We start from the raw sequence: 55,137 nt of genomic DNA on the forward strand, positions 1-55,137 counted from the left end.
CCAGTCGATCAGCTCGGTGGCGCTCTTGAACGGACTGCTGGCCGGCACCAGCAGGCCGAAGCTCACGCCCGAGACCTGCAGGATGGGCGCGAGGTCGGTCACCGGGTCCCAGGGCACGTGGTTCATCAGTGCGTGGCGGTAGACCGTGATGGGCACCTGGCCGATGGTGTGACCGTCGGCCTCTGCCGCCTTGAGCGCGGGCGCCACCAGCGTGCCGGCCGCGCCGGGCTTGTTGACCACCAGCACCGGCTGGCCCAGCAGCGGCTCGGCCTCTTCGCAGAGGATGCGGATCGTCAGATCGGTCTGACCGCCCGCGGGCCAGGGCACGATGAGCTGCAGCGGCTTGCTGGGAAAGGGCGCCTGGGCCCTCGCCAGCGGCGTCGCAGACGCCACGGCCAGCGCGCCGGCCTGGAACAGGATGTCGCGGCGCGTCGGGTGCCGGGCCTGGGTTGTGTCACGGCTCAGGGTTATCCCTGTGTCATTTTTGAACGCTGGGAACAGCGGTGTGTGTCTCATGGCGGGGCCTGATAGTCTCCTGTCCCTCGGAGCGCCCTCGGGACAGGGCATCTTGAGGCAAATTCTGTTCCCGCAACAGCCCATGGCCCACTGGCACCGAATTTGCAGAGGCATCGCGCGCCCGTGGCGATGCCCGCCCGGCCGCTGACCGTTTGACAACACCAAGGAGACAAAGACATGGCCCTCCGTGCCACCGCATTCCGCCGTTCCCTGCGCCCCCTGACCGCAGCCCTGTGCGCCGCCGGCGCCACGCTCGCCTTCAGCTTGCCCGCCCATGCCGAAAGCAAGGTTTACGTGTCCAGCGAGAAGGACAACAAGCTCTACGTGTTCAACACCGCGGGCGAGCGCCAGGGCGCCATCGACGTGTGCAAGCGGCCGCGCGACATGAGGTTCAACGCCGATGGTTCGCAGATCTTCGTGATCTGCGGCGACAGCAACGCCATGGGCGTGGTGGACGTGGCCGGCGGCAAGCTGGCCGGCACCGTGCCGCTGGGCGAGAGCCCGGAGATGTTCGACCTCAGCCCCGACGGCAAGACCGCCTATGTGTCGGTGGAGGACGACAGCGTGCTGGGCGCCTACGACATCGCCACGAAAAAGGCGGTGTTTGAAGTGAAAACCGGCGGCGAGCCCGAAGGCGTGCTGGTCACGCCCGATGGCAAGACGGCTTACGTGACCTCCGAAGTGGCCAACGTCGTCCATGTGATCGACCTGGGCACGAAGAAGGTGACCAAGAACATCAAGGTGGGCAAGCGCCCGCGCCGCTTCGTGATGTCGCCCGATGGCGGCGAGCTGTGGGTCACCAACGAACTGGACGCCACCGTGAGCGTGGTCGACACCAAGACCCACACCGAAAAGCAGAAGATCAAGTTCGAGGTCAAGGGCATGCGCCCGGCCGACATCACGCCCGTGGGCATGGCCATCAGCCCCGACGGCAAGAGCATGTGGGTGGGCCTGGGCCGCGCCAACCACGTGGCCGAGGTGGACGTGGCGAGCAAGGCGGTGAAGAACCAGGTGCTGGTGGGCAAGCGCGCGTGGGGCCTGGGCTTCACGGCCGACGGCAAGACCCTGTTCGTGGCCAACGGCCTGTCGGACGACATGACGCTGGTGGACACGGCGTCGGGCAAGGCACTGAAGACGGTGCCGGCCGGGCGTGTGCCGCACACCATTCTTGTGAGCAAATGACAGAGCCTGTGGCCCACCCCCATCGCTTGCCCACTTCGTGTGGCCGCTCCGCCCCTCAAGGGGCAATGCCTGCGGCCCGGCAAAGCCGGTTCCGCGGCATTCTGGGCTTGGGTTTGTGGTGTGCCTGCGTGTGGGCGTCGGTGCCTGCTCCAGCGCTGGCCGCCACCAAGGTCACGATCGCGGTGGTCTCGCTCGACGGCGACCCGCGCCACGCGCCGCGTCGGCTGGAGAAGGCCTACCCCGGCCACCCCACCGGGCGCGCCATCGAAGGCGTGCAGCTGGCGGCCGAAGACTCGGCGTTTGAGCTGGACGCCGCCGGCATCGCGCTGGAGGTGAAGGACGTGGTGCTGCCCAACGCCTCGGGCCTGACCAAGGCCTTGGCCGAGCTGAAGGCCGCCAAGGTGCAGCACGTGGTGGCCGACCTGCCGGCGGCCGAGCTGCGCGCGCTGGTGCAGGCCGCGCCGGCCGCACTGGGCGGCGCCATCGTGTTCAACGCCGCGGCCGACGACGACGCGCTGCGCGGCGCCCAGTGCGCGGCGCACCTGCTGCACACCATCCCCAGCCGCGCGATGCTCAGCGACGCGCTGGCGCAGTACCTGGCGGCGCGCAACTGGCGCAAGGCCCTGGTGCTGCAGGGCCCGCTGCCGGGGGACGCACCCATGCTGGAGGCCTTCAACCGCTCGGCCAAGCGCTACGGCATCAAGGCCACGTCCACCAAGCCCTTCAAGCTCACCGGCGACCCGCGCGAGCGCGAGCTGGGCAATGTGCGCCTGCTGACCGGCAGCGACCGCGAGCACGAGGTGGTGGCGGTGCTCGACAGCGACGGTGAGTTCGCGCGCACCGTGCCCTATGCCACGCAACTGCCGCGGCCGGTGGTGGGTGCCAATGGTCTGGTGGCCGTGCCCTGGCACCCGCTGTGGGAACGCAACGGCGGCCCGCAGCTCTCGCGCCGTTTTGCCAAGGAGCACAAGCGCCCCATGACTGGCCACGACTGGGCCGCCTGGATCGCGGTCCGTGCGGTGGCGACCGTGCTGGTGGACCTGCCCAAGGCGCCCATCGCGCAGCAGCTCAAGGCCCTGCGCGGCGGGCCGGTGGCGGTGGACGGCTTCAAGGGGCCGCGCCTGTCGTTCCGCGCCTGGGACGGGCAGCTGCGCCAGCCGATCTTCCTGAGCCATGTCGACGGTGTGATCGGTGTGGCGCCGCTGGACGGCGTGCTGCACCCCAAGGAAGTGATGGACACGCTGGGCGTGGACGAAGCGGAAAGCGCATGCAAGCAGCGACCTTGAACACCCCCGACCCGGCGCCCGCCCTGTTGCCGCACCTGCTGCGCGCCCTGCGCGCGGTGGTGGGCCGGGAGATCGGCCGCTTCCTGCGCCAGCCCTCGCGCCTGGGCTCGGCCCTGGTGCGGCCGCTGCTGTGGTTCGTGGTGTTTTCAGCGGGCTTCCACAACGTGTTTGGCGTGGCGATTGCGCCGCCCTACGAGACCTACGTCGAATACAAGGAATACATGGTGCCCGGCCTGCTGGGCATGGTGGCCCTGTTCAACGGCATGCAGAGCTCGCTCTCCATGGTCTACGACCGCGAGATGGGCGTGATGCGCCTGCTGCTCACCGCGCCGCTGGCGCGCGGCTGGCTGCTGGCCTTCAAGCTGTTGGCGGGCACCGCGCTGTCGGTGCTGCAGATGGTGGTGTTCCTGGCGATCGCGTGGGCCTTCGGAGTGGAGCTGCCGCTGCTGCACCTGCCGGCCGCTTTGCTGGCCATGGTGTGCGGCGCGGTGATGCTGGCCTCGGTCGGGCTGGTGCTGTCGGTCTACGTGAAGCAGCTGGAGAATTTCGCAGGCACGATGAACTTCGTGATTTTCCCGATGTTCTTCATCAGCCCCGCGCTGTACCCGTTGTGGAAGCTCGAAGAGTCGGGCGCCTGGTGGCTGCTCAAGCTGGCGCAGGCCAACCCCTTCACCCATGCGGTGGAGGCGATCCGCTTTGCGATGTACGGGCAGTTCAACACCACGGCCTGGGCGGTGGTGCTGGGCTGCACGGTGGTGTTCTTTGTCGCCGCGCTCTGGGGCTACGACCCGCAGCGCGGTTCGATCAGCAAGAAGCCTGGCGGCTGAGCCAGGCCCGGAGATCCAGTCATGCGCCTTGCTTCCAACCGCCGTCAATGGCTGCTGTCGACCGCCGCGCTGATCGGTGGGACCGCGCTGGCGCAGGACGACCAGACCGGAGGCGATCCGCTGGGCTCGATGCAGTACCCGAGTCTGCGCGAGCAGACCATTGGCAGGGCCAAGGCGACGTTCAGCGACGCGGTGATCGTCAAGGGGCCTGCCTTCGCCGACGACGCGATGAACGTGCCGCTGCTGGTGGATGCGCGGGCGCTGTCCGCGGTCGGCGGTGGGGTGGTGCGCATCAAGGTGTCGGTGGACCGCAACCCGGTGCGCCAGGTGCTGGACTTCGAACCGCTGCGCGCACTGCCCATGCTGGCCTTCCGCATCCGTATGGAGCAGGCCTCGCCGGTGCGCGCCTTCGTGCAGACCAAAGACGGCCAGTGGCACGTGGGCAGCACCTGGGTGCAGGCGGCGGGCGGCGGCTGCACGGTGCCGGGCATCACACGGGCCGACGGTTCCTGGAGCAAGACCCTGGGCCAGGTGCAGGCGCGCTTCTTCAACAACGTGATCGAGGGCAGCCGCCGCCTGCGGCTGCGCGTGATGCACCCGATGGACACCGGCCTGGTGGCGGGCATCCCGGCCTTCTACATCGAGCAGATGGAGCTGCAGGACCCGGGCGGCCAGCCCTGGTGGCGGCTGGCGCTGCACGAACCGGTGTCCGAGAACCCGCTCATCACCTTCGAGCTGCCGCCCGTTTCGCCGCCGGCCTTCCGCCTGCTCGGCCGCGACAACAACGGCAACCGCATCGACGCCGAGGTGAGGGCATGAGGCGCCTGGGCGTGGCCGCGCTGTGGGCACTGTTGGCAACCGCGGCCTTGGCGCAGCCGGTGGCCGTGCCACCGTTTGCCTCCAAGCCCGACATGGCCCGCTCGGACTACGACCTCAAGCCGCGCCAGATTGCCCCGGGCTCCTGGGTGATCGAGGGTGAGGTGGCCGACTTCTCGCGCGCCAACGGCTGCAACATCATCAACACCGCCTTCATCGACACCGGCGACGGTGTGGTGGTGATCAACACCGGGCCGTCGCGGTTGTACGGCGAGCAGCAGCGGCGCGCCATCGAACGACTGACCAAAGCGCCGGTGCGCAAGGTGCTGCAGCTCAACCTGCACCCCGACTACTTCTTCGGCCACCAAGCCTGGGCCGACCGGCCCACCGAGGCGCTGGCCGGCACCATTGCCGGCGCGCGCGCCGAGGGCGGCGCCTACGCCGACAACCTGTACCGGCTCTGTGGCGACTGGATGCGCGGCACCGAGTCCACGCCCTCGCGCGAGGCCATCGACCCCAAGAACCTGCCGCAGACACTGTCACTCGGAGCGCACAAGCTGGAGCTGATGCGCCTGCACGGCCACACCGCCGACGACCTGGTGGTGCTGGACACAACCACCGGTGTGCTCTTTGCGGGCGGCCTGGTGTTCACCGAGCGCGTGCCGACCACGCCGCACGCCGACTTCGCCGCGTGGCTGGCCAGCCTGGACACGCTGGAGCAACTGCTGGCCACTGGCAAGGCCAAAACCGTGGTGCCCAGCCACGGCCCTGTGCACGAGGGGCTGGCCGGCCTGCGCCAGACGCGCGACTGGCTGCAGTGGCTCACGAACCTGATGCAGACCTCCGCCGAGCGTGGCCTGGACCTGGGAGAGGTGCTGCGCACGCCGGTACCCGAGCGCTTCGCGAAATGGGCTGCGCAGCCTGCGGAACTGCAGCGCTCGCTGACCCAGTGGTACCCGCGCTACGAGCAGCGCGTGCTCGCTGCGCCGCAGCGGTGACACATTTTTGAACAGTGTCACAGAGGTGTCCCGGCCACTGTGGCACGGTTGGCGCAGCTGATGCCTTCGAGGACCGCTCCCGGGGCCTCCAGCGCGCTCAAACGTCGGTGTAAACCCTAGGCCTTTCGGGGCCGGCCCGCTGGCACGGATGTTGCCCTTTGCTGTCTGTGATGTGTACGCCAGGCACCGGAGGGTCGGAGCCACGAGCGGTCCGGCGGCACCCACCACAGAAAAGCCATCAACCCTCGAACGAGCAGGAGACCCACAGTGAAACGCACCCTACTGAGCCTTTTGGTCATGGCCGCCACGGCCCACGTCAGCGCCCAGGGCGTGACCGACGCCATGATCGCCAACGACGCCGCGACGCCCGACAACGTTCTGAGCTGGGGCCTGGGCACGCAAGGCCAGCGCCACTCCACCCTGACGGGCATCAACGCCAAGAACATCAACAAGCTGGTCCCGGTGTGGTCCATGTCCTTCGGCGGCGAGAAGCAGCGCGGCCAGCAAAGCCAGCCGCTGGTCCACAACGGCAAGATGTTCGTGACCGCGTCCTACTCGCGCATCTACGCGGTGGACAGCAAGACCGGCAAGAAGCTCTGGAAGTACGAGCATCGCCTGCCCGAGGGCATCATGCCCTGCTGCGACGTGATCAACCGCGGCGCCGCCCTGTACGACAACCTGGTGATCTTCGGCACGCTGGACGCCCAGCTCGTGGCCCTGGACCAGGACACCGGCAAGGTGGTGTGGCGCGAGAAGATCGACGACTACTCTGCGGGCTACAGCTACACCGCTGCGCCCCTGATCGCCGAAGGCCTGCTGATGACCGGCGTGTCCGGCGGTGAGTTCGGTGTGGTCGGCCGCGTGGAAGCGCGCGACCCCAAGACCGGCAAGATGGTCTGGACGCGCCCGGTGGTCGAAGGCCACATGGGCTACAAGGACGGCAAGGAAAACGGCATCACCGGCACCACCAACGCCACCTGGCCCGGCGAGACCTGGAAGACTGGCGGCGCGGCCACCTGGCTGGGCGGTACCTACGACCCCAAGACCAAGCTGGCCTATTTCGGCACCGGCAACCCCGGCCCCTGGAACAGCCATGTGCGCAAGGGTGACAACCTGTACTCCGCGTCGACCGTTGCCATCGACGTGCAAAGCGGCCAGATCAAGTGGCACTACCAGTCCACGCCCAACGACGGCTGGGACTACGACGGCGTGAACGAGTTCGTGACCTTCGACATGGACGGCAAGCGCGTCGGTGCCAAGGCCGACCGCAACGGCTTTTTCTACGTGAACGACGCCGAAACCGGCAAGCTGCTCAACGCCTTCCCCTTCGTGAAGAAGGTGACCTGGGCCACCGGCATCGACCTCAAGACCGGCCGTCCGAACTACGACCCGGCCAACCGTCCTGGGGACCCGACGGCCGCCGGCGGCGACGGTGCCAAGGGCAAGTCGGTGTTCTCGGCCCCCGGCTTCCTGGGTGGCAAGAACCAGATGCCGATGGCCTACAGCCCCAAGACCGGTCTGTTCTACGTGCCCACCAACGAATGGGGCATGGAGATCTGGAACGAGCCCATCACCTACAAGAAGGGCGCGGCCTATCTGGGCGCCGGCTTCACCATCAAGCCGCTGTTCGACGACCACATCGGTTCGCTTCGCGCGATCGACCCCAAGACCGGCAAGGTGGCCTGGGAAGTCAAGAACGAGGCCCCTCTCTGGGGTGGCGTGCTGACCGCGGGTGACCTGGTGTTCTGGGGCACGCCCGAGGGCTACCTGAAGGCCGCCGACGCCAAGACCGGCAAGGTGGTGTGGCAGTTCCAGACCGGCTCCGGTGTGGTGGCGCCTCCCATCACCTGGACGCAGGATGGCGAGCAGTACATCTCGGTCGTGTCCGGCTGGGGTGGTGCGGTGCCACTGTGGGGTGGTGAAGTGGCCAAGAAGGTGAACTTCCTCGAACAGGGCGGCTCGGTCTGGACCTTCAAAGTCATGAAGTGACCCCCCTGCGCCGCTGACGCGGCTTCCCCCCTGGGAGGGGGGACCACACCAGAGGCCCGGCGGAGCCGGTTCCTCGGTGTGTGCTGGATGGGGCACTTCCTCCGATGATGTTCTGGAGGGGGCCCTGTCCATTTTTTCGTCTGTCGTTTTTCTGGTTATTGATCATGCGCACTCTCCTCCTCACTTCCAGTCTTCTCCTCGCCGCGGGTGCCGCGCATGCGGTCGATGAAGCGGCCGCGATCGAGCTGGCCAAGAACAATGGCTGTCTGTCCTGCCACTCGGCCAAGGAAAAGGTCGTCGGCCCCGCCTACAGCGACGTGGCCGACAAGTACAGGGACGACAAGGACGCCGTGGCCAACCTGGTCCAGGCGATCCAGTACGGCAGCAAGGGCAAGTGGGGCCGCATCCCCATGCCTGCGCACCCGAACATGAGCGCGGCCGACATCAAGACCCTGGCGCAATGGGTCATGACCGCCAAGCACTGACCGCTCTGGCCGCGGCGCTCTGCATGGGCGCCGCGGTGGCACAGCCGGTCCTGCCCGAGGGCGAGAAGTCCCTCGTGGCGGTTGCGCGCGACGGCCAGCGCACCCGCATCGGCACCGTGACCTTCGGTACGCCCAGCGGAGGCCGGGCCAGCTTCCAGGTGAAGATGGACCACTCGGTGATGCGCGACCACTTCCTGTCGATGCGCGAATTCAAGTGCCTGCCGGCGGCGCAGGAGATCACCTGCTTCGTGCCCTATCCGTACCCGCACCCGGGCACGGTGGGCGTTGGTGACTACGCCTGGCTGGAACACAACCTGCTGTTCTTTTTCAAGCAGCCGGCCGACTTCGGCGCCAAGCTGTGGAACGGTGTCATCTTCAGGTTCGCACCGACGCCGGCGGGACTGGTGGGCACACCGCAGGCGGTGGACCTCAACCGCATCGGTGTACCGCCCGAAAAGTCCGACGTGCCGCCCTACGGCCGCTTTGACCGCGACGACTTCGCGCCCGGCGCGCGCTGGGTGCAGGAACTGCGGATCGAGTGAAGAGGGTGTGGGCGCGCGGCCCGCGCGCCCATCTCAATCCTTGTCGCAGTCCGATTTGCCCAGCGCGTCGCAGTCGTCGTCGCTCTCGTCCGAGTTGTCGTCGTCGTGGTCGTCCCCATCGTCATGGTCGTCGCCATCGTCGTCGTGGCAATCGGACTTGCCGGTGGCGGTGCAGTTGTCGTCGTTCGCATCGTCATCCGACTCATCGTCACCGTCTTCAGTCTTGACGCGGCTGGCCACCAGGACGCCGTTGGTCATGGTGCCGTAGACCTCGACGCGCATGCCCACGCTCAGCGTGCGCGGGGCGGCGCTGGCGTCCACGGGGATGCCGTCCACGCTGAAGCTGGAGGGGCTGGCGTAGGCCGTCACTCGACCTTCGAGCTCGTTCGGGTTGGCGTTGTCGTCGTCGCGGTCGTCGCTGTCATCGAGTTCGACCTTGCTCGCCTGCAGCGTGCCATTGACCATTTCGCCGTGGACCTCCACGCGGCTGCCGGTGCTCATGCCCTGGGGCGTGGCGCTGGAGCCACTCGCATCCACCGGAATGCCATCGACGCTGAAGCTCTGCGGGCTCTCGTAGCTGGTCACGGTGCCGGTGAGGGAGCGGCCGCTGGCGGTGGTGCTGCTGCTGTCTCCGCTGCCACCACCGCAGGCGGCCAGGCCTGCAACCAGCAGGGTGGTGATGATCAGCCGCCCTGCGGTCAAGGACAAGCGGGTGGGCGTGGTGGGGGTGTGCGTCATGGTGAAGGGTCCTCGGTGTTGTTGTGAATGACGGCCATGCAACGCACGCCAGCGGGGTGTGGCGCAGTCGCTCGCGTCGGCGCACAAGATCTAGGGCGAGCATTAAGACAGGCTGAAATGGCAAAGGGTTTTTCAAGGCTTACCTTTGGTTGCGCCGCATCCGGCCAGGGCGCTGGCCTGTAACAAACGGACACCCAGGGTGGTACCCGGGTGGGTAGCATTCGTGCTCCGTCAACCACACAGGACAAAGACTATGAAGACACCCCACACCACCTCTCTGACCAGTGGCCTGCTGGCCGTCGCCGCGGTGGTCTGCATGGGCGCAGCCTCGGCCGCCGACGTGGTGGTGACCGTCGGGACCACCCCGACGCCGACACCCACCGCGCCGACCACCTCGCCCTCGGCCCGCCAGCAGGAACTCACCATGCAGCTGGCCAAGGCCGATCTCAGCAAGCAGGGCATCACCGAACCGACCACCGAACAACTGGCCCTGGCGGCCAGCAACGTGCAGGCGCTTCGCGACCAGGGCATGGGCTGGGGCGCCATCGCGAACAGCCTGGGCCTGCGCCTGGGGGCGGTGGTCAGTGCGGCCAACCGCGCCGATCAGGCCGAGAAAGAAGCTTTGCGCAAGACCAAGCCGCGCGACACGGTGAGCACCGATGCGCCCGAACAGGACCGCGTGGGCCTGGCCCTGGGACGTCCATCCGATGCGGGCAAGGGCCGCAGCGACGGCGCCGGCTCGTCGGGCAACGCGGGTGGCGGCAAGGGCGGTGGCAACGCCAGCGGCGGCGGTGATGGTGGCGGCGGCAAGGGCGCCGGCAACTCCGGCAATGCGGGCGGTGGCAAAGGTGGAAGCAACGCCGGTGGCAACCGTGGCGGCAACAGTGGCGGCAAGGGGGGTGGCAACGGCGGCGGAAACGGCGGGGGCAAGGGCGGCGGCAAGAACTGATCGCTGACGTGGGCCGGGTTGCTCAGCGCAGCTGCTCGGCCCGCAGCGTGCCGCCGGTCATGAAGCCCGCCGGCACTTGCTCTTCGCGTTCCAGCTTCACCAGCCCCTGGCCTTTGCAGTACCACTCGCGGCTGATCAGGGGCACGTCGGTGAAGCCGTTCACTGGGTCGGTGTAGAGATTCAACCGGGCCTGGCCCACCACGCGCAGGCAGGGTTGGTGCGCGCTGCCGTCGGCCAGCGTCACCATGTCGTCCACCGCCTCGATGCGCCAGGTCATCTGCACCTTGTGCGTGTACTTCAGGTCGCGCGGGTGTTCGTTCCTGCGTTGCAGGAGGTAGGGCACGGTGGCCGTGGTCCATTCGGTGCCGACCGCGTAGGGCGCCTTGAGCACCCACATGGGTTCGGCATCGGCCGTCGGTTCGCTGTCGATGTCGGTGCGGGTCGCGATGCGGCGCACGCCCTGGTCGTCGACCTTCAGGTAGTAGCTCACACCGGCCGAATGATGCCGCACCGCGACCGGTTGGTCCTGGAACACCACAGGCTCGTCCACGCGCATCACCCACTGTTCAGGATCGCGCGGCTCGTCCATCTGGTAGCTCACCGACATCGTCTGTTCGTCGCCCACGCGCAGCGGGAACCACTCGCTGCCCATGTCACGGCCGCTGCAGGCGGCCAGCAGCGCCAGCGGTGCGTAGAAAAGCAGGTGGCGGCTCATTTTTCGGGCAACTGGGCGCGGGGCAGGTCGCGCAGCTTGATCTCGACCTTGTCGTTGCCCGCCGGGCGCAGCCAGGGCAGGCTGCCGGTGCCGCGCTTCGGTTCGGTTTCGCCCAGCTGGGTGTTGCCGTCGCGCGCCTTCTTGATGCCGTCGCCCAGGATGCGGTGCAGGTCCTTCTCGTAGGGCAGCTTGAACTGGCGGGGCATGGCCAGCGGCGCATCGTCCTTCATCGGATGCACCCAGAGAAAGATGGCGCCTTCGTGGCCACGGCCGGGGCTGGGTTCGTCGAACACCGCCGAGAGCAGCACGAACTGACGCGGCAGCTCGTCCTCGGCCGGCCAGCCGGCCAGGCCGCGGAAGGTCTGGAACGAGAACACATAAAAGCCGCTGACCAGCACGACCAGCGAGGCCTTCAGGCCCCAGTGCCAGCGTGTGCCCAGGCACAGGATCAGCAGCAGGAAGGCCAGCAGCGCGTAGGCGATGGACAGCAGCAGCAACTGGGAGGAGACGGCAGGGATCATGGTTCTTGTTGTGGTGGGGTTCAGAGCCCGGCGCGCTGCACGATGGTCTTGGGCGTTGTCGACAGGGCCAGCACCTGGCCCGCGTCGTCCAGCGTGAAGCGCACCAGGGTCCGTTCGTCGCCCTTGCGCGGGATCTGCTGGGTGCCGGTGTAGACGATTTCGGCCTGCGGATTGACCTTCACCACCGCCACCGTCACCTCCACCGGCTGCTGGTCGCCGCTGTCGTAGTAGTGGGCGTTGACCACGTACTCGCCGGGCACGATGCCACGCAGGGTGACGATCTCCTGCCGGATGGCGCTGCTGATCAGCTTGCCGTTGACCAGCACGCTGTTGTTCTTGGCGCCGCGGTCGTCGCGGTCCAGGTGCAGCATGCCGGCGTCGCGCTGGCGGAACCACAGCGTCTTGCCGCCGGGTTCGAGCACCCAGGTGTCCACGTCGTTGGGGTTGTTGTCGGGCCAGGAGACCGTGACCATGAACTCGGCCTTGGCCGGCACGTCGCCCGCCTTGCGGGCCTGCGGGTTGAAGGCCAGGATGGCGATGACAAAACAGAAGACGAACGCGATCAACATGTTGAACAACATGTCGTAGAACGGATCGGCCTCGGTGTCACGAATCGGCCGGCCGATCGCCATCGCGCAGTCCTCCGTTCGTGAGCGAGAGCGCCAGCGCGTCTGCCACCAGGGCGTCGGCAAAGCGGTCCAGCCGCATCAGCTGCAGGCCCAGCAGGATGTTGCCGGTCAGGCCCGTCACCGTGGTCAGCAGCGCGATGCCCAGTCCTCCCGTCAGGCTCTTGAGCAGCTGCGCGCTCTGGCTGGGGTCGAAGCTGTCCATCTGGCCCAGTTGCAGCGCGAGGATGGAAAAGCCGATCACCTTGCCCAGCAGGCCGAGCTTGAGCTGGATGCCGTTGAGCCACCAGGCCATCTCGTGCGGGCCGTGCGCGCGCTCGCCCAGCACCTGCAGCCAGGACGCCCGGTCGGCGCCTGGCCGTGCAGAGCCCTGCAGGAACTCGCTGCTCCATCCGTGCGCCTGGCCCGCGTCGAGCGCGCTGCGCTGGCGGCCCAGGTCCCAGGCGCGGCGCCCGGCCCAGAGCGAGCAGCCGATGAACAGCACCACGATCACCAGCGTCAGGTGCGTCGGGTCGGCCTCCACCAGCCGGTGCCAGGCCCCTGCGCGCCAGAGCAGCCAGGCCGCGAACACCAGCAGACCCATGTAGGCGAGCCAGAGCAGGAACAGGCCCTGGTCCGCGCGCTCGATGTTCAGTGTGGGCCGGCCGGCGCCGGGCATGCGCCGCACCAGCAGCGCGCCGAACATGCGGTGGGTGGAGGTGTTCATGGGTTCACGGCGCACGGCCGCCCGAAGCCGTGAACGCGCCCCCTTGGGGGGCAGCGACCGCCGCAGGCGCGGAGCGTGGGGGCTCGTGCAATGCCTTCGACTCGGCGTCGCTGCGGAACACGATGGGGATGTTGCGGTGCTTCGGTGCGTCGCGCACCACCGCCACCACCTTCTGATGGTGGGCCGACTTGCTGCACACCGGGTCGGTCTCGGCCGGGTCGCCGGTGAGCAGGAAGGCCTGGCAGCGGCAGCCGCCGAAGTCCTTGTGGCGCTCGTCGCAGCTGCGGCAGGTAGGCTTCATCCAGGCGTCGCCGCGGTAGGTGTTGAAGGCGTTGCTGCGCTGCCAGATGTCGGCGATGGACACGTCCTTGACGTTGGGCAGCGCCAGGCCAGGCAGGTCGCGCGCGTTGTGGCAGGGCATGGCCAGGCCGTCGGGCGCGATGGACAGGAACACTGCACCCCAGCCGTTCATGCAGGCCTTGGGGCGTTCCTCGAAGTAGTCGGGCACCACGAACAGCACGCGGCACTTGTGACCAGTGGTTTTCGCGTCCTGCTCGGCGCGGAAGGCGTTGACCTCGGCTTCGGCGACCTTCAGTTCCTCGGCCGTGGGCATGAGGTGGTCGCGGTTGATCCAGGCCCAGCCGTAGTACTGGGTGTTGGCCAGTTCCAGGTACTCGGCCTCCAGCGCCACGGCCATGTCGATGATCTTGCGCACGTGCGGCAGGTTGTGCCGGTGCAGCACACAGTTCATCACCATGGGCCAGTCGTGCGCCTTGATGAGCTTGGCGACCCGCTGCTTGAGGTCGAAGGTCTTGGTGTGGCTGAGGAAGTCGTTGAGTTCCTTGGTGGAGTCCTGGAACGAGAGCTGCACGTGGTCCAGGCCGGCGTCCTTGAGCTTCTGCGCGCGGGTGGGCGTCAGGCCCACGCCCGAGGTGATGAGGTTGGTGTAGTAGCCCAGTCGGTGCGCTTCCTGCACCAGCTCCTCCAGGTCGTCGCGCAGCAGCGGCTCGCCGCCGGAGAAACCCAGCTGCGCCGCGCCGAGCTTGCGCGCCTGCGTCATCACGTCCACCCACTGCGCGGTGCTCAGCTCGTCGGTGACTTTGGCGTGCTGCGTCGGGTTGTAGCAAAAGACGCAGTGCAGCGGGCACTTGTAGGTGAGCTCGGCCAGCAGCCACAGCGGCGGGCCGGCGGGGATGGGGGCGGCGCTCAGGAGTTCAGTCGATCCAGCCACGGCGTTGGCCTTCTTCGAGCAGGTTGCGGACTTCAGGGCCGATGCCCTGCGCGTTGAACGCGGCTTCCAGCTCAGTGACGATGGCATCGACCGAGCGCTCGCCATCGCAGCGCCTGAGGATCTCGGCGGCGCTCGGGTTGAGCTGCACCATGCCTTCCGGGTACAGCAGCACCCAGCGCGACTGCGCCTCTTCGTACTGCAGCCGGAAACGGCGCGAGAGCTTCGGGCGGGTGGGCAGGGCGGTGTTCACTGGCAGGCCTTTTCAATGGCGTCGAGCATCGTCCACAGAATGTCCAGCTTGAACTGCAGGATGTCCAGCGCGTGGTGCTGCTGCTCGCGCGTCTGGAAATGGGCGAGGGTGACGCGCAGGCCGTGTTCCACGTCGCGGCTGGCCAGCGGAATGCGGCTGCGGAAGTAGGCGAGGCCGTTGGATTCGATCCAGGGGTAGTGCGTGGGCCAGGTGGCCAGGCGGTCCTTGTGGATCTGCGGCGCGAACATCTCGGTGAGCGAGGAACACACCGCTTCCTGCCAGGGCGCGGTGGCGGCGAAGTGCACATAGGCGTCGCAGGCAAATCGCACCGCGGGCACCACGTGCTGCAGCGACCACAACTCTTCGCGCGAAATGCCCACGGCCTCGCCCAGTCGTGTCCAGGCCTCGATGCCCCCTGCCGCAGAACCCTGGTGGTCGCCATGGCCGTCGTGGTCGAGGATGCGCTCGACCCACAGGCGCCGGTGTTCGCGGTCGGGCATGTTGGCCAGGATGGCGGCGTCCTTGCGCGGGATGCAGATCTGGTAGTAGAAGCGGTTGGCCACCCAGCAACGGATCTCGTCGGGCGTGCAGCCGCCCGAGTTCATGCGCACGTTGAATGGGTGGTGGATGTGGTAGCTGCGGCCCTTGTCGCGCAGCTGGGCCTCGAACTCCTGCGCGCTCCAGGCGGGCAGGCCTTCGTGGGGGCGGTGGTGGCGGGCGATCTCCATGGCGTGCTCAGAAAGAAATGTCCATGCCGTCGTGGGCGACCTCGATGCCGTGGGCCGTGAGTTCGGCGCGCTCGGGCGAGTCTTCCACCAGCATGGGGTTGGTGTTGTTGATGTGGATGAGCACCTTGCGCACGCCGGCGGGCAGGCGGTCCAGCTGTTCGACCATGCCGCCCGGGCCGCTTTGCGGCAGGTGGCCCATGTCGAGCGCGGCCTTGGCCGAGAGGCCCAGGCGCTGCATCTCGTCGTGGGTCCAGAAGGTGCCGTCGACCAGGACGACGGCGCAACCGCTCATGAGCTCGATGAGCTCGTCGGTGACCTCGGCCAGGCCGGGCGCGTAGAAGGCCTTGGCGCCGGTGGCCGGGTTGGTGATCAGCAGGCCGATGTTGTCGCCGGGGCGCGGGTTGCCGCGGAACGGCGAGTACGGCGGCGGCTTGGACGACAGCGAGACGGTGTGCAGCTGCAGGCCGGGCAGGGCGGCGATGTGCACCGCGCGGCCGTCGATGGGCAGCTCCTGCCGCTCGGTGCCGCAGTAGTGCGAGAGGATGCCGGTGATCGGGAAGCCGCTGCCGATGTCGGAGAAGACCTCGGGCGTGGCCAGCAGCGGCAGCGGCGTCTTGCGCTCGCGCAGCATCAGCAGGCCGGTGACGTGGTCGATCTGCGCGTCCATCAGCAGCACGGCGGCGATACCGCTGTCGCGGATGGCGCGGGCGGGCTGCAGCTCGGGGTTGTCGCGGATCTGGGTGAGGATGTCGGGCGAGGCGTTGACCAGCAGCCAGTCCTGGCCGTTGTCGCTCACCGCAATCGACGACTGGGTGCGGGCGCGCGCTTTCAGCGTGCCGCGGCGCAGGCCGCTGCAGTTGGGGCAGTTGCAGTTCCACTGCGGGAAACCGCCGCCGGCGGAGGAACCAAGAACGCGGATGCGCATAGACTGGATTGGGAAGAAAAAAGGCGCACGTGTGGGAACACCCGTGCGCCTGAGGTCGCTCGTCGCCGGTGGTCAGCGGTTGGCGATGTACATCGTGATTTCAAAACCGAAACGCAGGTCGGTGAAGGCGGGGGTGGTCCACTGCATGTCTTGTCTCCAGTTGGGGTTGGCATGAATCGTGACTGCTGACCTGCCTGCACTGTTGCAGTTCAAGCCGCACCCGATGATCAGCAAAAACGATGCCACCGGACAAGGCCCCTGGCGACGCCAGCGCGACTTCGATCTCGGGGCGCCGCACCGCATGGCCTGGCGCCTCGGGGGAAACCCTGAGGGCGAGCCCTGGCTGCTGCTGCACGGCGGTCCAGGCAGCGGTGCGAACCCGGGCCTGCTGGCGCCGCTGGATCTGCGCCGGCAGTGCGCGATTGCGCCCGACCAGCGCGGCAGCGGCGGCAGCCGCCCGCGCGGCAGCACGCTGCGCAACCACACGGCGGCGCTGGTGTCCGACCTCGAAACCCTGCGGCGGCACCTGGGCCTGGAGCGCTGGTCGCTGCTGGCCGGTTCTTGGGGCACGGTGCTGGCGCTGGCCTACGCACAGGCCCATCCGCAGCGGGTGCAGCGGCTGGTGCTGCGCGGGGCCTTTGCGCTGTCGCGGCGCGAGATCGGCGGCCTGCTGCAGGGCGCGGCATCAGGGAAGACCCTGAGTGTGCCTGCGGCCGTCTGGCCAGCCTCGCGCAGCGTGTCACTGCCCGCGCTGCTGGCCCGTCTGCGCCAGTTGCTCCAATCCGGTACACCCGCTGTTGCAGGTCTGCGCGCGGCGCGGCGCTGGGCCCTGCTCGAATCGCGCGCAGCGGCCCGGGGCATGTGGCGCGCGCTGCTCGGTGCAGGCCCCGTTGTGGCTGGAGCCCGACCGGTCTGGGCTGCTCAGCGGCGGCGCGAGCGGCGTCTGGCGGCCGGGTTCCAGCGCCGGGGCAACCGCAGCGACGGCGCGGACCAGGCGCTGCGGCGCAAGTTCCGCATCCAGTCGCACTACCTGTTGCACCGTGGCTTTGTGCGGCCGGGCGGCCTGGACAGGGCGGTGCGCGCGGTTGCGCTCGCGGGTGTGTCGGTGGACTGGGTGCACGGCGCGTTCGACGCGGTGTGCCCGCCGCAGAACAGCCGGCGCTGGCAGTCGCTGATGGAGCGTCTGGCGCCCGGTCGGTCGTCGCTCACGCTCACCCGCGCCGGCCATCTGGGCCACGAACCGCAGACGCTGGCGGCGCTGCGCGAGCAAGTGAGGCGGTCGTGACGGCGGGCGTGACCACATGGTGCCGCCGGGCGCTGGTGGCACTGCTGCTGGCGCAGGCGGCGTCGCTGTGCGCGGCCCCGGGCTGCGACACGCTGGAACCGGTGCCCTGGCGCGCCGTGGCGCCGGGCGCCTGGGTCTGGCTGCCGCCGGACGGCGGCGATGTGTCGCCCGCCAACGCCGGCCACGTGGTGCCCACCAGCGTGCTGGTGTCGGGGCGCCAGGCGCTGGTGATCGACCCCGGGCCCAGCCACCGGCACGGCGAGCGGGTGCGGCGCTCGCTGGCCTGCCGCTTTGGCGCGCAGGTGCGCTGGATCGTCAACACCCATGCGCATTCCGAGAACGTGCTGGCCAACTCGGCGTTTGCCGCCGACGTGGCGGCCGGGCGCACGCAGATCCTGGCGACCGCCCCGACCCGCGAGGGCATGGCGCTGCGCTGCCCTGACTGCCTGGCGAGCCTCACGCAGCGTGTGGGCGACGAAGCAATGGCCGGCACGCGCATCGTGCTGCCCACGCGCACGCTGTCCGAAGGCGAGGTGCTGCGCCTGGGCCGCTGGCGGCTGCGCGTGATGCGGGTGGAGCATGCGCACACCGAGGGCGACCTGGTGCTGTGGGATGCGCGGCAGCGCGTGCTGTGGGCCGGCGGGCTGGTGTACCAGGGCCGTGTGCCGGAACTGGCACAAGGTCATCTGGACGGCTGGATCGCGGCGCTGGACCGCCTGCAGGCCCTGGGGCCGAAGCAGGTGATCGCCACCACATGGTCGGTTGCTCCAGCGTCCGGCTTCCCGTCCGCACTGCTGGACACGCGCGCCTACCTGGGCGCCTTGCGCGAGAAAACCCTGCAGGCCATGGACGCCGGCGCCCAGCCCCAGGAAATCGACCGCGTCGCCTTGCCCGCCTTCAGCGGCTGGGCCGGCTACGGCGCGCGGCACGGCTTCAACGTGCTGCGCGCCTGGCGCGAACTCGAACCGGTGTGGATGGACCAGGCGAAACCCGCCAGATGATCCAGCGGCGCAGGGGGTCAGCCAAGAAGATCCGGCGGTAGCAGGTGCTTCTTGCGGTAGATCGTGTTGCGCGAGACGCCCAGCGCCTTGGCCGCGGCCGACACATTGCCGCCGTGCAGGCGCAGCATTTGCGCCATGGCGCTGATCGCCACGTCCTGCAGCTTCTGGCCGTCCAGCGTGGGTTCGGGCATGGGCGGTGCACTCGGCAGCTCGGGCAGGGAGGCGTCGACGGTCGGCACCGGCGTGCTCATGCGCTGCGCCACCGGGTGTGGCAGGCCGTGTTCCAGCTCTTCGAGGAAGTCGTCCGGCAGGTGCTCCATGTCGATCACGCCGGCGCAGCCGACCATCACCACCGCCGTGCGCAGCAGGTTGTGCAACTGGCGGAAGTTGCCCGGCCAGTGGTAGCGCTTGAAGATGTCCATCACCCGCGGCGCGATGCCGATGTTCTGCCCGTTCTCGCACAGTGACTTCACGATCTTCTGCACCACCAGGTCGAAGTCGGTGCGCTCGCGCAGCGCCGGCAGGCGCACCACCAGGCCGTTGAGGCGGTAGTACAGGTCTTCGCGGAAGTCGCCGCGCGCGATCATGTCCTTGAGGTGCTTGTGCGTGGCACTCACGATGGCCACGTCCACATCGACCTCCTTGCCCGCGCCCAGCGGGCTCACCCGTCGCTCCTGCAGCACGCGCAGCAGCCGCGCCTGCAGGTGCTTGGGCATGTCGCCGATTTCGTCGAGGAACAGCGTGCCGCCATTGGCCTGCAGGATCTTGCCGATCGAGCCCTTCTTGCGCGCGCCGGTGAAAGCGCCTTCCTCGTAGCCGAACAGCTCGGACTCGATCAGCGTGTCCGGGATCGATGCGCAGTTGACCGAGACGAAGGGCTGGCCCGAGCGGTTCGAATCACCGTGGATGGCCTGCGCCAGCAGGTCCTTGCCGGTGCCGGTTTCGCCCAGGATCATCACAGGGATGTCCTTGCCCGAGACCATGCGCAGCTTGTGGATCACGGCCGAGACCTGCGGGTCCCCGGTGTCCAGGTACTGCAGCGTGGACAGATGCGGTTTGCGCGGCACCACCTTGGCCACTGCGGGCGACGGTGTGGCGGCGGCCTGTTCCTCGGCCTGCTGCGGCGTGACCGGCATGGGCCGGCCGGCGTTCCAGGGATTGGCCGCCTTGATCTTGACGCGGCACCACACGGCCACGCCGTTGTGCAGCACCAGCTGCTTGGGCGTGGGCAGGGTGCCGCTGAACAGGTCGACCAGCGAGGAGATCGGGATGCCGAACAGCGAAGAGAAGGTGTGGGCCTTGAGCGCGGCAAACGGCAGGCCGATCTGGAACTGCGCGCTGCGGTTGGCCGAGATGAAGCGGCCTTCGGGCGAGAACACCGCGATTCCTTCGACCAGGGTCCCGAGAAACTCCGAGCGGGTGTGGAAGTGCACCCGGATCGCCTTCGGGAAGATGTCGGCGAACATGTGGTTCTCGATCATCTGCGCCGACATGCGCACCAGGGCGAGGGTGTGCTGGTGGAAGCTGCGCTGGTCGCCGGTCACGTCCAGCGCGCCGATGACCTGGCCGTAGGGGTCGAAGATCGGCGAGCACGAGCAGGTCAGGAACTTGTTGGCATTCAGGAAATGCTGGTTGCCATGGACGGTGAGCGCTTCCTCTTCGGTCAGCGCGGTGCCGATGGCGTTGGTGCCCTTGGTCTGCTCGGACCAGTCCATGCCCGGCATCAGGGCCACGCGCGAGGCTTTTTCCAGAAAGTCGTTGTCGCCCAGCGAGTGCAGCACCATGCCCTTGGCCGAGGTCAGCAGCACCATGCTGTGGGTGTTGGCGATCTGGTCGTAGAGCGTTTCCATGACCGGTGCCGCGTGCTGGAACAGGAAGCGGTTTTCGTCCAGGGCGCTGGTCAGGTCGCCGCGCAGCGGGCTGGAAAAGTCGGGTTCGCTCTGTTCGGTGATGCCAAATGCACGCGAGCGCTGGTGCGACTGGCCGATCGGATCGTGACCGGCCTCGTGGGGGGCGGAAGGCATGTTGACACGCTCTCGGCCGGGTGGCGTGTACATGGCGGCATTCATGTTGTCTCCAGGGTCCGGGGGAAGGCCTCCCCAGTAATCCATCGACCAGTTCGGCTCAATGGGGCCGAACTGAAGGGGGTCGTGGTCGTTGCTGTCCTGACTCATGTGATTTTCTTCATATCTGTGCCACGAATCAACAGTGGGAAATCCCTGAATGAAACAAGCTGTGGCGGGTGCCTCCTTCCGGTACAAAGCAAATCCCCGGCCAGCCCGAAGCAGCCTGTTGTGCCCGTTCGGAATGGGACAGTGGTTGGGGCGTGGAACAACAGGGTGGTTCAATTTGGAACACATGGTCGTTGCAATCGGGCCGGGATGTGGGTGGTACAGGGGCGGTTCTTTTTGTGGCCCGCTTATTGCTGACCGGGTGTCAGAAGCCTCTTTTTTCTGAACCTGGAGACAAGCCCATGAACGTCCGTTTTTCCCTCGCATCCCGACGCGCCGTCGCCCTGCTGGTGGCCGGCCTGACCGCCACTGCGGTGTACGCCCACGGGGACGTGGTCCCGCAGGCCGTGGACACCAGCACCCTGCCGCAGCTGGGCGCCAAGTGGCTCGATGCCAACCCCTACAACGAGCAGAGCCCGGCCCGCAAGGAAGCGCTGCGCATCGGCACCTCGGCCTACAACCAGAACTGCGCCCGCTGCCATGGCCTGGAAGCCATCTCCGGCGGCATCTCGCCCGACCTGCGCAAGATGGACAGCGACTGCTCCGGCCTGGCCGACGCAGCCAAGAAGGCCTCCTGCATGAAGGAGATGGACGACTACTTCATCTCCACCGTGCGCCGCGGCCGCGTGCGCGACGGGCGCGTCTACATGCCGCCGTTCGAAGGCACGCTCACGCAGGAAGCGATCTGGACCATCCGTACCTACATCGAGACCCGCCGCGAACCCTGAGCCCGCGCCACCGGACGGGCCGTCAGCTACAACATCACAGAGAGACAAGACCCATGACCGACTCCACCCTGAAGACTCCCAGAGGCCTGCGCCGCCGCGAAGCCCTGGCGCTGCTGCCGGCCGCGCTGGCCATGCCCTGGCCGGTGCTGGCGCAGACCGACCTGAGCGACCTGGCGCGCATCCGCGCGAACGGGGCGCTCAAGGTTGCGGTGTACAAGGACAACGCGCCCTTCTCCAGCGGCCCGGCCACGGACATGACGGGCCTGGACGTGTCGCTGGCCGAGGCGCTGGCGCGGCAGATGAACCTCAAGCTCTCGCTGCTGCCGTTTGACGCGGGCGAGAACATGAACGACGACCTGCGCAACATGGTCTGGCGCGGCCACTACCTGGGCTACGGTCCGGCCGACGTGATGCTGCAGGTGCCGGCCGATCGCTTCCTGGCCAACGGCAACCCGCAGGTGACCATCATGGCGCCCTATATGCGCCAGTCGAATGTGCTGCTGCACGACAGCCGGCGCCTGGCCTCGGCCGCTTCCCCCGAAGACCTCAAGGGCCTGCCGCTGGCGGCCGAGCGCGGCGCGGGCGCGGCCAGCGTGCTCATGGGCTACGGCGGTGGGCTGTTGCGCAACCAGGTCTCGATCTACCCCTCGGGCGTCGAGGCCGCGCAGGCGGTGATCGACGGCAAGGCTGCAGGCGCGTTCGTGCTGCGGGCGCAGGCCGAAGCCGCGCTGTTCCAGCGCAAGGCCTCGGTGGAGCAGTTCCCGCTGTCCAAGCTCAACCTCAACAACGGCATCGCCGACACCGGCTGGCCGGTCGGCATGGCGATCAAGGCGGCCCACAAGGACCTGGGCGCGGCGCTGGACATGGCGATGAAATCGCTGCGCGAGAGCGGCGAGCTGCTCGCGATGTTCAAGCAGCACGGGCTCACCCTGACCGCGCCTTGACCGGCGGGCCTTCCGCGCCGGTCAGGCCTTCTTCTTTGTGAGCTTGCGGTAGACGGTCGCGCGGCTGATGCCCAGCGCGCGGGCCGCTTCCATGACGTTGCCGCGCGCGTCTTCCACCGCGCGGCGGATCAGGGCGGCCTCCACGTCCTTGAGTGGCACGCTGTGGCTGGCCGGGCGCGGCGAGCCGGAGACGCGGCCCGGCCCCTGGGCCAGCAGCTGCAGCCGCAGGCCAGACCACAGCGGCACCTCGAAAGCGGGGCGTTGTGCGCGGGCGGCGTCGAACAGGCCATCGGTGGGCACCGCGAAGACGTCACTGCAGTGCATCGCGGCCTGCTGCGGCATGAGGCCCAGCATGTCGGATGCGGCCCGGTTGGCGCCTATGATGCGGCCGTCGTCGTCCACGCAGACCAGTCCGTCGTTGTCGTCCCCGAGCACACGGCCCGGCCAGTTCAGGCGCAGCAGCATGCGGTGCGGGCGTGAGGTGGTCAGCGCGTTCTCGATGCTGCGCGCCGACTGCGTCACCAGGTGCTTGAGGGCGGGTTGTTCCGCCACGTCGACGCCAGTGAGATCCAGCATGCCGACGCAGTGGCCGTCCGGCCCCCAGATCGGCGCACCGGCGCAGCTGAAGGCGCCGTTGTCGTGGAAGAAGTGTTCGCCGCGGTGCAGCCAGACCGGCTCATGGTCGGTCAGCGTGGTGCCGATGGCGGTGGTGCCGACGGCTCGCTCGGAGAGGTCGACCCCCACGCGCGCGATGGCCGCGGCCCGCGGGTTGTTGCGGTCGACCGGGCCGTCCACGTCGATCACCGTGCCGCGCGCGTCGGTCAGGATGGCAAAGTAGCGGGTGTGCACCATCGCCCGCGAGAGCGAGCGGATCACCGGCGCGGCGGCCTGGATCAGGGGCTGGCTCGCCTCCAGCGCCTGGCGCATGGCGCTGGCCGATACCGGCTCGAAGGCCACGCGCTGGTGCGGGTCCTGTCCCATGGCCAGACAGCGCCGCCAGGAGCGCTCGATGGGCGCGGCCAGCCAGGGCGAGGGGGCGCTGTCGCGCGCCTCCAGCACAGACAGGCGCGCACGTTCGATCAGGGCCAGACGCTGGTCAGGGAGCAGGGGGGATTGGACGGTGGTGGTCACATCGGCCTCGGCGTTCGTGGGCGGAACAACAGTGTTGCAGATTGAGACAGTGCCCGGGCAGGTCCCCGGACAATGCACCTCTTTTGCAGTCAACCGCAAGTCACATGCCACGCCGCGGCCGGGGCCGCGGCGCTCAGGCCACGCGCGACGCGCTGAAGCAGACGGCGCCGCCTTCGTCCGCGCTGCGGGGCTGGAGCTGGTCCTTGGCCGGGCCGACCTGGGCGTCGCGCGGCAGGGCCACGCCGTTCTTCACCGCCAGCACCTCGGCCATGATGCTGACCGCGATTTCCGAGGGCATCTTGCTGCCGATGTAGATGCCGATGGGGCCGCGCATGGCGACCAGGCTCTCTTCGGTCTGGTCGAAGTGTTCGATCATGCGCGCGCGCCGGGCCTCGTTGTTGCGGCGCGAGCCGATGGCGCCGACGTAGAAGGCCTCGGTGCCCAAGGCTTCGAGCAGCGCCAGGTCGTCCAGCTTGGGGTCGTGCGTGAGCGCGATGACGCAGGTGCGGCGGTCGACGCCGAAGGCATGCACCACGTCGTCGGGCATGCCGGTGAGCAGCTTGGCGCCGGGCACGTTCCAGCTGCTGCGGTATTCCTCGCGCGGGTCGCAGACCGAGACCGAGAAGCCGCAGAAGATCGCCATGGTCGAGAGGTACTCGGCCAGCTGGCCGGCGCCGATCAGCAGCATGCGGTACTCGGGCCCGAAGGTGTTGCGCAGCACCTGGCCGTCGTCGCTGAGCGCCTCGGGCCGCTCGCAGGGCGCGACCGTGACCCGGCCGGTGGCCAGGTCGGTGCTGCGCTGCATCAGCCGCCCCTCGCCCAGCGCCGTCACCAGCGTGGCCAGCGCGTCGGCGTCGGGGTTGAACTCCAGCATCAGCTCCAGCGTGCCGCCGCAGGGCAGGCCGAAGCGGTGGGCCTCGTCGGCGCTCACACCGTACTTCACCCGCTCGGGCGGGCCGTCGGGGATGTCGTGGGTGCCCGCACCCGCAGCGCCGTCCGCACGGCGGTAGCGGTAGATCAGGTCGTCCTCGATGCAGCCGCCCGAGACCGAACCGATCACGGCGCCGGTCTCGCACAGCGCCATGATCGAGCCGACCGGGCGGGGCGAGGACCCCCAGGTGCGGATCACCGTGGCCAGCAGCGCACGCTGCCCTTGCTGGCGCCATTGCAGCAGATGGCGCAGTACCGTGATGTCGAGGTTTTCCATGGTGTCTCCAGTCCTGGCAGGTATTGTGCGCGGCGAAGCCTTCAGCGGCTGAGCCACCACAGGGCCAGCAGCACCACACCGCCCGCGATCCAGACCCAGGCGGGAATGCCGCCGCTTGCCGCGGGGGCCTCGGCCACCGGTGCCTCGCCCGCCGCAGCGGCCTTCGCCGCCGCGTCGCGTGCGGCGTAGGCCTCGGGGTGGGTCTGCTGCATGGCCTCGTCGAAGCGCTTGAAGAAGTCCTCGGCCATCGACTTGGCGGTGCCGTCGATCAGGCGCTGGCCCAGCTGCGCCACCTTGCCGCCGACGGTGGCGTGCACGGTGTAGTCCAGCGTGCAGCCGCTGCCGTCGGGCGTGAGCTTGACCGCCGCGGTGCCTTTGCCGAAGCCGGCCACGCCGCCCTGGCCTTCGAAGTTGATCTTGTAGGACTCGGGCGCCACGATGTCCGAGAGCAGGATCTTGCCGGCGAACTTGGCCGCCACCGGCCCGATCTTGACCGCCATGCCCACCGCGTACTGGTTCTCGCCCGTGGCCTCGACCTTGTCGCAGCCGGGGATGCAGGTCTTGAGCACGGCGGGGTCGTTGAGCGCGTCCCAGGCCTGCTGCTGGGTGATGGCCAGGGAGCGGTTGCCTTGCATGTCCATGGTGGTGTGTCCTCTTTCTTGTGGGGTCTGAACGAAGGGGTCAGCGCCGCAGCACGGCCGCGATGCTGGCGGCCAGGTCTTCGAGCTTGCTGAGGTTGTGCACGGCCAGCATGCCGTGCGCGTGGGTGTGCAGTGCGGCCGCGCCGCGGGCCAGCGGGGCGTAGCCCTCGAAGCGCAGCAGCGGGTTGAGCCAGAGCAGGCGGCCGCAGCGCCGGCGCAGCCAGGCCAGCGATTCGGAGAGCGCCGCGGGCTCGCCGGTGTCCAGGCCGTCGCTGACGATCAGCACCAGCGTGCGGCGGCCGACCAGGCGGCGCGCGTGGTCCTGCTGCAGCGCCTGCAGCGAGGCGCCGAGCTGGGTGCCGCCGGCGAAGTCGGCGATCAGTTCGTTGGCGGCCACCAGCATGTCGTCGGTGTCGGCGAGCCGGAAGGCCGGCGTGAGGTCGGTCAGCCGGGTGCCGAAGGCGAACACGTCGCGGCGGCGGTGGTGGCGCGTGGCCGCGTGCAGGAAGGCCAGCAGCAGCCGGGTGTAGCGCTCCATCGAGCCCGACACATCCACCAGCACCATCAGCGGCAGCGGCTGCTCGCGGCGCGAGAGCTGCGGCAGCTCCATCAGCTCGCCGCCGTGGCGCACCGCGCGGCGCATGGCGCGCTGCCAGTGGGGGCGGGTGCCGCCGGGCCCGGGCCGCGTGCGGCGCGAATCGTAGGTCGGCAGCGGCAGGCGGATGTCGCGCGCCAGCCGCTCGACCAGCCGGTACTCGGTGCCCGACAGCGCGTTGAAGTCGGCGTGGTGCAGGCGCCGGATGTCGCTGGCCGTCATGGCGGCGTCGAACTCGACCTTCTGGTCTTCCTGTTTGGGCTTGGCCTGCTGCCCGAAGCTTTTTTGCGGCGACAGCGCTTCGCGCACGCGCGGCCGGCGCTTGCTCGGCTCGGCCTTGCCCTCGGCGCTGGGCAGCAGCTGCGACAGCAGCTTCTGCGCGATCTCGGGGTTGCGGAAGTAGGTGTCGAACAGCTCGCGGAACACCAGGCGGTCCTGCTCGCGGGTCACGAACACCGCCTCCATCGCCGCGCTCACGTCCTCCTTGCGCTCCAGGCCGACCGTCATGGCGGCGCGCGTGGCCAGCGCGATGCGCGAGCTGTCCACGCGCACGCCGGCGCGTCGCAGCGCGCGGCCGAAGCCGGCGATGTTGTCGGCCAGTTTGCCTGTGCGGGAATCTCCGAGCTGCATGAGCGGCGAACTCAGGCGGGCGTGTCGGCCGGCTTGAGCAGCTCGGCGGCCATGTCGCGCGTGAGCGCGGCCACGTCCTCGCGCTGCTTGAACAGGATGCCGGCGGTGTCGCTCAGCACCTCGGGGTCGACCGCCAGCGTGTCCAGCGCCACCAGCGCCTTGGCCCACTCGACGCTTTCGGCGATGCCGGGCGAGCGCTGGAAGGCGTTGGCGAAGGGCTGGCTGCGCAGGCGCTGCACCACGTCGGCCACCTGGGTCGCCAGTGCGGCCGAGGCCTGCGGCACCTGGGCGCGCACGATGTCCAGCTCGCGTTCGCGCTCGGGGTAGTCGAGCCAGTGGTAGAGGCAGCGGCGCTTGACCGCGTCGTTGAGCTCGCGCGTGCGGTTGCTGGTGAGGATGGTGACCGGCGGGCAGGCGGCACGCACCGTGCCGAACTCGGGAATGCTGACCTGGTATTCGCCCAGGTACTCCAGCAGAAAGGCCTCGAAGGGCTCGTCGGCGCGGTCGACCTCGTCGATCAGCAGCAGCGCGCCGGGCTCGGGCGCCTGCAGCGCCGCCAGCAGCGGCCGCTTGATCAGGTAGCGCTCCTGGTAGACCTCGCGCTCGATGCGCGCCACCTCGTCGGCGCCGCCGTCCGTGTGCGCCACTTCCAGGCGGGTCTGGGCGGCGCGCATGTGCAGCAGCTGCGCGGCGTAGTTCCATTCGTACAGGGCTTCGCGCTGCTCAAGGCCGTCGTAGCACTGCAGGCGCAGCAGGGCGCGGCCCAGCGCCACCGACAGCGCCTTGGCCAGCTCGGTCTTGCCGACGCCCGGTTCGCCTTCGAGCAGCAGGGGGCGCTGCAGCTTCAGGGCCAGGAACACGGCGGTGGCCAGGCGGCGGTCGGCGTAGTAGCCGGCCGACTGCAGGGCTTGCATCAGGGCGTCGATCGAGGCGAAGGCGCTCATGGGAATGTTCTGTGAAGGAAAAAGGGCCCCGGGTCGGTGAACGCGGGGCCCTGGCGGTGACAGCCGGAAATCAGGCCAGTTGGGCGACGGCGCGCTGGGTCAGCACGCTGATCAGGTTGGCGCGGTAGGCCGCGCTGGCGTGCAGGTCGGCGCTGCAGTCGTCGGCGCTGATCTTCACGCTGGCGGCCGACTGCGGCGTGAAGCTGGCGTTCAGCGCGGCTTCCAGACCGGCGTGGCGGAACACGCCGTTGCCGGCGCCGGTCACGGCCACGCGCACGCCGCCGTCGGTCTGCGCCACGAACACACCGATCAGCGCAAAGCGCGAGGCCGGCTGGTTGAACTTCAGGTAGGCCGCCTTCTTCGGGATCGGGAAGCTGATCGCGGTGATCAGCTCGCCGTCTTCCAGCGCGGTGCTGAACATGCCCTGGAAGAAGTCGTCGGCGGCGATCTTGCGCTTGGTGGTGTGCACCGTGGCGCCCAGGCCGAGCACGGCGCTGGGGTAGCAGGCGGCGGGGTCGTTGTTGGCGACCGAACCACCCATCGTGCCCATGGCGCGCACCTGCTTGTCGCCGATGTGGCCGGCCAGGTGGGTGAGGGCGGGAATGGCGGCAGCCACCTCCGCGCTGGTCGCCACGTCGATGTGGCGCGTCATGGCGCCGATGACGAGGGCGTTGCCTTCGCGGCGGATGCCGGCCAGTTCCTTGACGCCACCGAGATCGACCAGGGTGCCCGGGTCGGACAGGCGCAGCTTCATCGAGGCCAGCAGGGTCTGTCCACCGGCCAGGGGCTTGGCGCCGCCGGCGGCGGCCTTCTGGGCGTCGGCGAGGGACGCGGGTTTGTCGAGCGTGAATGCGTACATGGTGTCCTCCTCCCGGTCAGGCCTTGGCGGATTGAATGGCTTCCCACACGCGCCCCGGCGAGGCGGGCATGTCGAACTCGGTGACACCCAGCGGTTTCAGGGCGTCCAGCACGGCGTTGATGACGGCCGGTGGCGAGCCGATGGCGCCGGCCTCGCCGCAGCCCTTGGTGCCCAGCGGGTTGTGGGTGCAGGGGGTGCAGATGGTGCCGATCTTGAACTCGGGGAAGTCGTCGGCGCGCGGCATGGCGTAGTCCATGAACGAGCCGGTCAGCAGCTGGCCGCTTTCCTTGTCGTAGACGCAGTTCTCCAGCAGTGCCTGGCCGATGCCCTGCACGATGCCGCCGTGCACCTGGCCCTCGACGATCATCGGGTTGATGATGGTGCCGAAGTCGTCGACGGCGGTGAACTTGTCGACGCGGGTCTTGCCGGTCGCGGGGTCCACCTCGACCTCGCAGATGTAGGTGCCGGCCGGGAAGGTGAAGTTGGTCGGGTCGTAGAACGCGGTCTCGTTCAGGCCCGGCTCCAGCTTGTCCAGCGGGTAGTTGTGCGGCACGTAGGCGGTCAGCGCGACCTGGCCGAAGGTGACCTTCTTGTCGGTGCCCTTGACGGTGAACTCGCCGTTGGCGAACTCCACGTCGGCGTCGCTGGCCTCCATCAGGTGGGCCGCGATCTTCTTGGCCTTGGTCTCGATCTTGTCGAGCGCCTTCATGATGGCGGCGCCGCCGACCGAGATGGAGCGCGAGCCGTAGGTGCCCATGCCGAAGGGCACGCGGCCGGTGTCGCCGTGCACCACGTCCACCGCCTCGACCGCGATGCCCAGGCGCGCCGCGACGACCTGCGCGAAGGTGGTCTCGTGGCCCTGGCCGTGGCTGTGCGAGCCGGTGAACACGGTCACGCTGCCGGTCGGGTGCACGCGCACCTCGCCGCACTCGAACAGGCCGGCCCGCGCACCGAGGGCGCCCGCGATGTTCGACGGCGCGATGCCGCAGGCCTCGATGTAGCTGCTGTAGCCGATGCCGCGCAGCAGCCCCTTGGCCGCGCTGGCGGCCTTGCGCTGCTCGAAGCCGGCCACGTCGGCCATGTCCTCGGCCTTGGTCAGCGCGCCGAGGTAGTCGCCCACGTCGTACTGCAGGGCCACCGGCGTCTGGTAGGGCCAGCTGTTGATGAAGTTGCGCTTGCGGATCTCGGCCTGCGACAGGCCCAGGTCCCAGCCGCAGCGGCTGACCAGGCGCTCCAGCAGGTAGGTGGCCTCGGGGCGGCCGGCGCCGCGGTAGGCGTCGACCGGCGCGGTGTTGGTGAACCAGGCGTCCACTTCCACATAGATCTGCGGGCAGGTGTACTGGCCGGCCAGCAGGGTGGCGTAGAGGATGGTCGGCACCGCGGACGCGAAGGTCGAGAGGTAGGCGCCCATGTTCGCGTCGGTGTGCACCCGCATCGCCAGGAACTTGCCGTCCTTGTCCATCGCCATCTCCGCGTGGCTGATGTGGTCGCGGCCGTGCGCATCGGTCAGGAAGGACTCGCTGCGTTCGCAGGTCCACTTGATGCTGCGGTTGGTCTGCTTGGCGGCCCAGGTCAGGGCCACGTCTTCGGCGTACAGGAAGATCTTCGAGCCGAAGCCACCGCCCACGTCGGGCGCGATCACGCGCACCTTGTGCTCGGGCAGGCCCAGCACGAAGGCGGTCATCAGCAGGCGCTCGACGTGCGGGTTCTGGTTGGCGACGTAGAGCGTGTACTCCTCTGTGGCGCGGTTGTAGCTGCCGATGGCCGCGCGCGGCTCCATGGCGTTGGGCACCAGGCGGTTGTTGGTGAGGTCGATCTTCGTCACGTGCGCGGCCTGCGCGAACGCCGCGTCCACCTGGCCCTTGTCACCGATGGCCCACTTGTAGCAGTGGTTGTCGGGCGCGGCGTCGTGCAGGGCGGGGCCCTTGCTGGCCTCGCGCATGTCGATCACGGCCGGCAGCACGTCGTAGTCCACCTCCACCGCCTCCGCGGCGTTCTTGGCCTGCTCCAGCGTATCGGCGATCACCATGGCCACCTGGTCGCCCACGTAGCGCGCCTTGCCGATGGCGAGGATCGGGTGCGGCGGCTCCTTCATTGGCGTGCCGTCGGTCGAAGTGATGAGCCAGCCGCAGGGCAGGCCGCCCATCTTGCCGTCGATGTCGGCGCCGGTGAACACGGCCACCACGCCGGGCATGGCCTTGGCGCGGCTGGTGTCGATGCTCTTGATGGCGGCGTGGGCGTGCGGGCTGCGCACGAAGACCGCGTAGGTCTGCGCGGCCTGCGTGATGTCGTCGGTGTACTGGCCGGCGCCGGTGAGAAAGCGGTAGTCCTCCTTGCGGCGGACGCCTTCGCCGATGTGCGGCAGCTTGCTGAAGTCGGATGCACCCATGTCGTGTCTCCTCAGGCCGAAGCCATGTCGGCCTTGCCCTTGAGCACGGCCTTGACGATGTTCTGGTAACCGGTGCAGCGGCACAGGTTGCCTTCGAGCAGCTCGCGGACTTCCGTCTCGCCGGCCTTGGGGTGGTGCTTGCAGAGGTCCACCGCGCTCATGACCATGCCCGGGGTGCAGAAGCCGCACTGCAGGCCGTGGCATTCCTTGAACGCCGCCTGCATCGGGTGCATGGCGCCGTCGGCGGCGGCCAGGCCTTCGATGGTGGTGATCTCCGAACCGCTGACCTGGGCGGCCAGCACGCTGCACGACTTGATGGCGCGGCCGTCCTTGATGACGGTGCAGGCGCCGCACTGCGAGGTGTCGCAGCCGACGTGGGTGCCGGTGAGCTTGAGGTGCTCCCGGAGCACCTGGACGAGAAGGGTGTTGGGCGGAACGTCGACCGACCGGGCCTGGCCGTTGACCGTGAGCTGAACCTGCATCTGTGTCTCCTGATGGTTGGGGCCTCTGTGGGGTCCTCAAACAGTGAAACATCGCAGCGCCGCGGCGATTTGAGTGTTAACCCTCAATTGCAAATTGCGGTCTGAAACATTCTCAAATTGAGACGCTTGAAAAGGCAATGAAATGCATTGATTTCAAAGGAGATTCGTGAAATCAGATGCATTTCTAAGTTATGTATTCAGATTCCTATGTGGGGTGGTGTTATTTCGCCGGATGAACGTTGTTGATTCGTTAATTCCGTTTGAAATCAAGGCGTTGTGCAGGGCAGCATGTGGCAGTCTCAATCTGAGACTTTCTGATAGCGGCGCGGAGCTTTTCGGGTTAACCCTGACGAAGTGGCTGTGCTTCACGTCAACAATCGTATGAACACATGGTCATAGGTCTCCTGATGGGCCATGTGTGCCCCACCACCGGAGAAACTACATGCAGAAAACACTCCACATCAACGCCGACAAGTGCACCGGCTGCCTGCAGTGCGAAATGGCCTGCTCGTTCGAGAACTACGGCACCTACGCCACCTCGAAGTCGCGCATCAAGGTCTTCGACTTCCACCACACCGGCAAGAAGGTGCCCTACACCTGCACCCAGTGCGACGAGGCCTGGTGCCTGCACGCCTGCCCGGTGGAGGCCATCACGGTCGACAAGGTGACCGGCGCCAAGGTGGTGAACGAAACCACCTGCGTGGGCTGCAAGGTCTGCACCATCAGCTGCCCTTTCGGCACCATCAACTACGTGCAGGAAACCGGCAAGGTCCAGAAGTGCGACCTCTGCGGCGGCGAGCCGGCCTGTGCCGACGCCTGCCCGACCGGCGCAATCACGTTCATTGATGCCAACTGGTCTGGCATCGACAAGATGAAGCAGTGGGCCGACAAGCTGGGCAACCAGGCGGCCGCCTGATCCCCCAACACATACAAGGAGCATCAACATGTCTTGGGCTGGAAAAATCCTCCGCGTCAACCTGACCGCGGGCACCGTCACCTCCGAACCGCTGAACATGGAGTGGGCCAAGGCCTACCTGGGTTCGCGCGGCCTCGCCACCAAATACCTCACCAGCGAAATCGACCCCAAGGTCGACCCGCTGTCGCCGGAGAACAAGATCATCTGGGCCACCGGCCCGCTGACCGGCACCATGGCCTCCACCGGCGGCCGCTACACCGTGGTCACCAAGGGCCCGCTGACCGGCGCCATCGCCTGCTCCAACTCGGGCGGCTACTGGGGTGCCGAACTCAAGATGGCCGGCTGGGACATGGTCATCTTCGAAGGCAAGTCGGCCAAGCCGGTCTACCTCTACATCAACGACGACGTGGCCGAGCTGCGCGACGCGGGCCACCTCTGGGGCCAGAGCGTCTGGAAGACCGAAGAGATGCTCAAGACCAGCCTGCAGGACCCGCTGCTGCGCGTCTCCAGCATCGGCAAGTCCGGTGAAGTGGGCGTGCTGTACGCGGCCGTGGTGAACGACCTGCACCGTGCGGCCGGCCGCTCGGGCGTGGGCACCGTCATGGGCAGCAAGAACCTCAAGGCGATTGCCGTGCGCGGCACCAAGGGCGTGGGCAATGTGCGCGACCCCAAGGCCTTCATGGCCGCCGCCAAGGCCGCCAAGAAGGTGCTGGCCGACAACGCCGTCACCGGCCAGGGCCTGCCCACCTATGGCACCCAGGTGCTGATGAACGTGATCAACGAAATCGGCGGTCTGCCCACGCGCAACCACCGCGACGTGCAGTTCGAGGGCGCCAAGGACATCTCGGCCGAAGCCATGGCCACGCCGCGCGCGACCGACGGCAAGAAGCACCTGGTGACCAACCAGGCCTGCTTTGGCTGCACCATCGCCTGCGGCCGCATCTCCAAGATCGACGAGAGCCACTTCTCGGTGGCCAACAAGCCCGAGTACTGGGGTGCGTCTGGTGGTCTGGAATACGAAGCCGCCTGGGCCCTGGGCGCCGCCAACGGCGTGAACGACCTCGAAGCGCTGCAGTTCGCCAACCTGATCTGCAACGAAGAGGGCATGGACCCGATCAGCTTCGGCGCCACCATCGGCGCCGTGATGGAGCTGTACGAAATGGGCGTGCTCACCAAGGAGCAGATCGGCATCGAAGCGCCGTTCGGCTCGGCCAAGGCGCTGTGCGAACTGGCTGTGATGACCGCCAAGGGCGAAGGCTTTGGCAAGGAGATCGGCCTGGGCTCCAAGCGCCTGACCGCCAAGTACGGCCACCCCGACCTGTCCATGAGCGTCAAGGGCCAGGAATTCCCGGCCTACGACGGTCGTGTGATCCAGGGCATCGGCCTGGCCTATGCCACGTCCAACCGAGGCGCCTGCCACCTGCGCGGCTACACCATCGCGTCCGAAGTGCTGGGCATCCCGGTCAAGACCGAGCCGTCCGAGAGCGCGGGCAAGCCCGAGCTGGTCAAGGCCTTCCAGGACGCGACCGCGGCCTTCGACTCCGCCGGCATCTGCATCTTCACCAGCTTCGCCTGGACCCTGGCCGACGTGGCACCCCAGGTGCAGGCCGCCTGCGGAGAGGAGTTCACGATGGAACACCTCAACCACATCGGCGAGCGCATCTGGAACATGGAGCGCGAGTTCAACAACGCGGCCGGCTTCACCAAGGCCGACGACAACCTGCCCAAGCGCCTGATGACCGAAGCCGCCAAGACCGGCCCGGGCAAGGGCACGGTCAGCAAGCTCGGCGAGATGCTGCCCAAGTACTACGAAGTGCGCGGCTGGGACACCGAGGGCCGCCCGACCGCCGACACCAAGGCGCGCCTGGGTCTCTGATTGCGCCATCGGGGACAACGAAGAAGCGGTCCCCGTGACCGCTTCTTTTTTTGGAGTTTGGAGAACAGAACATGACCCACCACGTCATCCTCGGCGCCGGCCCGGCCGGCGTCATCGCGGCCGAAACCATCCGCAAGCACGCACCCAAGGACCAGATCACCGTCATCGGCGACGAGAACGAAGCGCCGTATTCGCGCATGGCCATTCCCTACCTGCTGATCGGCAAGGTCGGCGAGGAGGGCACACACCTGCGCCACACGGCGGGCCACTTCGAGAAGCTGGGCATCACCGTGCGGCGCGGGGTGCGCGCCAAGGTGCTGGATTCGGCCAAGCGGACCATCGAACTGAGCGACGGCAACACCATCGCGTTCGACAAGCTGCTGATCGCCACCGGTTCCTCGCCTGCGACCCCGCCGATCCCCGGCATCAACGGCCCCGGCGTGCACAGCTGCTGGACGCTGGCCGACGCACGCGCCATCGCCAACCTCGCCCAGCCCGGTGCCAAGGTGCTGCAGATGGGCGCCGGCTTCATCGGCTGCATCATCATGGAAGCGCTGCAGCAACGCGGCGTGGAACTCTCCGTCGTGGAGATGGGCGACCGCATGGTGCCGCGCATGATGGGGCCGACGGCCGGCGGCATGATCAAGGACTGGTGCGAGACCAAGGGTGTGAAGGTCTATACCGGCGCCCGGGTCGAGGCCATCGAACGCGGCACCGGCGCTGAAAAGGGCCTGCTGGGCAAGATCGCCGAAGTGGTCGGCATCGGCCAGAGCGCCATGCCCAGTGGCCGGATGACGGTGCGCCTGTCCACTGGTCAGCAGCTTGACGCGGACCTGGTCATCAGCGCCACCGGCGTCAAGCCCAACATCGGTTTCCTGGAAAATTCCGGCGTGCGCTGCCTAGTCGGCGTGCTGACCGACGAGCACCTGCAGACCAACGTGCCGGGCATCTACGCTGCGGGCGACTGCGCCGAGGCCTTCGACAAGGTCAGCGGCAAGACCATCGTCAGTGCCATCCAGCCCAACGCCGCCGAACAGGCGCGTGTGGCGGCGCTGAACATGGTCGGCCAGCAGGCCGAGTTGATGGGCGTGACGCAGATCAACGTGCTCGACACCCTGGGCCTGATCTCCAGCAGCTTCGGCAACTGGGAAGGTCTGCCGGGCGGCCAGCACGTGGAGCTGACCGACAAGGCCAACCACCGGCACCTGAGCCTGCAGTTCAAGGGCGACCAGATGGTGGGCTGCAACAGCGTGGGCTGGACCGAGCACGTGGGCGTGATGCGTGGCCTGGTCGAGGGGCAGGTGAAGCTGGGCGAGTGGAAAGACCGGCTGATCGCCGACCCCACGAAGCTGATGGACGCTTACCTGTCCGCCGCGCAGGGCCAAGGCCACTGGAGTGGTGCAGCCGATGACCGGCGCAGGGCATGATCCGGGCATGAAGATCACCTTCAAGCTCTTTGCCACGCTCACCGACCACCTGCCGCCCGAGGCCCGGCGCAGCAACCAGATCGAACTGGATGTGGCGCCCGATGCGCCGATCAGCCAGATCATCGAACCCTTCGGCCTGCCGCCGAAGCTGGTGCACCTGGTGCTGGTCAACGGCAAGTACGTCGCTCCCGAGCAGCGCCTGAGCGCGACGCTGAGCGAGGGCGACGTGCTTGCCATCTGGCCGCCGATCGCCGGCGGCTGAGCGCCGCTGCGGACCAGTCCCCATGCAATCGGATTACCCCGAACGGTTCGAGCGCGACGTCGGCTGCAGCGAGGCCGAGTGGCTGGGCTGGATGCCGCGGGCGCTCGGGGCCCATGCCTGGCGGCGCGAGGGGTCGCGCATCACTGTGGACATTCCCCCGGGTGCGCTGGACATCGCCTGGGAGCCCCTGCCCGAGCGCCGCATCGCGCTGCTGCGCATGCAGCGCTTGAAGGTGGTGTTCGCCTTCCGCGGGCTGGATGCGGACCAGCGGCGGACGTTCATGAAGCCCTTTGACCTGAGCCTTCAGCGCGGCGGCGGTTGAACTTTCGTGTCATCGTCAACGGGGCCCTGAACGCGGAGTCCTGCTTCGAGAGTCGCGCCAGCCGCCTGCTGGACAAGTCGCTGAGGGCGGAAGAGAAAACCGGCCTGCTCACAGCCCATGTGCCGGCCGAAAAACGCAAGGCCTACGAAAGCCTGGTTCGCCATCGACCGCAGCAACGTCCGCTACTGAGTCCCGCGCGGAGGGGGCGGTCCTGCTAGGCTGCAGGGCCATGAACCTGCTCACCTCCATGCGCTACCTGGTGGCGCTGCACGACCACCGCCACTTCGACCGCGCGGCCAAGGCCTGCCACATCACCCAGCCGGCGCTGTCGAATGCGCTGCGCGCCCTGGAGCGGGAGCTGGGCACGCCCATCGTGCGCCGCGGCCGCACCTACTCGGGCCTGACGCCCGAAGGCGAACAGGTGCTGGCGTCCGCGCGCCGCATGCTGCGCGAACACGAGGCCCTGCAGCAATCCCTGGCCAGCCAGCAGGACCAGCCCGTGGGCAGCCTTCGGCTGGGGGTGGTGCCGTCGGCCGTGCCGGTGGGCACGCGGTTTTGCGCGCTGCTGCAGTCGCGCCATCCGGGCATCGCGCCGGTGCTGCTCTCCCTGCCCTCGGGTGAGATCGAATCGGGCCTGAAGGCCCTGACGCTCGACCTGGGCCTGGGCTTTCTGGAGCGCGTCAGCGCCCGCAGCAGTGGCTTCCAGGTGTTTCCGCAGTACCAGGAGCGCCTCTACCTCGTGACCCAAACGCCCCGTGCGGTGCGCGCCAAGTCACCGCCGCCCAGCCGCATCGGCGAGCCGCTGGCCTGGGCCGACACGGTTGGATTTGATCTTTGCCTGCTGACGCCCGACATGCACAACCGCAGCATCGTCGATGCCGCGTTCGCCCGCGCGGGTGTAGCGGTGAAGCCGGTGATGGAGACCAACTCCGTGCTCTCGCTGGCGCTTGCAGTGCGCACCGGCCCGCTGGCGAGCGTGATGCCTGGCGCCCTGGTCTCCAGCCTGCGCGAACAGCCGGGTCTGCTGTTCCGGCCTCTGGTGAAACCCGAGGTGCAGACCCCGGTCGGCTTCCTCGTGCGCCGCGAGGTGGCGCCCACGCGCACGCAGGAGGCTGCGCTGGCGCTGGCCCGCGATGCGGACTGGCGCGCCGAGCTGGCCGCCACCAGCGGTTCATTCAAGATTTGAATGAACCCATGTCCCAAACCAATTTGACGGCGCGCTGCGCAACCGACACAGTGCGGCGATGAGTTCGTCCGCCATTCGCACCATCCCGATCGTCCCTTCGAGCGGCCCCGCCGCTGAGGTCCGTCCGCACGACGCACGTCCGCAGAAGCGGGCCCGCGACCGGCTCAAGGGTCGCCAGGCCACGCCCGAGGCCCTGCAGGCGCTGCGCGCCCTGATCGGCGAGCGGCCCGAAGAGGGCCACCGCCGCGACCTGCTGATCGAACACCTGCACAGCATCAACGACGCGCACCACGGCCTGCCCGAGGCCCTGCTGGTGGCGCTGGCGCAGGAGATGAACCTGCCGGTGGCCGAGGTCTACGAGGTGGCGAGCTTCTACCACCACTTCGAGGTCCTGCGCGACGGGCAGATCGGGCCGGCGGTCACGGTGCGGGTCTGCGACTCGCTCAGCTGCAGCCTGGCCGGCGGCGGTGAGCTGCTGCAGCGCCTGCGCGTCCGGCTGGGCGAGGGCGTGCGTGTGCAGGCGGCGCCCTGCCTGGGGCGCTGCGCCCAGGCGCCCGTGGCCCAGGTGGCGCAGGCGGCGGTGCCGCACGCCAACGAGTCCAGGGTCGAGGCGCTCGCGCAGCGGGCGCTGGCGGGTGAAATCCTGCCGCGCGAACGCGTGCCCGAGTTTGTCGATCTGGCGGCCTACCGCGCCGGCGGCGGCTACCGGCTGGCGACGGCGGTCGCGCAGGGCGCGCACGACCCCGAGGTCCTGATCCAGACGCTGGAGCACGCCGGCCTGCGCGGCCTGGGCGGGGCCGGTTTCCCGGCCGGCCGCAAGTGGCGCATCGTGCGCGGCTTCGCGGCGCCGCGCCTGATGGCGGTGAACATCGACGAGGGCGAACCCGGCACCTTCAAGGACCGCCACTACCTCGAACGCGATCCGCACCGTTTCCTGGAAGGCGTGCTGATTGCTGCGGCGGTGGTCGGCATCGACAAGGTCTACATCTACCTGCGCGACGAGTACCACGACTGCCGCGCGCTGCTGCAGGAACAGCTCGCCGCGCTGCAGGCCGACCCGCCGTACCCGCTGCCCACCATCGAGCTGCGGCGCGGCGCGGGCGCCTACATCTGCGGCGAGGAGTCCGCGATGATCGAGAGCATCGAAGGCAAGCGCGGCGAACCGCGCCTGCGCCCGCCCTACATCGCCGAGGTCGGCCTGTTCGGCCGGCCCACGCTGGAGCACAACTTCGAGACGCTGTACTGGGTGCGCGAGATCGTCGAGCGCGGTGCCGACTGGTTCGCCTCGCACGGCCGCCACGGCCGCAAGGGCCTGCGCAGCTTCAGCGTCAGCGGCCGGGTGCGCGAGCCCGGCGTCAAGCTGGCGCCCGCGGGCATCACGCTGCGCGAACTGATCGACGAATTCTGCGGCGGCATGGCCGAGGGCCACACGCTCCACGCCTACCTGCCCGGCGGCGCCAGCGGCGGCATCCTGCCGGCCAGCATGGCCGACATCCCGTTGGATTTCGACACCCTGCAGCCGCACGGCTGCTTCATCGGCTCGGCGGCGGTGATGGTGCTCGGCCAGCACGACAGCGTGCGGGAGGCCGCGCTCAACGTGATGCGCTTCTTCAAGGACGAGAGCTGCGGCCAGTGCACGCCCTGCCGCGTCGGCACCGACAAGGCCGCGCGCCTGATGGCGTCCGACACCTGGGACCAGGACACGCTGCGCGACCTCGCCGACGTGATGGGCGACGCCTCGATCTGTGGCCTGGGCCAGGCCGCTCCCAACCCGATCCGCTCGGTGTTGAAGCACTTTGCGCACGAGGTCGGAGGTGCAGCATGAACCGCCCGCTGAGCCCCGAGCAGCTGATGCCGGTGAAGCTGAATTTCGAGCTCGATGGCCGTGAGGTCGAGGCGTTTGAAGGCGAATCGATCTTCGACGCCGCGAAGCGCCACGGCACCGAGCTGCCGCACCTGTGCCACAGCGACCCGCTGCGGCCCGACGGCAACTGCCGCGCCTGCGTAGTCGAGGTGGCGGGCGAGCGTGCGCTGGCCGCCAGCTGCTGCCGCAGCGTGACGCCGGGCCTGAAGGTGCTGACCGACAGCCTGCGCGCGAAGAAGTCGCGCCAGATGGTGCTGGAGCTGCTGCTGTCCGACATGCCCGACCAGGGCCACCAGTGGCTCGACGCCGATGGCCGACAGCCGCACGGCGAGCTGAGCGACTGGGCGCAGCGCGAAGACGTGTCGGTGCGGCCCGCGCTGCAGGCGCTGCGGCGCGAGCAGCCAGTGCCCGACCTCTCGCACCCCGCGATGGCGGTGAACCTCGACGCCTGCATCCAGTGCCGGCGCTGCGTGCGCGCCTGCCGCGAGGAACAGGTCAATGGCGTCATCGGTTTCGCCGGCCGTGGCGGCCACGCCGAGATCGTGTTCGACCTGGGCGACCCAATGGGCGCGAGCAGCTGCGTGGCCTGCGGCGAGTGCGTGCAGGCCTGCCCCACCGGCGCGCTCTCGCCCAAGAGCCTGGTGGGCTCGCAGGCGGTGGACCGCTCGGTGGACTCGGTGTGCCCGTTCTGCGGCGTGGGCTGCCAGCTCAGCTACAAGGTGCGCGACGGCCAGATCGTGGCGGTCGAGGGGCGCGACGGTCCGGCCAACCACGGCCGCCTGTGCGTCAAGGGCCGTTTCGGTTTCGACTACGTGCACCACGCCGGCCGCCTGACGGTGCCGCTGATCCGCCGCGAAGGGGTGCCCAAACACGGTGATGCGATCCCGCCGCGCGATGCCGACTGGCGCGAGACCTTCCGCGAAGCCAGCTGGGACGAAGCCCTGGAACTGGCTGCCGGAAAACTCAAGGCGCTGCGCGACACGCACGGCCCGAAGAGCCTGGCCGGGTTCGGTTCGGCCAAGGGCACGAACGAAGAGGCCTACCTGTTCCAGAAGCTGGTGCGCACCGGCTTTGGTTCCAACAACGTCGACCACTGCACCCGGCTGTGCCACGCCTCCAGCGTCGCGGCCCTGCTCGAAGGCGTGGGCTCGGGCGCGGTGAGCAACCCGGTGAACGACGTGGCGCACGCCGAACTGATCGTGGTGATCGGCTCCAACCCGACGGTCAACCACCCGGTGGCCGCGACCTGGATGAAGAACGCGGCGCAGAACGGCACCCGCATCGTGCTGGCCGACCCGCGCATCACCGACATCGGCCAGCACGCCTGGCGCACGCTGCCGTTCCGGCCCGACACCGACGTCGCGCTGCTCAACGCGATGATCCACACCGTGATCGACGAGGGCCTGGTGAACCAGGACTTCATTGCCCGGCGCACCTCCCATTACGAGGAGCTGGCGCAGAGCGTCGCCCGCTTCAGCCCCGAGGCGATGGCGCCGGTCTGCGGCATTCCTGCGGCGACGATCCGCGAGGTGGCGCGCGCGTTCGCGACCGCGAAGGCGGCGATGATCCTCTGGGGCATGGGCGTGAGCCAGCACGTGCACGGCACCGACAACGTGCGCAGCCTGATCGCGCTGTGTGCCATCACCGGCCAGATCGGCAAGCCCGGCAGCGGGCTGCACCCGCTGCGCGGCCAGAACAACGTGCAGGGCGCAAGCGACGCCGGCCTGATCCCGATGATGTTCCCCAACTATCAGCGGGTGGACAACGAAGCCGCCGCCGCTTGGTTCGAGGACTTCTGGGGACGTCCGACGCCGGGCCGCCCCAAGGCGGACGACGCACCCCCTGGGGGGCAGGGGCAACGCCCCGTGGGGGCCAACAAGCTCTCGCTGGACCGCGCGCCGGGCTACACCGTGGTCGAGCTGATGGACAAGGCGCTGGCCGACGAGAGCGACCCGCACAAGCTGCGCGGTCTCTACATCATGGGCGAGAACCCGGCCATGAGCGACCCCAACCTGAACCACACGCGGCACGCGCTGGCCTCGCTCGAACACCTGGTGGTGCAGGACATCTTCATGACCGAAACCGCCTGGCTGGCCGACGTGATCCTGCCCGCCAGCGCCTGGCCCGAGAAGACCGGCACGGTGAGCAACACCGACCGCATGGTGCAACTGGGCCGCCAGGCGATCGACCCGCCGGGCGATGCGCGCGCCGACCTCTGGATCATCCAGCAGATGGCGCAGCGCATGGGTCTGTCGTGGCGCTACGAGGGCGACCACCACGGCGTGGCCGAGGTGTACGAGGAGATGCGCCAGGCTATGCACGCGGCCATCGGCGGCATCCGCTGGGAGCGGCTGGAGCGCGAGGGCAGCGTGACCTACCCCTGCCTCACCGACGACGACCCGGGCCACCCCATCGTCTTCATCGACCGCTTTCCGACCCAGGACGGCCGGCTGCGGCTGGTGCCGACCGAGCTGGTGCCGGCGAACGAGACCCCCGATGCGGACTACCCCATGGTGCTGATCACCGGCCGCCAGCTCGAACACTGGCACACCGGCAGCATGACGCGCCGCGCCACCGTGCTCGACGCGCTGGAGCCCGAGGCCACGGCCAGCCTGGCCGCGGCCGACCTGGCGCGGCTGGGTGTGAGGCCGGGCGAGCGCATCACCGTGCGCTCGCGCCGTGGCGAGGTGACGCTGCGCGCACGGCAGGACGACGGCTCCGCCGCCGGCTGCGTGTTCATCCCGTTCGCCTACTCGGAGGCCGCGGCCAACCTGCTGACCAACGCGGCGCTGGACCCCTTCGGGAAGATCCCGGAGTTCAAGTACTGCGCGGTGTCGGTGCAGAAGGCGGGATGATGCTTCATACCCCGGGGAGAATGGCTAAGATGAAGCCACTTGTCCCACTCCATCGGAAAACGCCATGAGCGACAACGCCAGTGTCACCATCACCCGCCAGTCCGGCTACCAGTTCCTGGTCGACTTCGGCGAGACCCTCCCGCAACTGCTGGCCGACGAGCCCGCGCCGCTGGGGCAGGGTGCCGGGCCCGCACCCGACCACATGCTGCTGGCCGCGGTGGCCAACTGCCTCAGCGCCAGCCTGCTGTTCTCGCTGCAGAAGTTCAAGCAGGACCCGGGCGCGCTGATCGCCACCGCCACACCGGAGATGGGTCGCAACGAGAACAAGCGCCTGCGCATCCAGCGCATCCATGTGCAGCTGGAGCTGGGCAAGACCGCCGCCGAACTGGAGCACCTGGACCGCGTGCTCGCGCAGTTTGAGGAGTTCTGCACCGTGTCCATGAGCGTGCGCCAGGGCATCGCCATCGACCTGCAGGTGCGCGACGGCGCGGGCGCCGTGCTCAAGGGTTGATCAGCCGACGATGCGCGGCAGGTGCGCTGCATCAAATAGTCGGTCGCCGTCCGCCTGGACAATCGGGGTAGAGTGATGCCTCAGGCTACCCCGGCCTGTATCCGATCGAGACGGTGAACCGATGCGACTGACCCAGTGGACCGATTACAGCCTGCGTGTGCTGATGTACTGCGCGGCCTGCGAAGGCCGTGCCCAGCCGCCCACCGTCAGCGAGATTGCCGAGGCGCACGGCATCTCCCGCAGCCACCTGACCAAGATCGTGATGATCCTCGCCGGCCATGGCTGGCTCGCCACGACCCGGGGGCGTGGGGGCGGCCTGCGGCTGATGGCCGACCCGCGCCGGCTGACTCTGGGGCAGGTGATCAGGGAGACCGAGCCCGACCTGAACCTGGTTGAGTGTTTCGATGTCCAGCACAACACCTGCCGCCTGAACGGCTACTGCCGGCTCAAGGGTGCGCTGGGTCAGGCCATGCAGGCTTTTCTGGTGGCGCTCGATGGCGTGACGCTGTCCGACCTGCTGGCGCCCACGGCCCGGTCGGCCGCGGTGGCGGGGCAGTTGCCGCACCTGATCCCGATCCAGATGGCGGCGCTGCAGCGCCCGGCAGCCAAAGCGGCGCCCGCCCCGAAAAAGCCGGTCCGCCCGGCGCCCACCCGCAAGACGGCCAAGGGTTGAAGCCCCGGAGGGGCGGGGCCGCTCAGGCGGCCTGCAGCCGCTGCGCCATGCGGCCGCGGGTGTGCACCTCGCCCGCAGCGTCCACGAGCAGACTGTCGACCCCCGGCAGCGAGGCCATGAGGTCCAGGCCGCGCGCCGGGCCTCCGACCATGGCGGCCGCGCCGATGCCGTTGACGGTGGCCGTGTCGCGGGCCACCAGCACCACGCCGCGCACCCCCTCGGTGGGCCAGCCGGTGCGCGGGTCCAGCACGTGGTGGTAGCGGCGGCCGGCCTGCCGGAAGCTGCGTTCGTAGTCGCCAGAAGACGCGACGCAGCCGTCGCGCAGCGTCACCACGCCCAGCAGCTTCTCGGGTGCGCGCGGATCGCGCAGGCCCACGCGCCAGTCCTGGCCGTGGAGCTGGCCACGCGTGAGCACGTCGCCGCCGCCGTTGATCATGGCGTGGCGGATGCCGTGGTGTTCCAGCACCTGCATGCCGGCCTGCAGCACGGGCAGCTTGGCCACGCCGCCCAGGTCGATGCGCATGCCGGGGCGGGCCAGCCGCACGCGGTCGCCCTCGATGCGCACATCGCGGTGGTTCACGAGCCGGCGTTCTTCCACCAGCTCCTGTACCGAGGGGCGGCGGGGCTGCGCGGGGTCGAACGACCAGCCGTCGTAGGCACCGACGCTGATGTCGAAATCGCCGCGCGTGCGCTCGGACAGCGCGGCGGCCTGCCGCAACACGGCCAGCAGCTCGGGCGGTGCCTGCACCGATCCACGGCCTGCCTGCCGGTGCAGGGCCGAGACCAGGCTCTCGCTGCGGTAGCGGCTCATCAGGCGTTCCTGCCGCTGCATCTCGGCCCAGGCGGCCTCGATGGCGCTCGCGGCGTCCGGCGCGTCAGGAACCACCATGTCCACCCGCGTGCCCATCAGCACCCGGCTGTCGCGCCGGACCCCGGCCAGGGCCAGGCCCGGATGGAGGCTCCAGCCGGCCACGAGCAGGCCCAGGCCGGAGAGGAGGTGGCGTCGGTGCAGGTTCATGGCGTGGCCCGGTGATCGGTTACTGCGACAGCGCGACCATGTGGTCGACCGCGGCCTTGACCTCGTCATCGGTCAGGGATGCGCCACCGCCGCGCGCGGGCATCATGCCCTTGGCGCCGGTGAAGCCTTCCAGGGCGTGCTTGTACAGCGTGTCGTTGCCCTGGGCGATGCGCGGACCCCAGTCGGCCTTGTCGCCGGGCTTGGGGGCGCCGGCCACACCAGCGGCGTGGCACAGGGCGCAGGTGCTGCCGTACACCTTCTTGCCGACCGCGTTTTCGGCCACCGGTGCAGGGGCCGGGGCTGCCTCAGGGGCGGCGGGAGCCGCTGCAGGAGCGGCCGGTGCGGTGCTGGCGGCAGGGGCTTCGGCGGGCTTGTCGCCGCAGGCTGCCAGGGTCAGGGCGCAGCCGAGGGAGAGCAGGAGGTGTCGTGCGTTCATGGGAGCTTTCTTTGAAGAAGAGGAGACGAGCAGATTTTAATATGCATTCAATATGAATCTTAAAAACTTGACTTGACGGTGATCAAACCGCGGCGTCGTGGCCCTCGTGGGTCTGCGGGGCAAGCCGCTGCAGCTCGGCCGGCAGCGTGCGCCGCAACGCGTCGGCACCGACGGCGGTGCCGCCCTGGCGGGCGATGAAGGCCGCGGCCGCGGACGCGCTGGCAAACGCGGGCAGGTTGCCCGAGCGCATGGGACCCAGGGTGCGCGAACCGTGCACGTACACCGCCTGTTGCGCGGGCACCCAGGCGCCGGTCTCCAGGTCGGTGGCGTACATCGCGAGGATGCGGCTGGCCTGCTGGCCCACGGTGTAGCGCGGCACGTTCTGCAGGTAGAGGAACAGGCTGAGCGGCGAGTCGAGGTACTGCACGTCGCCGTTGGAAAAGATCACCTGCGCCGCCCAGCGCGGCTGGCGGGCCGGGAACATGCCGCAGACCGGGCAGCGTGCGTGCCCGGGAATGGGGCGCGCGGCCGCCACCGGGAGTCCCGATGCCGGATCAAATGCGAAAGGCGGCGCGACCAGGCAGATGTCGTCCGGTGGCGCCGTGCCCGGTGCGGCACGGGACGCGCCGGGCGGCCACCAGCGCTGGGCCGCGCCGGTCAGCAGGACCGCGCCACCCGCCACCGTCAGTCCCAGGATGCTGCGTCGTTCGAGCATGCTCACATGCGCGTGTCTTGCTGCGCGCCGCCGCTGAGATCGACCATTGCGGGCTGGATCTCGGCAAAGCGCAGCGCCCGGCCGCCCTGCTGCTGCACGAAGGCCTGCGCATCGGCGTCGCTGGCGAAGCTGATCGCGGTGGGGCCCATCGAACCCTTGCGCCGGCTGCCCAGCACATAGACCGCCTGGCGGGCGTCGATCCAGTGGCCGCGGGGCTGTTCCCAGTCGGCCTTGGCCATGTCCTGCACGAAGGCGCTGACCACGGTGCGCACCTGCTCGGGCGCGAGCAGGGTGGACAGCAGTTCGGTGGTGTCGCAGAACCACTGCACCTCGGCCACGTTGGCAAAACGGATCTGGCCCTTGGGGCCTGGGTAGTCGGACAGCAGCATGCCGTCGAGCGAGCAGCTGGAATGCGGCTGGATCTCGGCGGGCGCCTGGGCCTGCGCGGACGAGGCGGTGTCCTGCCCGCAGCCTGCGAGGCTGAGGGCGGCGAGGCCGGCCAGGCCGGCGCAGCCGCACAGCAGGCGGCGCCGGTGGATGGAGGGAAGGTCGGGGTTCATGCGCGGAATCTCCAGGAAGCGATCAGCAGGGGCCCGGCGATCCAGGCCAGCATGGCGGCCGTCAGCCCGCCCACCTGGCCCATGGCCGGTGGCAGGATGCTGGCCAGGCCGTACAGGCGCTGGGCATCGTCGAGCGAAAACACGTTGAGGATGCGGAAGATGTCGGCCGGGTTGAGCAGCAGCAGATAGGCGAAGGCCTCGCCGCCGACCTGGCCGCCGGTGGCCACCAGCAGGCCCAGCAGCAGCAGGTCGAACACCAGCACCAGGCCGAACCAGAGCGCAATGGCCAGGCCCGAGGCGCGGGTGCGGTCGCGCGCCAGCACCGACAGCAGCACCGCCAGGCTCAGGAAGGCCAGACCCAGCAGCACCGAGCTGAGCACGAAGCCGGCGTAGTGGTAGAGCGCGCCGAGGCCGAAGCGCTGGTACAGCACGCCCGCCACCAGCGCGAAGCCGGCCACGGTGGACAGCGTCAGCGCCGCGGCCAGGCCCAGGTACTTGCCCAGCAGCAGTTCCAGCCGGGTGATGGGCAGCGCCAGCAGCAGGTCCAGCGAGCCGCGCTCGCGCTCGCCGACGATGGCGTCGAAGCCCAGCAGCAGCGCGATCAGCGGAATCAGGTAGATCACCAGGCTGACCAGGCTGGCGATGGTCAGCTCGATCGAGCGCGGACCGATCTGGCCCTGCGCGGCCGAGCCGAAATAGGTGATGAGCAGCGAGAACGCGGTGAACACCACGGCGACGGCGAGCACCCAGCGGTTGCGCAGGCGGTCGCGGAATTCCTTGGCGGCCAGCGTCTGCATCTGGTGCCAGGTGAGGGCGGGGATCATGCGGCCTCCTTCAGACCGAAGTACACGTCTTCCAGCGAGGGTTCCTGCACCTGCAGGTCGGAGAGGCCGGCCTGGCCCAGCCAGTGCAGCACGGCCATCTTGTGGGCGCGGTCGCAGCGCAGCACGCGCTGGTCGGCGGCCACGGGTTGCCAGTCGAGCATGGCGCCCGCCAGTGCGTCGGGCCGGCGCTGGTCGAGCGTGTGCAGCTGCCCGGGCGAGCCGGTCAGCACGAAGTTCAGGGGCATGCGCGAGCGCTCGCGCAGCGACTGCACCGAGCCCTGTGCGCAGACCTTGCCGTTGCTGAGCATGGCCAGCGCATCCACGCGCTGCTGCAGCTCGGCCAGGATGTGCGAGCTGATGACCAGCGTCACGCCCTGCTCGCGCAGCGCATCCAGCTGCTCGTAGAAGGCGCGGATGGCCGAGGGGTCCAGACCGGTGGTGGGTTCGTCCAGCAGCAGCAGGCGCGGTTCGCCCAGCAGGGCCTGGGCAAAGCCCAGGCGCTGGCGCATGCCCTTGGAGTACTCGCGCACGGCCCTTTGCCCTGCGTGGCCCAGGCCCACGCGGTCCAGCAGCTCGCCGCACTGGCGCTCCGGCGCGCCCTTGAGGCGGGCGAAGAAGCGCAGCGTCTCCAGGCCGCTGAGGTTGTCGTAGAGCACCAGGTTCTCGGGCAGGTAGCCCAGCGTGCGCCGCACCGCGCGGAAGTCCGGTCCGTTGACCAGGCTGCCGCTGATGCGGATCTGGCCACGGCTGGGCCGGATCAGGCCCAGCACCAGCTTGAACAGGGTGCTCTTGCCGGCGCCGTTGTGGCCGATCAGGCCGAACAGCTGGCCGCTGGGCACGGTGAGGTCCACGCCGTCGAGCGCGTTCAGCGGCGCCTTGGCGGTGCCGTAGGTCTTGGTCACGCCTTCCAGGCGCAAGGCATCAGCGCTGTGTGTGTTCACGCCAGGTGCTCCATTGGGGGTGGGCCGGCACCATGGCCGGGTGGGGGTCGACCACGCTGGGCACGCGCAGGACGGGGAATTGCTGGCCGAGGATGCGCAGGGCCTCCACGGCGGGGCTGCCCATGAGCAGCTGGACGATGGGGTGGCGCCACTGCAGGCGGTCGACCAGGTCGTTGGCCTCGTAGCCCACGTCGCCGACGCCGTCGCCGTTGCGGTCCCAGCCGCGGTAGTTGCTCCAGTGGTTGCCCTGGCCCGGCTCGGGTCGGCCCCAGGGCTCGTCGCGCGCGCCCACGTAGCGCACCTGCTCGCGGTTGGCGATGAAGTCGTTGCCCACCACCTGGTTGCGCGTGGAGCCGGCCGAGAGGTGCACGCCGACGCGGTTGTTCACCACCAGGTTGCCGCGCAGGGTCACGTACTCCACGTCGTAGATGAAGAAGCCGCGGTCGTTGTCGGCCACCACGTTGCCCTCGATCACCGAGTCCTGCATGGTGCGCAGCATGATGCCGTGGTCGGTGTTGCCCCAGGTGCGGTTGCGCCGCACCACCTGGTCGCGCACCTCCATCAGCGCCAGGCCGCCGCGGTTGTTGTAGCTGTCGTTGTCTTCCCACAGGTTGTGGTACGAGTTCATGTAGTGCGTGCCGTAGCGGCTGTGGTGCAGCCGGTTGCCGCGGAACTCGGCGTGGTGCGAGACGTCGACGTAGAGCGCGTCGCGCACGAAGCCGATGTTGTTGCCGACGATGCGCGCGCCCTTGGTGTTGTAGAGCTGGATGCCGTTGCCGCGCTGCGCGGAGTTGAAATCGCGCAGGCCGGTGATGAGGTTGTGCTCGATGCGCACGTCGTCGGCCTTCTCGATCCACAGGCCGAACAGGTTGTAGGTCAGGTCGCAGCGGCGCACCACCGCACGGTGCGCGCCGGGCTGTAGGTAGATGCCCGCGTTCTGGTCCTTGAGGCTGGTGCCCGAGTCGCGCACGATCAGGCCTTCGATGAGCACGTCGGGCGCGGTGACGCGGATGGTGTCGCCCTTGCCGCCGCCGCTGAGCGTGGGACGGCCGACGCCGCGCAGCGTCAGCGGCTTGTCGATGCGCAGGTTCACCGCGTAGAAGCCGCGCTGCACCTCGACCACGTCGCCGGCCGCCGCCTGCGCCACCACGGCTTGCAGGTCCGCGCCGGGCGCCACGGGCCAGACCGCGGCCCAGGACGGGCCGGCCAGCGCGAGGCCGGCCACTGCCAGCCACGCACGCAACCGCGCACGCAGCTGCACAGGCCAGTGGGTCACGCCAGCGCTCCCAGCGACTTGAGCAGCAGGAACAGCGTGGCGCCGATCAGCAGGTTCTTGAAGCCGACGTAGCTGAGCATGTCCATCCAGTTGGCCTCGCGGTAGCGCGCACGCCACCAGGGGCCGTCCTTGACCACGCGCTTGCCCTGCATGCGGATCAGCACCTCGTACACGCTCCAGCCGAACCACCAGCCGATGATGGCGCTGGCCGAGAGCCGGCCATCGGCCGCCAGCACCCAGGCCGCGGTGGCCGCCAGCGCCAGCGACAGACCGGCGTAAGCCAGGGCGCGCTGGTTCTGCCAGCCGTCGCGGCTCCAGGGCCAGAGGTGGTGCACCAGCTCCTGCCAGAGACCGCGCACACCAGGGGCTCGGCCGCCCGGCCAGGGCTGGGCCGGTGGCGTGGGCATGCGGGGGTCCGGACCTTGTGCGGCCTTGGCGCTGACCTGCGATACCGCGGGGATCACCGTGAGCGGGATGTAGTAGCCGTCCCGGCCAATGGGCGTGATCAGCAGGCCGTCGCGTTCGCGCCGCTTGCGTTCCTTGGCCAGCGGCGGGCAGCCCTTCTCGTCGGTGTAGAGCACCATGCAATCCAGGCAGTGCAGACACTCGCGGTGGTCGATGCGGCCGTCGGCGTCGATGGCCTGGGCACCGCAGCCCACGGCGCAGGCCTTGCAGCTGTTGCAGTCCTGCTTGCGCCGCAGACCGAACCAGCGGAAGGTGCTGGGCATGGCCAGCGAGGCGCCCAGCGGGCAGATGTACTTGCAGTACGGCCGCTCGATGAAGATCGACAGGCCCAGGATGGCCGCCACGAACAGGCCATAGGGCCAGCTGCGGTTGGTGATGCCGACCAGGAAGGTGGTCTTGAACGGCTCCACCTCGGCCAGCACTTCGGCCAGGCCCATGGAGAACATCGACACCACCAGCAGGCCGAAGAAGATCGCGTACTTCAGCCACTTCAGCCGGTCGTGCAGGCGCTGCGGCACCCGCCGCTGCCAGCGTTTGAGGCCGATCTTGCCGGCCACCTTGTAGATTGCCTCCGACAGCGAGCCGAACGGGCACATCCAGCCGCAGAACAGGCCGCGCCCGAACAGGAACACGGTGACGATGATGAAGATCCAGAACACGAAGATGAACGGGTCGGACAGGAACAGCGACCAGGTCCACTGGAACAGCAGCGAATGGAACCAGGTCAGCACCTGCGTGATCGAGGGCTGGGCCATGACGCCGAAGCCGACGAAGGTGATCGACAGGGCCCAGGCGCTGTACTTGAAGGCGTTGACCGGCCACTTGTTCTTGTGCGTGGAGCGGCGGGTGAGCTGGTCGCGCAGCGCGTAGACCACGGTGACGGCCACGAGCAGCGCCACAAACAGGGCGATCTCGACGGCGCGGGATTTCCAGATGCGCACCCAGGGGGCTTCGGGTTCCTGCACCACCGGCCGGCCACCCTGCAGCAGTTCGTCGGGCAGCCAGTAGCGCGCTTCGAAGTTGGCGAAGCTGCGGTGGCCCGTGGCGCGGTCCACCCGGTTGCCCAGGAAGGCCAGGCGCCAGGGGTGTGCGGCCGAGAAGGCGCCCTTGCGGATGATGAAGATGCCGGACTCGGTGGGCGACGGCGCACCGTCGGCCTCCAGCCCGTAGAGGTTGAGGTAGTCCAGGTCGCGAAAGGTGAAGGCGTCGGCGCCCTGCTTGACCTGGATGCGGTCGTACAGCCCGCCGCGCACGAATCCCGAGCCCTTGAACGACTCCTGGCCGGCGCTGCGGATGACGAAGAAGGCGTTGTCGCCCGGTTTGAGCTGGTCGTGCAGGTTCTCGAACCCGCGCTCGCCGATCAGGCTGCGGCCGAGGTCGGGGTGGTTGAGGTCACCGAACCACAGTTCGATGAAGGGTTCGGGGCTGCGGTCCAGCCCGACCTGTTCGGGCATCACGCGCAGGCGCTGCACCGCGCCCATCTGTTCCAGTTCGCTCCAGTTGTAGCGGCGCTTGTGTTCCGCAAAGCGGGCCGGTTCGCGCACGGTCGGCGCGATGATGCCGACCTGCCGCGCCACGGCCGAGCCGGAGAGCTGCATCACCTGGTTCTGTGCGATCACGGTCACCGTGGCGCCGGAGATGGCGTCCACGCCCAGCACGTTCTCGTCCGGGCGCGAGGGACCGACCTCGATCGTGTCCTTGACCGATTTGCCCAGGTACTGGTTGTTGAAATCGACAAGCGCTTTTTCGGGAATGCCCAGCAGCAGGATGGGCTCGGAATGCTTGAGCACCTTGACGCCGACGTAGCGGCCCTGCAGGTCCATGCCGATCAGGGTCACCACCGGTTTGCCCGAATACGCGGGTGTGTCGGTGATGTCGGTGGACAGCATCACGTAGCCCAGCAGCCGGCGCTTGCCCGGTTGCTGCGGGTCGGCCTCGCCATAGGCCTCGACATAGGGCGGCTGGCCCATGCGGGCCGAGAAGGCCAGGGCGCCGGGAAACACCTCGGTGCAGGGCACGCGCTCGCACAGCGCAGGATGGCTGGCCAGGTCGTCGGGGAGTTTGGCTTCGTAGGACTGGGCGTGGGCCACGCGGTCCAAGGGCATCAGGGTCAGCAGACCCAGCCAGAAGGCGGCCAGCGCAGAGGCCAGCAGGCGAACAGTCGACATCTTCAATCTCTCTGTTGTCGCCGGCGGCGGGGCATCACGGTGATGCACCGCCGCCGGCGGACAGCTTCCCCTGGCGGGGAAGGGGCCTCATCGGCCCGTCGTTACGCTTCCACGATCATGCGCGAGCGCATCTCCAGGTGCAATGCGTGGCAGAAGTGCGTGCAGTAGCACCAGAACACGCCCGGCTGGTCGGCGATGAACGTGACCGACGCCGTTTCCTGCGGGTTGACGATGAAGTTCACGTTGTAGTTGGGGATCGCGAAGCCGTGGGTCAGATCCTCGATCTTGTCCAGGTTGGTCAGGATCAGCGTGACCTCGTCGCCCTTCTTGACCTTGAACTCGCGCAGGCTGAAGGCCGGCGCCTGCGAGGTCATCTTCACCGTCACCTTCTTCCCGTTGCGGAACACGCCCGACTCCTTCGGGTCCTTGACGGCGTTCGGGAAGTCGTCGAGCGAATAGACCTGCTTGGGCTTGACCAGGTCGCGCTTGAAGATGATGAAGTCGTGCGGCTCGCCGCGCACCGGGTGGTCGCCCATGAGCACCATCTTCTCGCCCGAGATGTCGATCAGCTGTTCGTTCTCGGCGTGCAGCGGGCCCACCGGCAGGAAGCGGTCCTTGGAGAACTTGCAGCCCACGGCGAGGTACTTGCCGTCGGCGGCCTTGGTCTCGGACTGCGAGGCGTTGATGTGGCCCGGCTGGTAGTGCACGTCGATGCGGTCGACCACGTACTTGGCGGCCTTGTCGCCGGCATGGAACTTGATGGCGGCGTCCACGTTCCACTTGACCACCTGGCTGTCCAGGAACAGCGTGGTGTAGGCGTTGCCGCGGCCGTCGAAGGCGGTGTGCAGCGGGCCCAGGCCGAGTTCAACCTCGGCCACGATGGCGTCGTCCAGCTTTTCAAGCTTGCCGTCGAACCACTCCAGCACCTTGCTGAGCTCGATCACCGTGGCGGTAGGCGAGAGCTTGCCCGCGCAGATGAAGTACTTGCCGTCGGGGCTGGCGTTCACGCCGTGGGGGTTCTTGGGAACCGAGACATACGCCGTCAGCGCCGTCTTGGGATCCTTGTTGGCTTCGTGTGTGCCGTCCACCACAGGCACTTTCGATGTGCCGATGGTCTTGAACTTGCCGGCCTTGACGGCCTCTTCGATGCGGGCGATGTTGAAAAACAGGCAGGCGTCGCGTTCGGCGGACATCATGTCCTCGTACTTGGCGCCCATTTCGATGTTGTACTGGTTGGTGGCCGCCAGCTTGCCGTCATACGACGTGGCGGTGAGGTCGCAGTTGCCATCGATCAGCACCTGCCAGCGCACCTCCATCGATTCGGCGTCCACGCAGGTGAACATCGAGCGGTACTTGCTGCTGTCCTCGGTGCCCGTGTTGGGCAGGGGGATCGAGAACTCGGCGCCGCAGAACACGCGTGTGGTGTAGTTGATGGCCGGATCGACCGGGTCGGCCTTGTCCGGGAAGATGCCATGGAAGCCCTGCACGTTGGGCAGCTGGGTGATCTTGTCGCAGACGAAGTAGTCCAGGCGGATGCGGGCCAGGCGGCTGTTGATCTTGTCGTTGATCCAGGCGTAGCGGCCGTCGTAGTTGCCGTCCTTGTAGGAGGCGTGGGTGTGGTGCGTGTCGGCGACGGTGTAGCGCAGCGAACCATCGGCCTTGGTGCCCATGATCGCCTTGGATTCGTTGGTGATGCCCCAACCGACCAGTGCGTCGGGTACGAAGCAGGGGATGCGCAGCAGTTCGCGGCCGGAGGGCATGCCCAGCACGCGCATGTCGCCCGTGTGGCCACCGCTCCAGAGACCGTAGTAGGTGTCGAGTTCACCGGGCTTGAGGTGGCCGGCGGCGGCTCCCGAGGCAGCGTGCGCCGCATCGGCGGGGGCTGCAGGGGCGGCGGGTGTGGCGGCTGTTCCGGCGGACTTGTCGGTGCAGGCCACGGCGCCGATGGACAGGCCCGCCAGCGCGGCGGTGTTCAGGAACTTGCGACGCCCCCAGGCGGCGCGGTCTTGATCGTTGGAAATGCTGTCGTCTTTCATGTGAAAACCTCTAGGGTTGGGCTTGGGAAACGGGGTGGCCCGCGCGCGGGTGGCGGAGTGGCCTCGGGAACGGGGTGGCGTGTGGCCGTGGCGACGGCACGCTGGTGGTGGCCAAAGTCCAGCAGCCAGGCGTCACTGATGGGAGGCGGGGAGGGCAGCGCCGTCGGCAGGCACAGCGCGCAGTCCAGGGCGTGACCGGTGGTCGCCGGTGCGCCTTCGTTGTCGAGGTCCACCCACTGCAGGCCGGTGCTGCTGCAGACCGTGGTGCTCTGCGGCGGCTGGATCAGTGGTGAGGCGAACACCAGAGACCAGCTCACCAGCAGGCACCACAGCACGGGGCATTGGCAGCGGCTGCGGAGTCGGCTCAGGAAAAGCATGGGCGGACTATAGGTCCGATATGCTTCATAAAAAATGAATCTTTAAGGGCAATTGACATTCGTCAATTGCGCTCCCCGGTGGTGTGGTGCGCAGACGTCAGTGGCGCCGTGTCAGGTGGTCGGACCGAACCAGGTGCCGGCCATCTTCATGCCCAGCAGCGTGAGCGCCAGCGAACCCAGCAGGTGCAGCGCCGCCGTGCCGAAGGCCAGCAGGTAGCGCGCGTGCTGCAGCATGGACACCACCTCGGCCGAGAAGGTGGAGAAGGTGGTGAGCGCGCCGAGGAAACCGGTGACCAGCGCCAGCCGCCAGGCCGGGTCCAGCTGCGTCTGGCTCTGGAAGAACACCACCGCCACGCCGATCAGCCAGGCCCCGATCCAGTTGGCGGCCAGCGTGCCCCAGGGCAGCACGGCGTGGCCCTGGTTGAGCCACAGGCTCAGCTGCCAGCGCGAGAGCGCGCCGACGCTCGCTCCGAGGCTGATGGCAACGATTTGCAGCATGGATCAGGCGCCGCTGAGCGTGTCAGAACGGCGCGTCGCCGTCGCCCACGGCGGTGACGGCTTCCTGCTTGGGTTTGGCCGGCGCCGACGCGGGCTCTGCACCCGGCAGCGCCGCGCCGGGCTCGATCTCGCCGCCCAAGGCTCCGATCAGCGCCGGGATCAACTGGCTCAGCTCGCCGGTGGCCAGGGCCACGTCGGTGTCGAAACCGCTCTCGTCGTCGTTGGGCCGGTCGTCGAACACGCCTTCCAGAAAGGCCAGCTTCTTCAGCTGCATGGATTCGGTCAGCGTGAAGCCGATGCGGCCTTCCCAGCTGAGTGCCAGCCGCGTGGGCAGCTTGCCTTCGGTGAGGTGCTTGCGCACCTCGTCGGTCAGCAGGTGGTGGCGCGTGAACTTCACGGCCGATTTCTCTTCGTCAGCCGACTTGAGCTCGCACTCGCGCTCGACGTTGAAGCCTTCGGGCCAGTCGTTCTCGGGTTCGGTGGTCGCCAGCCACTGCGTCATCGCGGTCTGCGGCGTCATGGCGGTCTGCAGCAGGGTGAGGGCCAGGCCGTCGAAGGCGCGCACCAGCGCGGTCACGACCTCGTCGTTCTTGCCCTGGCTGCCGGCGTCGGTGACCAGCAGGCCGTTCTTCATGTCGAACCAGACCCAGACGCTGCCGCGGCGCGGAAAGGCCTGGGGCAGCAGTGCCTGCAGCGCGTCTTCGCGCAGTTCCTTGGTTTCCTTCTTGCCGGGCTTGCGGCCGGTGGTGGCCTCGATGTGGTCGGCCGCTTCCTGCGCCTTTTCCTTCACCACGCTGCCAGGCACAGCCTTGGTCTCGATGACCAGCTTGAGGA

The 55,137-nt window shown here is 68.6% G+C and carries 55 protein-coding genes (2 of these 55 cut by a window edge); 23 read left to right on the plus strand and 32 right to left on the minus strand.

Going from position 1 to position 55,137, the window contains the following annotated elements:
* A protein-coding gene (locus tag HPS01S_RS11250; protein WP_165961736.1) for a Bug family tripartite tricarboxylate transporter substrate binding protein crosses the window boundary here: on the minus strand, positions 1-516 show its 5' portion. The gene continues 543 nt to the left of window position 1, outside the view; the window shows 516 of its 1,059 coding nt (coding positions 1-516); it begins with the start codon at positions 514-516; the stop codon falls past the left edge of the window.
* A gap of 177 nt (positions 517-693) precedes the next feature.
* On the opposite strand from HPS01S_RS11250, the gene HPS01S_RS11255 reads away from it, so the two are divergent.
* From HPS01S_RS11255 to HPS01S_RS11290, 8 genes are all read left to right on the plus strand, one after another.
* The gene (locus HPS01S_RS11255; RefSeq protein WP_066155616.1) at positions 694-1,698 is read left to right on the plus strand and encodes a PQQ-dependent catabolism-associated beta-propeller protein; all 1,005 of its coding nucleotides are present in this window, start codon (positions 694-696) and stop codon (positions 1,696-1,698) included.
* Positions 1,699-1,826: 128 nt separating this feature from the next.
* The gene (locus tag HPS01S_RS11260) at positions 1,827-2,984 is read left to right on the plus strand and encodes a lanthanide ABC transporter ABC transporter substrate-binding protein PedA1 (RefSeq protein WP_066155621.1); all 1,158 of its coding nucleotides are present in this window, start codon (positions 1,827-1,829) and stop codon (positions 2,982-2,984) included.
* The gene (locus HPS01S_RS11265) at positions 2,966-3,811 is read left to right on the plus strand and encodes a lanthanide ABC transporter permease protein PedC (protein WP_066155624.1); all 846 of its coding nucleotides are present in this window, start codon (positions 2,966-2,968) and stop codon (positions 3,809-3,811) included. The genes HPS01S_RS11260 and HPS01S_RS11265 overlap by 19 nt, the downstream gene beginning before the upstream one ends.
* Before the next feature lie 21 nt (positions 3,812-3,832).
* On the plus strand, positions 3,833-4,630 hold the full coding sequence (locus HPS01S_RS11270) for a quinoprotein dehydrogenase-associated SoxYZ-like carrier (protein ID WP_066155627.1): 798 nt from the start codon (positions 3,833-3,835) through the stop codon (positions 4,628-4,630).
* Positions 4,627-5,625, plus strand: a complete 999-nt coding sequence (locus HPS01S_RS11275; RefSeq protein ID WP_066155630.1) for a quinoprotein relay system zinc metallohydrolase 1 — start codon at positions 4,627-4,629, stop codon at positions 5,623-5,625. Before HPS01S_RS11270 ends, HPS01S_RS11275 begins: the two co-directional genes overlap by 4 nt.
* A gap of 297 nt (positions 5,626-5,922) precedes the next feature.
* Positions 5,923-7,614 (plus strand): PQQ-dependent methanol/ethanol family dehydrogenase, encoded by a 1,692-nt coding sequence (locus HPS01S_RS11280; protein WP_066156046.1) that lies wholly within the window; start codon positions 5,923-5,925, stop codon positions 7,612-7,614.
* 164 nt (positions 7,615-7,778) lie between these two features.
* Positions 7,779-8,099, plus strand: coding sequence for a c-type cytochrome (locus HPS01S_RS11285; RefSeq protein ID WP_066155633.1), 321 nt, complete (start codon positions 7,779-7,781; stop codon positions 8,097-8,099).
* Positions 8,075-8,641, plus strand: coding sequence for a hypothetical protein (locus HPS01S_RS11290; protein WP_066155637.1), 567 nt, complete (start codon positions 8,075-8,077; stop codon positions 8,639-8,641). Before HPS01S_RS11285 ends, HPS01S_RS11290 begins: the two co-directional genes overlap by 25 nt.
* 33 nt (positions 8,642-8,674) lie before the next feature.
* On the opposite strand, the gene HPS01S_RS11295 is transcribed toward HPS01S_RS11290, so the two are convergent.
* Complete coding sequence (locus HPS01S_RS11295) at positions 8,675-9,379, minus strand: DUF5666 domain-containing protein (RefSeq protein ID WP_066155640.1); 705 nt, start codon at positions 9,377-9,379, stop codon at positions 8,675-8,677.
* A gap of 253 nt (positions 9,380-9,632) precedes the next feature.
* Here HPS01S_RS11295 and HPS01S_RS11300 point away from each other — a divergent pair, with 253 nt between their 5' ends.
* Positions 9,633-10,328 carry a hypothetical protein gene (locus HPS01S_RS11300; RefSeq protein WP_066155644.1) on the plus strand — a complete coding sequence of 232 codons (696 nt, stop codon included), beginning with the start codon at positions 9,633-9,635 and terminating at the stop codon, positions 10,326-10,328.
* A gap of 22 nt (positions 10,329-10,350) precedes the next feature.
* Here HPS01S_RS11300 and HPS01S_RS11305 read toward each other — a convergent pair whose 3' ends face one another.
* The 9 genes from HPS01S_RS11305 to pqqA form a co-directional block, all read right to left on the minus strand.
* Entirely contained in the window at positions 10,351-11,043 is a 693-nt protein-coding gene (locus tag HPS01S_RS11305; protein ID WP_066155647.1) for a hypothetical protein, read from the minus strand.
* Positions 11,040-11,564 (minus strand): hypothetical protein, encoded by a 525-nt coding sequence (locus HPS01S_RS11310; RefSeq protein WP_066155650.1) that lies wholly within the window; start codon positions 11,562-11,564, stop codon positions 11,040-11,042. Before HPS01S_RS11310 ends, HPS01S_RS11305 begins: the two co-directional genes overlap by 4 nt.
* Positions 11,565-11,584: 20 nt before the next feature.
* Entirely contained in the window at positions 11,585-12,196 is a 612-nt protein-coding gene (locus tag HPS01S_RS11315; protein WP_066155652.1) for a DUF2135 domain-containing protein, read from the minus strand.
* Positions 12,171-12,896 carry a MotA/TolQ/ExbB proton channel family protein gene (locus tag HPS01S_RS11320; RefSeq protein WP_255284201.1) on the minus strand — a complete coding sequence of 242 codons (726 nt, stop codon included), beginning with the start codon at positions 12,894-12,896 and terminating at the stop codon, positions 12,171-12,173. Before HPS01S_RS11320 ends, HPS01S_RS11315 begins: the two co-directional genes overlap by 26 nt.
* Positions 12,897-12,900: 4 nt before the next feature.
* Positions 12,901-14,127 carry a pyrroloquinoline quinone biosynthesis protein PqqE gene (gene pqqE, locus HPS01S_RS11325; RefSeq protein ID WP_255284202.1) on the minus strand — a complete coding sequence of 409 codons (1,227 nt, stop codon included), beginning with the start codon at positions 14,125-14,127 and terminating at the stop codon, positions 12,901-12,903.
* Positions 14,111-14,377 (minus strand): pyrroloquinoline quinone biosynthesis peptide chaperone PqqD, encoded by a 267-nt coding sequence (pqqD, locus tag HPS01S_RS11330; RefSeq protein WP_066155654.1) that lies wholly within the window; start codon positions 14,375-14,377, stop codon positions 14,111-14,113. Before pqqD ends, pqqE begins: the two co-directional genes overlap by 17 nt.
* On the minus strand, positions 14,374-15,105 hold the full coding sequence (gene pqqC, locus HPS01S_RS11335; protein WP_066155657.1) for a pyrroloquinoline-quinone synthase PqqC: 732 nt from the start codon (positions 15,103-15,105) through the stop codon (positions 14,374-14,376). The genes pqqD and pqqC overlap by 4 nt, the downstream gene beginning before the upstream one ends.
* A gap of 7 nt (positions 15,106-15,112) precedes the next feature.
* Entirely contained in the window at positions 15,113-16,030 is a 918-nt protein-coding gene (gene pqqB, locus HPS01S_RS11340) for a pyrroloquinoline quinone biosynthesis protein PqqB (RefSeq protein WP_066155660.1), read from the minus strand.
* A gap of 72 nt (positions 16,031-16,102) precedes the next feature.
* Positions 16,103-16,177, minus strand: a complete 75-nt coding sequence (gene pqqA / locus HPS01S_RS21575; RefSeq protein WP_068167214.1) for a pyrroloquinoline quinone precursor peptide PqqA — start codon at positions 16,175-16,177, stop codon at positions 16,103-16,105.
* Between the two features lie 31 nt (positions 16,178-16,208).
* On the opposite strand from pqqA, the gene HPS01S_RS11345 reads away from it, so the two are divergent.
* Both HPS01S_RS11345 and HPS01S_RS11350 read left to right on the plus strand, forming a co-directional pair.
* Positions 16,209-17,315, plus strand: a complete 1,107-nt coding sequence (locus HPS01S_RS11345) for an alpha/beta fold hydrolase (protein WP_255284203.1) — start codon at positions 16,209-16,211, stop codon at positions 17,313-17,315.
* An 8-nt stretch (positions 17,316-17,323) separates the two neighbouring features.
* Entirely contained in the window at positions 17,324-18,316 is a 993-nt protein-coding gene (locus HPS01S_RS11350) for an MBL fold metallo-hydrolase (RefSeq protein WP_169803941.1), read from the plus strand.
* Positions 18,317-18,333: 17 nt separating this feature from the next.
* Here the strand turns inward: HPS01S_RS11350 and HPS01S_RS11355 are convergent, their stop codons facing one another.
* Positions 18,334-20,385: a sigma-54-dependent Fis family transcriptional regulator gene (locus HPS01S_RS11355; RefSeq protein WP_084397305.1), complete on the minus strand. Its 2,052-nt coding sequence runs from the start codon at positions 20,383-20,385 to the stop codon at positions 18,334-18,336.
* A 404-nt stretch (positions 20,386-20,789) separates the two neighbouring features.
* Here HPS01S_RS11355 and pedF point away from each other — a divergent pair, with 404 nt between their 5' ends.
* Positions 20,790-21,275 carry a cytochrome c-550 PedF gene (pedF, locus tag HPS01S_RS11360; protein ID WP_066155669.1) on the plus strand — a complete coding sequence of 162 codons (486 nt, stop codon included), beginning with the start codon at positions 20,790-20,792 and terminating at the stop codon, positions 21,273-21,275.
* A 53-nt stretch (positions 21,276-21,328) separates the two neighbouring features.
* Positions 21,329-22,219 (plus strand): substrate-binding periplasmic protein, encoded by an 891-nt coding sequence (locus HPS01S_RS11365; protein ID WP_066155672.1) that lies wholly within the window; start codon positions 21,329-21,331, stop codon positions 22,217-22,219.
* Between the two features lie 21 nt (positions 22,220-22,240).
* On the opposite strand, the gene HPS01S_RS11370 is transcribed toward HPS01S_RS11365, so the two are convergent.
* From HPS01S_RS11370 to HPS01S_RS11405, 8 genes are all read right to left on the minus strand, one after another.
* Positions 22,241-23,350 carry a helix-turn-helix domain-containing protein gene (locus HPS01S_RS11370; protein WP_066155674.1) on the minus strand — a complete coding sequence of 370 codons (1,110 nt, stop codon included), beginning with the start codon at positions 23,348-23,350 and terminating at the stop codon, positions 22,241-22,243.
* Between the two features lie 133 nt (positions 23,351-23,483).
* Positions 23,484-24,557, minus strand: coding sequence for an XdhC family protein (locus tag HPS01S_RS11375; RefSeq protein WP_066155677.1), 1,074 nt, complete (start codon positions 24,555-24,557; stop codon positions 23,484-23,486).
* 41 nt (positions 24,558-24,598) lie between these two features.
* Positions 24,599-25,198 carry an SRPBCC family protein gene (locus tag HPS01S_RS11380; RefSeq protein WP_066155680.1) on the minus strand — a complete coding sequence of 200 codons (600 nt, stop codon included), beginning with the start codon at positions 25,196-25,198 and terminating at the stop codon, positions 24,599-24,601.
* Between the two features lie 40 nt (positions 25,199-25,238).
* A complete protein-coding gene (locus HPS01S_RS11385) occupies positions 25,239-26,423 on the minus strand; it encodes a vWA domain-containing protein (RefSeq protein WP_066155682.1) in 1,185 nt (394 codons plus the stop codon).
* Positions 26,424-26,434: 11 nt separating this feature from the next.
* Entirely contained in the window at positions 26,435-27,367 is a 933-nt protein-coding gene (locus tag HPS01S_RS11390) for an AAA family ATPase (protein ID WP_066155685.1), read from the minus strand.
* Positions 27,368-27,437: 70 nt separating this feature from the next.
* On the minus strand, positions 27,438-28,226 hold the full coding sequence (locus HPS01S_RS11395; RefSeq protein ID WP_066155686.1) for an FAD binding domain-containing protein: 789 nt from the start codon (positions 28,224-28,226) through the stop codon (positions 27,438-27,440).
* 16 nt (positions 28,227-28,242) lie between these two features.
* A complete protein-coding gene (locus HPS01S_RS11400; RefSeq protein WP_066155689.1) occupies positions 28,243-30,615 on the minus strand; it encodes a xanthine dehydrogenase family protein molybdopterin-binding subunit in 2,373 nt (790 codons plus the stop codon).
* Positions 30,616-30,626: 11 nt separating this feature from the next.
* Positions 30,627-31,097, minus strand: coding sequence for a (2Fe-2S)-binding protein (locus HPS01S_RS11405; RefSeq protein ID WP_066155692.1), 471 nt, complete (start codon positions 31,095-31,097; stop codon positions 30,627-30,629).
* A gap of 442 nt (positions 31,098-31,539) precedes the next feature.
* Here HPS01S_RS11405 and HPS01S_RS11410 point away from each other — a divergent pair, with 442 nt between their 5' ends.
* The 10 genes from HPS01S_RS11410 to HPS01S_RS11455 all read left to right on the plus strand — a co-directional run bounded on the left by HPS01S_RS11410 (position 31,540) and on the right by HPS01S_RS11455 (position 42,989).
* Positions 31,540-32,013, plus strand: coding sequence for a 4Fe-4S dicluster domain-containing protein (locus HPS01S_RS11410; protein WP_066155694.1), 474 nt, complete (start codon positions 31,540-31,542; stop codon positions 32,011-32,013).
* 28 nt (positions 32,014-32,041) lie between these two features.
* Positions 32,042-33,889, plus strand: a complete 1,848-nt coding sequence (locus HPS01S_RS11415) for an aldehyde ferredoxin oxidoreductase family protein (RefSeq protein ID WP_066155698.1) — start codon at positions 32,042-32,044, stop codon at positions 33,887-33,889.
* Between the two features lie 71 nt (positions 33,890-33,960).
* Entirely contained in the window at positions 33,961-35,316 is a 1,356-nt protein-coding gene (locus HPS01S_RS11420) for an NAD(P)/FAD-dependent oxidoreductase (protein ID WP_066155700.1), read from the plus strand.
* A gap of 7 nt (positions 35,317-35,323) precedes the next feature.
* On the plus strand, positions 35,324-35,578 hold the full coding sequence (thiS, locus tag HPS01S_RS11425) for a sulfur carrier protein ThiS (protein WP_066155703.1): 255 nt from the start codon (positions 35,324-35,326) through the stop codon (positions 35,576-35,578).
* Between the two features lie 22 nt (positions 35,579-35,600).
* Positions 35,601-35,900 carry a hypothetical protein gene (locus HPS01S_RS11430; protein WP_066155706.1) on the plus strand — a complete coding sequence of 100 codons (300 nt, stop codon included), beginning with the start codon at positions 35,601-35,603 and terminating at the stop codon, positions 35,898-35,900.
* A 229-nt stretch (positions 35,901-36,129) separates the two neighbouring features.
* The gene (locus HPS01S_RS11435; RefSeq protein WP_066155709.1) at positions 36,130-37,086 is read left to right on the plus strand and encodes a LysR substrate-binding domain-containing protein; all 957 of its coding nucleotides are present in this window, start codon (positions 36,130-36,132) and stop codon (positions 37,084-37,086) included.
* Positions 37,087-37,144: 58 nt separating this feature from the next.
* Positions 37,145-38,911, plus strand: coding sequence for an NADH-ubiquinone oxidoreductase-F iron-sulfur binding region domain-containing protein (locus tag HPS01S_RS11440; protein WP_084397307.1), 1,767 nt, complete (start codon positions 37,145-37,147; stop codon positions 38,909-38,911).
* Entirely contained in the window at positions 38,908-41,805 is a 2,898-nt protein-coding gene (locus HPS01S_RS11445) for a molybdopterin-dependent oxidoreductase (RefSeq protein ID WP_066155712.1), read from the plus strand. Before HPS01S_RS11440 ends, HPS01S_RS11445 begins: the two co-directional genes overlap by 4 nt.
* Before the next feature lie 64 nt (positions 41,806-41,869).
* The gene (locus tag HPS01S_RS11450; RefSeq protein WP_066155715.1) at positions 41,870-42,316 is read left to right on the plus strand and encodes an OsmC family protein; all 447 of its coding nucleotides are present in this window, start codon (positions 41,870-41,872) and stop codon (positions 42,314-42,316) included.
* A 121-nt stretch (positions 42,317-42,437) separates the two neighbouring features.
* Complete coding sequence (locus HPS01S_RS11455; RefSeq protein WP_066155718.1) at positions 42,438-42,989, plus strand: RrF2 family transcriptional regulator; 552 nt, start codon at positions 42,438-42,440, stop codon at positions 42,987-42,989.
* 22 nt (positions 42,990-43,011) lie between these two features.
* Here the strand turns inward: HPS01S_RS11455 and HPS01S_RS11460 are convergent, their stop codons facing one another.
* The 12 genes from HPS01S_RS11460 to HPS01S_RS11515 form a co-directional block, all read right to left on the minus strand.
* Positions 43,012-44,007, minus strand: coding sequence for an FAD:protein FMN transferase (locus tag HPS01S_RS11460; RefSeq protein ID WP_066155721.1), 996 nt, complete (start codon positions 44,005-44,007; stop codon positions 43,012-43,014).
* Positions 44,008-44,026: 19 nt separating this feature from the next.
* Positions 44,027-44,443: a c-type cytochrome gene (locus tag HPS01S_RS11465; RefSeq protein ID WP_066155725.1), complete on the minus strand. Its 417-nt coding sequence runs from the start codon at positions 44,441-44,443 to the stop codon at positions 44,027-44,029.
* Positions 44,444-44,525: 82 nt separating this feature from the next.
* Positions 44,526-45,158, minus strand: coding sequence for a nitrous oxide reductase accessory protein NosL (locus HPS01S_RS11470; protein ID WP_084397310.1), 633 nt, complete (start codon positions 45,156-45,158; stop codon positions 44,526-44,528).
* 2 nt (positions 45,159-45,160) lie between these two features.
* A complete protein-coding gene (locus tag HPS01S_RS11475) occupies positions 45,161-45,718 on the minus strand; it encodes a nitrous oxide reductase accessory protein NosL (RefSeq protein WP_066155728.1) in 558 nt (185 codons plus the stop codon).
* Entirely contained in the window at positions 45,715-46,542 is an 828-nt protein-coding gene (locus HPS01S_RS11480; RefSeq protein ID WP_066155731.1) for an ABC transporter permease, read from the minus strand. The genes HPS01S_RS11475 and HPS01S_RS11480 overlap by 4 nt, the downstream gene beginning before the upstream one ends.
* Positions 46,539-47,483 carry an ABC transporter ATP-binding protein gene (locus HPS01S_RS11485; RefSeq protein ID WP_066155734.1) on the minus strand — a complete coding sequence of 315 codons (945 nt, stop codon included), beginning with the start codon at positions 47,481-47,483 and terminating at the stop codon, positions 46,539-46,541. Before HPS01S_RS11485 ends, HPS01S_RS11480 begins: the two co-directional genes overlap by 4 nt.
* Complete coding sequence (locus HPS01S_RS11490; protein ID WP_066156061.1) at positions 47,464-48,714, minus strand: nitrous oxide reductase family maturation protein NosD; 1,251 nt, start codon at positions 48,712-48,714, stop codon at positions 47,464-47,466. The genes HPS01S_RS11485 and HPS01S_RS11490 overlap by 20 nt, the downstream gene beginning before the upstream one ends.
* A gap of 41 nt (positions 48,715-48,755) precedes the next feature.
* Complete coding sequence (locus HPS01S_RS11495; RefSeq protein ID WP_084397312.1) at positions 48,756-51,392, minus strand: 4Fe-4S binding protein; 2,637 nt, start codon at positions 51,390-51,392, stop codon at positions 48,756-48,758.
* A gap of 101 nt (positions 51,393-51,493) precedes the next feature.
* Positions 51,494-53,428 carry a TAT-dependent nitrous-oxide reductase gene (gene nosZ, locus HPS01S_RS11500; protein WP_066155737.1) on the minus strand — a complete coding sequence of 645 codons (1,935 nt, stop codon included), beginning with the start codon at positions 53,426-53,428 and terminating at the stop codon, positions 51,494-51,496.
* Entirely contained in the window at positions 53,425-53,805 is a 381-nt protein-coding gene (locus HPS01S_RS11505; RefSeq protein ID WP_143434212.1) for a hypothetical protein, read from the minus strand. The genes nosZ and HPS01S_RS11505 overlap by 4 nt, the downstream gene beginning before the upstream one ends.
* 111 nt (positions 53,806-53,916) lie before the next feature.
* Positions 53,917-54,303, minus strand: coding sequence for a fluoride efflux transporter CrcB (gene crcB / locus HPS01S_RS11510; protein WP_066155743.1), 387 nt, complete (start codon positions 54,301-54,303; stop codon positions 53,917-53,919).
* A 22-nt stretch (positions 54,304-54,325) separates the two neighbouring features.
* On the minus strand, positions 54,326-55,137 hold the 3' portion of the coding sequence (locus tag HPS01S_RS11515) for a recombination-associated protein RdgC (RefSeq protein ID WP_066155745.1). 187 nt of this gene lie beyond the right edge of the window; the window shows 812 of its 999 coding nt (coding positions 188-999); the start codon falls outside the window, past its right edge — the gene reads right to left on this strand; it ends in the stop codon at positions 54,326-54,328.

This window comes from Hydrogenophaga pseudoflava NBRC 102511, from assembly GCF_001592285.1.
In the GTDB taxonomy this organism is placed as follows: domain Bacteria; phylum Pseudomonadota; class Gammaproteobacteria; order Burkholderiales; family Burkholderiaceae_C; genus Hydrogenophaga; species Hydrogenophaga pseudoflava.

Bases quoted from the DNA above. Each gene is read 5' to 3' on its own strand.
- pqqB (WP_066155660.1), bottom strand. From the start codon at position 16,030: ATGCGCATCCGCGTTCTTGGTTCCTCCGCCGGCGGCGGTTTCCCGCAG.
- HPS01S_RS11355 (WP_084397305.1), bottom strand. From the start codon at position 20,385: ATGAATGCCGCCATGTACACGCCACCCGGCCGAGAGCGTGTCAACATG.
- HPS01S_RS11290 (WP_066155637.1), top strand. From the start codon at position 8,075: ATGGGTCATGACCGCCAAGCACTGACCGCTCTGGCCGCGGCGCTCTGC.
- crcB (WP_066155743.1), bottom strand. From the start codon at position 54,303: ATGCTGCAAATCGTTGCCATCAGCCTCGGAGCGAGCGTCGGCGCGCTC.
- HPS01S_RS11375 (WP_066155677.1), bottom strand. From the start codon at position 24,557: ATGGAAAACCTCGACATCACGGTACTGCGCCATCTGCTGCAATGGCGC.
- HPS01S_RS11505 (WP_143434212.1), bottom strand. From the start codon at position 53,805: ATGCTTTTCCTGAGCCGACTCCGCAGCCGCTGCCAATGCCCCGTGCTG.
- HPS01S_RS11275 (WP_066155630.1), top strand. From the start codon at position 4,627: ATGAGGCGCCTGGGCGTGGCCGCGCTGTGGGCACTGTTGGCAACCGCG.
- HPS01S_RS11320 (WP_255284201.1), bottom strand. From the start codon at position 12,896: ATGAACACCTCCACCCACCGCATGTTCGGCGCGCTGCTGGTGCGGCGC.
- thiS (WP_066155703.1), top strand. From the start codon at position 35,324: ATGAAGATCACCTTCAAGCTCTTTGCCACGCTCACCGACCACCTGCCG.
- HPS01S_RS11495 (WP_084397312.1), bottom strand. From the start codon at position 51,392: ATGTCGACTGTTCGCCTGCTGGCCTCTGCGCTGGCCGCCTTCTGGCTG.
- HPS01S_RS11405 (WP_066155692.1), bottom strand. From the start codon at position 31,097: ATGCAGGTTCAGCTCACGGTCAACGGCCAGGCCCGGTCGGTCGACGTT.
- HPS01S_RS11420 (WP_066155700.1), top strand. From the start codon at position 33,961: ATGACCCACCACGTCATCCTCGGCGCCGGCCCGGCCGGCGTCATCGCG.
- HPS01S_RS11400 (WP_066155689.1), bottom strand. From the start codon at position 30,615: ATGGGTGCATCCGACTTCAGCAAGCTGCCGCACATCGGCGAAGGCGTC.
- HPS01S_RS11470 (WP_084397310.1), bottom strand. From the start codon at position 45,158: ATGCTCGAACGACGCAGCATCCTGGGACTGACGGTGGCGGGTGGCGCG.
- pedF (WP_066155669.1), top strand. From the start codon at position 20,790: ATGAACGTCCGTTTTTCCCTCGCATCCCGACGCGCCGTCGCCCTGCTG.
- HPS01S_RS11300 (WP_066155644.1), top strand. From the start codon at position 9,633: ATGAAGACACCCCACACCACCTCTCTGACCAGTGGCCTGCTGGCCGTC.
- HPS01S_RS11385 (WP_066155682.1), bottom strand. From the start codon at position 26,423: ATGCAGCTCGGAGATTCCCGCACAGGCAAACTGGCCGACAACATCGCC.
- HPS01S_RS11305 (WP_066155647.1), bottom strand. From the start codon at position 11,043: ATGAGCCGCCACCTGCTTTTCTACGCACCGCTGGCGCTGCTGGCCGCC.
- HPS01S_RS11445 (WP_066155712.1), top strand. From the start codon at position 38,908: ATGAACCGCCCGCTGAGCCCCGAGCAGCTGATGCCGGTGAAGCTGAAT.
- HPS01S_RS11450 (WP_066155715.1), top strand. From the start codon at position 41,870: ATGAGCGACAACGCCAGTGTCACCATCACCCGCCAGTCCGGCTACCAG.
- HPS01S_RS11390 (WP_066155685.1), bottom strand. From the start codon at position 27,367: ATGAGCGCCTTCGCCTCGATCGACGCCCTGATGCAAGCCCTGCAGTCG.
- HPS01S_RS11315 (WP_066155652.1), bottom strand. From the start codon at position 12,196: ATGGCGATCGGCCGGCCGATTCGTGACACCGAGGCCGATCCGTTCTAC.
- HPS01S_RS11365 (WP_066155672.1), top strand. From the start codon at position 21,329: ATGACCGACTCCACCCTGAAGACTCCCAGAGGCCTGCGCCGCCGCGAA.
- HPS01S_RS11285 (WP_066155633.1), top strand. From the start codon at position 7,779: ATGCGCACTCTCCTCCTCACTTCCAGTCTTCTCCTCGCCGCGGGTGCC.
- HPS01S_RS11410 (WP_066155694.1), top strand. From the start codon at position 31,540: ATGCAGAAAACACTCCACATCAACGCCGACAAGTGCACCGGCTGCCTG.
- HPS01S_RS11415 (WP_066155698.1), top strand. From the start codon at position 32,042: ATGTCTTGGGCTGGAAAAATCCTCCGCGTCAACCTGACCGCGGGCACC.
- HPS01S_RS11455 (WP_066155718.1), top strand. From the start codon at position 42,438: ATGCGACTGACCCAGTGGACCGATTACAGCCTGCGTGTGCTGATGTAC.
- HPS01S_RS11430 (WP_066155706.1), top strand. From the start codon at position 35,601: ATGCAATCGGATTACCCCGAACGGTTCGAGCGCGACGTCGGCTGCAGC.
- HPS01S_RS11265 (WP_066155624.1), top strand. From the start codon at position 2,966: ATGCAAGCAGCGACCTTGAACACCCCCGACCCGGCGCCCGCCCTGTTG.
- HPS01S_RS11310 (WP_066155650.1), bottom strand. From the start codon at position 11,564: ATGATCCCTGCCGTCTCCTCCCAGTTGCTGCTGCTGTCCATCGCCTAC.
- HPS01S_RS11465 (WP_066155725.1), bottom strand. From the start codon at position 44,443: ATGAACGCACGACACCTCCTGCTCTCCCTCGGCTGCGCCCTGACCCTG.
- HPS01S_RS11380 (WP_066155680.1), bottom strand. From the start codon at position 25,198: ATGGACATGCAAGGCAACCGCTCCCTGGCCATCACCCAGCAGCAGGCC.
- HPS01S_RS11395 (WP_066155686.1), bottom strand. From the start codon at position 28,226: ATGTACGCATTCACGCTCGACAAACCCGCGTCCCTCGCCGACGCCCAG.
- HPS01S_RS11435 (WP_066155709.1), top strand. From the start codon at position 36,130: ATGAACCTGCTCACCTCCATGCGCTACCTGGTGGCGCTGCACGACCAC.
- pqqC (WP_066155657.1), bottom strand. From the start codon at position 15,105: ATGGAGATCGCCCGCCACCACCGCCCCCACGAAGGCCTGCCCGCCTGG.
- nosZ (WP_066155737.1), bottom strand. From the start codon at position 53,428: ATGAAAGACGACAGCATTTCCAACGATCAAGACCGCGCCGCCTGGGGG.
- HPS01S_RS11475 (WP_066155728.1), bottom strand. From the start codon at position 45,718: ATGAACCCCGACCTTCCCTCCATCCACCGGCGCCGCCTGCTGTGCGGC.
- HPS01S_RS11270 (WP_066155627.1), top strand. From the start codon at position 3,833: ATGCGCCTTGCTTCCAACCGCCGTCAATGGCTGCTGTCGACCGCCGCG.
- HPS01S_RS11255 (WP_066155616.1), top strand. From the start codon at position 694: ATGGCCCTCCGTGCCACCGCATTCCGCCGTTCCCTGCGCCCCCTGACC.
- HPS01S_RS11480 (WP_066155731.1), bottom strand. From the start codon at position 46,542: ATGATCCCCGCCCTCACCTGGCACCAGATGCAGACGCTGGCCGCCAAG.
- HPS01S_RS11280 (WP_066156046.1), top strand. From the start codon at position 5,923: ATGGCCGCCACGGCCCACGTCAGCGCCCAGGGCGTGACCGACGCCATG.
- HPS01S_RS11460 (WP_066155721.1), bottom strand. From the start codon at position 44,007: ATGAACCTGCACCGACGCCACCTCCTCTCCGGCCTGGGCCTGCTCGTG.
- HPS01S_RS11295 (WP_066155640.1), bottom strand. From the start codon at position 9,379: ATGACGCACACCCCCACCACGCCCACCCGCTTGTCCTTGACCGCAGGG.
- HPS01S_RS11440 (WP_084397307.1), top strand. From the start codon at position 37,145: ATGAGTTCGTCCGCCATTCGCACCATCCCGATCGTCCCTTCGAGCGGC.